Source organism: Brevibacillus sp. HB1.2 (assembly GCF_013332495.1).
GTDB lineage: Bacteria > Bacillota > Bacilli > Brevibacillales > Brevibacillaceae > Brevibacillus > Brevibacillus porteri.
This window is the reverse complement of record NZ_JABMIU010000004.1, coordinates 228973-286643: the sequence shown is the minus strand read 5'-3', so window position 1 is coordinate 286643 and position 57671 is coordinate 228973. Positions and strand designations below refer to the sequence as shown.

At 46.5% G+C, this 57671-nt stretch carries 52 protein-coding genes (2 of these 52 only partly in view); 39 read left to right on the top strand and 13 right to left on the bottom strand.

All coding sequences use genetic code 11. The features are described from left to right. The 4 genes from HPY28_RS12885 to HPY28_RS30455 form a co-directional block, all read left to right on the top strand. A protein-coding gene (locus HPY28_RS12885) for a NupC/NupG family nucleoside CNT transporter (protein ID WP_174224994.1) crosses the window boundary here: on the top strand, positions 1–945 show its 3' portion. Its footprint begins 270 nt before the window's first position; the window shows 945 of its 1215 coding nt (coding positions 271–1215); its start codon lies off the left edge, out of view; the stop codon is at positions 943–945. A 144-nt stretch (positions 946–1089) separates the two neighbouring features. Continuing rightward, on the top strand, positions 1090–1668 hold the full coding sequence (locus tag HPY28_RS12880) for a GNAT family N-acetyltransferase (RefSeq protein WP_174230685.1): 579 nt from the start codon (positions 1090–1092) through the stop codon (positions 1666–1668). 101 nt (positions 1669–1769) lie between these two features. Beyond that, positions 1770–2645, top strand: a complete 876-nt coding sequence (locus HPY28_RS12875; RefSeq protein WP_174230684.1) for a radical SAM/SPASM domain-containing protein — start codon at positions 1770–1772, stop codon at positions 2643–2645. 72 nt (positions 2646–2717) lie between these two features. Next, positions 2718–2975, top strand: coding sequence for a hypothetical protein (locus tag HPY28_RS30455; protein WP_254613110.1), 258 nt, complete (start codon positions 2718–2720; stop codon positions 2973–2975). A gap of 255 nt (positions 2976–3230) precedes the next feature. Here HPY28_RS30455 and HPY28_RS12865 read toward each other — a convergent pair whose 3' ends face one another. The 4 genes from HPY28_RS12865 to HPY28_RS12850 all read right to left on the bottom strand — a co-directional run bounded on the left by HPY28_RS12865 (position 3231) and on the right by HPY28_RS12850 (position 7050). Then, complete coding sequence (locus HPY28_RS12865; RefSeq protein WP_174230683.1) at positions 3231–4085, bottom strand: copper amine oxidase N-terminal domain-containing protein; 855 nt, start codon at positions 4083–4085, stop codon at positions 3231–3233. A gap of 95 nt (positions 4086–4180) precedes the next feature. After that, positions 4181–5485 carry an MFS transporter gene (locus tag HPY28_RS12860; protein ID WP_174230682.1) on the bottom strand — a complete coding sequence of 435 codons (1305 nt, stop codon included), beginning with the start codon at positions 5483–5485 and terminating at the stop codon, positions 4181–4183. 22 nt (positions 5486–5507) lie between these two features. Continuing rightward, positions 5508–6119: a TetR/AcrR family transcriptional regulator gene (locus HPY28_RS12855; protein WP_173622656.1), complete on the bottom strand. Its 612-nt coding sequence runs from the start codon at positions 6117–6119 to the stop codon at positions 5508–5510. 145 nt (positions 6120–6264) lie between these two features. Next, positions 6265–7050, bottom strand: coding sequence for a class I SAM-dependent methyltransferase (locus HPY28_RS12850; RefSeq protein WP_174230681.1), 786 nt, complete (start codon positions 7048–7050; stop codon positions 6265–6267). Positions 7051–7318: 268 nt separating this feature from the next. Here HPY28_RS12850 and HPY28_RS12845 point away from each other — a divergent pair, with 268 nt between their 5' ends. The 8 genes from HPY28_RS12845 to HPY28_RS12810 all read left to right on the top strand — a co-directional run bounded on the left by HPY28_RS12845 (position 7319) and on the right by HPY28_RS12810 (position 17407). Then, positions 7319–8020 (top strand): response regulator transcription factor, encoded by a 702-nt coding sequence (locus tag HPY28_RS12845; protein ID WP_017249877.1) that lies wholly within the window; start codon positions 7319–7321, stop codon positions 8018–8020. 16 nt (positions 8021–8036) lie between these two features. Further along, positions 8037–9152 carry a sensor histidine kinase gene (locus HPY28_RS12840; protein WP_174224999.1) on the top strand — a complete coding sequence of 372 codons (1116 nt, stop codon included), beginning with the start codon at positions 8037–8039 and terminating at the stop codon, positions 9150–9152. Between the two features lie 118 nt (positions 9153–9270). After that, the gene (locus tag HPY28_RS12835) at positions 9271–10209 is read left to right on the top strand and encodes an ABC transporter ATP-binding protein (RefSeq protein ID WP_173622658.1); all 939 of its coding nucleotides are present in this window, start codon (positions 9271–9273) and stop codon (positions 10207–10209) included. 15 nt (positions 10210–10224) lie between these two features. Continuing rightward, positions 10225–11355, top strand: a complete 1131-nt coding sequence (locus tag HPY28_RS12830; RefSeq protein ID WP_174230680.1) for an ABC transporter permease — start codon at positions 10225–10227, stop codon at positions 11353–11355. Beyond that, positions 11352–12500 (top strand): ABC transporter permease, encoded by a 1149-nt coding sequence (locus HPY28_RS12825; RefSeq protein WP_174230679.1) that lies wholly within the window; start codon positions 11352–11354, stop codon positions 12498–12500. Before HPY28_RS12830 ends, HPY28_RS12825 begins: the two co-directional genes overlap by 4 nt. 59 nt (positions 12501–12559) lie before the next feature. Next, positions 12560–15724: a hybrid sensor histidine kinase/response regulator gene (locus HPY28_RS12820; protein ID WP_174230678.1), complete on the top strand. Its 3165-nt coding sequence runs from the start codon at positions 12560–12562 to the stop codon at positions 15722–15724. Between the two features lie 519 nt (positions 15725–16243). Then, positions 16244–16861, top strand: coding sequence for a TetR/AcrR family transcriptional regulator (locus HPY28_RS12815; RefSeq protein ID WP_174230677.1), 618 nt, complete (start codon positions 16244–16246; stop codon positions 16859–16861). 12 nt (positions 16862–16873) lie between these two features. Beyond that, positions 16874–17407, top strand: a complete 534-nt coding sequence (locus HPY28_RS12810) for a GNAT family N-acetyltransferase (RefSeq protein WP_174230676.1) — start codon at positions 16874–16876, stop codon at positions 17405–17407. Positions 17408–17462: 55 nt separating this feature from the next. On the opposite strand, the gene HPY28_RS12805 is transcribed toward HPY28_RS12810, so the two are convergent. Together HPY28_RS12805 and HPY28_RS12800 are read right to left on the bottom strand one after the other, a co-directional pair. Further along, positions 17463–19199: a DUF4179 domain-containing protein gene (locus HPY28_RS12805; protein WP_174230675.1), complete on the bottom strand. Its 1737-nt coding sequence runs from the start codon at positions 19197–19199 to the stop codon at positions 17463–17465. Beyond that, the gene (locus HPY28_RS12800; protein ID WP_173622664.1) at positions 19196–19753 is read right to left on the bottom strand and encodes an RNA polymerase sigma factor; all 558 of its coding nucleotides are present in this window, start codon (positions 19751–19753) and stop codon (positions 19196–19198) included. Before HPY28_RS12800 ends, HPY28_RS12805 begins: the two co-directional genes overlap by 4 nt. A gap of 263 nt (positions 19754–20016) precedes the next feature. On the opposite strand from HPY28_RS12800, the gene HPY28_RS12795 reads away from it, so the two are divergent. From HPY28_RS12795 to HPY28_RS12770, 6 genes are all read left to right on the top strand, one after another. Beyond that, positions 20017–20772 carry a metallophosphoesterase family protein gene (locus HPY28_RS12795; protein WP_174230674.1) on the top strand — a complete coding sequence of 252 codons (756 nt, stop codon included), beginning with the start codon at positions 20017–20019 and terminating at the stop codon, positions 20770–20772. 129 nt (positions 20773–20901) lie between these two features. Further along, positions 20902–21885, top strand: coding sequence for a polysaccharide biosynthesis protein (locus tag HPY28_RS12790; protein ID WP_174230673.1), 984 nt, complete (start codon positions 20902–20904; stop codon positions 21883–21885). Beyond that, entirely contained in the window at positions 21882–22964 is a 1083-nt protein-coding gene (locus HPY28_RS12785) for an undecaprenyldiphospho-muramoylpentapeptide beta-N-acetylglucosaminyltransferase (RefSeq protein WP_174230672.1), read from the top strand. Before HPY28_RS12790 ends, HPY28_RS12785 begins: the two co-directional genes overlap by 4 nt. After that, a complete protein-coding gene (locus HPY28_RS12780) occupies positions 22942–23589 on the top strand; it encodes a response regulator transcription factor (protein ID WP_173622668.1) in 648 nt (215 codons plus the stop codon). Before HPY28_RS12785 ends, HPY28_RS12780 begins: the two co-directional genes overlap by 23 nt. After that, entirely contained in the window at positions 23570–24994 is a 1425-nt protein-coding gene (locus HPY28_RS12775; protein WP_174230671.1) for a sensor histidine kinase, read from the top strand. Before HPY28_RS12780 ends, HPY28_RS12775 begins: the two co-directional genes overlap by 20 nt. Beyond that, a complete protein-coding gene (locus tag HPY28_RS12770; RefSeq protein WP_174230670.1) occupies positions 24936–25544 on the top strand; it encodes a pentapeptide repeat-containing protein in 609 nt (202 codons plus the stop codon). The genes HPY28_RS12775 and HPY28_RS12770 overlap by 59 nt, the downstream gene beginning before the upstream one ends. 37 nt (positions 25545–25581) lie before the next feature. Here HPY28_RS12770 and HPY28_RS12765 read toward each other — a convergent pair whose 3' ends face one another. Both HPY28_RS12765 and HPY28_RS12760 read right to left on the bottom strand, forming a co-directional pair. After that, complete coding sequence (locus tag HPY28_RS12765) at positions 25582–27198, bottom strand: MDR family MFS transporter (protein ID WP_174230669.1); 1617 nt, start codon at positions 27196–27198, stop codon at positions 25582–25584. Next, positions 27186–27635, bottom strand: coding sequence for a MarR family winged helix-turn-helix transcriptional regulator (locus HPY28_RS12760; protein WP_217444785.1), 450 nt, complete (start codon positions 27633–27635; stop codon positions 27186–27188). Before HPY28_RS12760 ends, HPY28_RS12765 begins: the two co-directional genes overlap by 13 nt. A gap of 275 nt (positions 27636–27910) precedes the next feature. On the opposite strand from HPY28_RS12760, the gene HPY28_RS12755 reads away from it, so the two are divergent. Beyond that, entirely contained in the window at positions 27911–29632 is a 1722-nt protein-coding gene (locus tag HPY28_RS12755) for an amidohydrolase (protein ID WP_174230667.1), read from the top strand. Positions 29633–29763: 131 nt separating this feature from the next. Beyond that, the gene (locus HPY28_RS12750) at positions 29764–30222 is read left to right on the top strand and encodes a GNAT family N-acetyltransferase (RefSeq protein ID WP_174230666.1); all 459 of its coding nucleotides are present in this window, start codon (positions 29764–29766) and stop codon (positions 30220–30222) included. Between the two features lie 91 nt (positions 30223–30313). Here HPY28_RS12750 and HPY28_RS12745 read toward each other — a convergent pair whose 3' ends face one another. Both HPY28_RS12745 and HPY28_RS12740 read right to left on the bottom strand, forming a co-directional pair. Further along, entirely contained in the window at positions 30314–31027 is a 714-nt protein-coding gene (locus HPY28_RS12745) for a response regulator transcription factor (RefSeq protein ID WP_017249896.1), read from the bottom strand. Positions 31028–31059: 32 nt separating this feature from the next. Then, complete coding sequence (locus HPY28_RS12740) at positions 31060–32226, bottom strand: sensor histidine kinase (protein ID WP_173622673.1); 1167 nt, start codon at positions 32224–32226, stop codon at positions 31060–31062. Positions 32227–32454: 228 nt separating this feature from the next. Between HPY28_RS12740 and HPY28_RS12735 the strand changes: the two genes are divergently transcribed. The 19 genes from HPY28_RS12735 (at position 32455) to arsC (ending at position 55618) form a co-directional block, all read left to right on the top strand. After that, a complete protein-coding gene (locus HPY28_RS12735) occupies positions 32455–32838 on the top strand; it encodes a MarR family winged helix-turn-helix transcriptional regulator (protein ID WP_017249898.1) in 384 nt (127 codons plus the stop codon). A 38-nt stretch (positions 32839–32876) separates the two neighbouring features. Beyond that, a complete protein-coding gene (locus tag HPY28_RS12730; RefSeq protein ID WP_017249899.1) occupies positions 32877–36008 on the top strand; it encodes an efflux RND transporter permease subunit in 3132 nt (1043 codons plus the stop codon). Positions 36009–36028: 20 nt separating this feature from the next. Continuing rightward, positions 36029–37258 (top strand): efflux RND transporter periplasmic adaptor subunit, encoded by a 1230-nt coding sequence (locus HPY28_RS12725; RefSeq protein ID WP_174230665.1) that lies wholly within the window; start codon positions 36029–36031, stop codon positions 37256–37258. A gap of 130 nt (positions 37259–37388) precedes the next feature. Further along, complete coding sequence (locus HPY28_RS12720; RefSeq protein ID WP_174230664.1) at positions 37389–38840, top strand: polysaccharide deacetylase family protein; 1452 nt, start codon at positions 37389–37391, stop codon at positions 38838–38840. A 157-nt stretch (positions 38841–38997) separates the two neighbouring features. Then, positions 38998–40005, top strand: coding sequence for an ABC transporter substrate-binding protein (locus HPY28_RS12715; protein ID WP_174230663.1), 1008 nt, complete (start codon positions 38998–39000; stop codon positions 40003–40005). A gap of 176 nt (positions 40006–40181) precedes the next feature. Next, positions 40182–40949, top strand: a complete 768-nt coding sequence (locus HPY28_RS12710) for an ABC transporter ATP-binding protein (protein WP_017249903.1) — start codon at positions 40182–40184, stop codon at positions 40947–40949. A 13-nt stretch (positions 40950–40962) separates the two neighbouring features. Next, positions 40963–42840, top strand: coding sequence for an FtsX-like permease family protein (locus HPY28_RS12705; protein ID WP_173622677.1), 1878 nt, complete (start codon positions 40963–40965; stop codon positions 42838–42840). A 223-nt stretch (positions 42841–43063) separates the two neighbouring features. Beyond that, entirely contained in the window at positions 43064–43687 is a 624-nt protein-coding gene (locus HPY28_RS12700; RefSeq protein WP_174230662.1) for a hypothetical protein, read from the top strand. A 460-nt stretch (positions 43688–44147) separates the two neighbouring features. Then, on the top strand, positions 44148–45167 hold the full coding sequence (locus HPY28_RS12695; protein ID WP_174230661.1) for an ABC transporter substrate-binding protein: 1020 nt from the start codon (positions 44148–44150) through the stop codon (positions 45165–45167). Beyond that, a complete protein-coding gene (fhuB, locus tag HPY28_RS12690) occupies positions 45167–47248 on the top strand; it encodes a Fe(3+)-hydroxamate ABC transporter permease FhuB (RefSeq protein ID WP_483297547.1) in 2082 nt (693 codons plus the stop codon). Before HPY28_RS12695 ends, fhuB begins: the two co-directional genes overlap by 1 nt. Positions 47249–47372: 124 nt before the next feature. After that, a complete protein-coding gene (locus tag HPY28_RS12685; RefSeq protein WP_174230764.1) occupies positions 47373–48950 on the top strand; it encodes a helix-turn-helix domain-containing protein in 1578 nt (525 codons plus the stop codon). A gap of 117 nt (positions 48951–49067) precedes the next feature. Then, entirely contained in the window at positions 49068–50087 is a 1020-nt protein-coding gene (locus HPY28_RS12680; protein WP_174230660.1) for an ABC transporter substrate-binding protein, read from the top strand. Between the two features lie 255 nt (positions 50088–50342). Next, on the top strand, positions 50343–51401 hold the full coding sequence (gene desA, locus HPY28_RS12675) for a Delta(5) desaturase DesA (RefSeq protein WP_017249910.1): 1059 nt from the start codon (positions 50343–50345) through the stop codon (positions 51399–51401). 63 nt (positions 51402–51464) lie between these two features. Further along, positions 51465–52607 (top strand): sensor histidine kinase, encoded by a 1143-nt coding sequence (locus HPY28_RS12670; protein WP_035291416.1) that lies wholly within the window; start codon positions 51465–51467, stop codon positions 52605–52607. After that, positions 52604–53203, top strand: coding sequence for a response regulator transcription factor (locus HPY28_RS12665; RefSeq protein ID WP_017249912.1), 600 nt, complete (start codon positions 52604–52606; stop codon positions 53201–53203). Before HPY28_RS12670 ends, HPY28_RS12665 begins: the two co-directional genes overlap by 4 nt. Before the next feature lie 135 nt (positions 53204–53338). Continuing rightward, on the top strand, positions 53339–53644 hold the full coding sequence (gene arsR, locus HPY28_RS12660) for an arsenical resistance operon transcriptional regulator ArsR (RefSeq protein ID WP_026043195.1): 306 nt from the start codon (positions 53339–53341) through the stop codon (positions 53642–53644). 59 nt (positions 53645–53703) lie between these two features. After that, on the top strand, positions 53704–54141 hold the full coding sequence (locus HPY28_RS12655; RefSeq protein ID WP_017249914.1) for an ArsI/CadI family heavy metal resistance metalloenzyme: 438 nt from the start codon (positions 53704–53706) through the stop codon (positions 54139–54141). Between the two features lie 17 nt (positions 54142–54158). Then, on the top strand, positions 54159–55199 hold the full coding sequence (gene arsB, locus HPY28_RS12650; protein WP_017249915.1) for an ACR3 family arsenite efflux transporter: 1041 nt from the start codon (positions 54159–54161) through the stop codon (positions 55197–55199). 14 nt (positions 55200–55213) lie between these two features. After that, complete coding sequence (gene arsC, locus HPY28_RS12645) at positions 55214–55618, top strand: arsenate reductase (thioredoxin) (protein WP_017249916.1); 405 nt, start codon at positions 55214–55216, stop codon at positions 55616–55618. Between the two features lie 69 nt (positions 55619–55687). Here arsC and HPY28_RS12640 read toward each other — a convergent pair whose 3' ends face one another. The 3 genes from HPY28_RS12640 to HPY28_RS12630 all read right to left on the bottom strand — a co-directional run. Beyond that, positions 55688–56212, bottom strand: a complete 525-nt coding sequence (locus tag HPY28_RS12640; RefSeq protein ID WP_017249917.1) for a GNAT family N-acetyltransferase — start codon at positions 56210–56212, stop codon at positions 55688–55690. A gap of 168 nt (positions 56213–56380) precedes the next feature. Next, entirely contained in the window at positions 56381–57151 is a 771-nt protein-coding gene (locus HPY28_RS12635) for a matrixin family metalloprotease (RefSeq protein ID WP_254613109.1), read from the bottom strand. 463 nt (positions 57152–57614) lie between these two features. Then, positions 57615–57671, bottom strand: the 3' portion of a protein-coding gene (locus HPY28_RS12630; RefSeq protein ID WP_173622681.1) for a hypothetical protein. The gene runs 507 nt beyond the window's last position; 57 of the gene's 564 nt are visible here — the last part of the coding sequence; the start codon falls outside the window, past its right edge; it ends in the stop codon at positions 57615–57617.

Genomic DNA, 57671 nt, shown 5'->3' with positions numbered 1-57671 from the left:
TTTGCCCTGCAAGTATTGCCAATCATTATCTTCTTCTCTTCCTTGATTTCGGTTCTGTATTATCTCGGAATCATGCAGTGGGCGACGAAAATCATCGGTGGATTTTTGTCTCGTGTGCTCAAAACGAGCGAGACCGAATCCATGTCAGCCTCTGCAAATATTTTCTTGGGTCCGATTGAGGCGCCACTTGTCGTAAGGCCTTATATTGAGAAAATGACCAAGTCCGAGCTGTTTGCTGTCATGACAGGTGGACTGGCGTGCGTTTCGGGTTCGGTTATCGGTGGCTATGCGATGCTTGGAGTTCCGATTGAGTATTTGCTGGCCGCAGCATTCATGGGAGCGCCGGGTGGTCTGTTGCTTGCGAAAATGATGATGCCGGAGACAGAACAGCCACACAGAGTGGAACATGTGGAAGTAATGAAAGATACGGAGTCCAGAAACGTCATTGACGCGGCAGCTCGTGGAGCTTCAGACGGGCTAAAAGTAGCTGCTGGTGTCGGTGCGTTGTTGCTCGCATTTATTTCGTTGATTTTCTTGCTGAACTCGATTATTGGCTGGCTTGGCGGGTTAGTGGGAATAGAAGCGTTGACGCTTGAGCATATTTTAGGCTACCTGTTCGCGCCGATTGCCTTTATGATCGGGGTTCCATGGGAGGAAGCGCTAAAAGCTGGTTCGTTCATCGGGCAAAAGATTGTCCTCAACGAATTTGTCGCGTACACGGCTTTTGCACCTGAGATCGCAAATTTGTCGCAAAAAAGCGTTGTGATCATCAGCTTCGCCCTTTGCGGCTTTGCCAATTTGGCTGCGCTGGCTATGGTCATTGGGGGCTTGGGCGGCTTTGCTCCGTCAAGAAGATCAGACCTTGCGGAGATGGGCTTACGTGCAGTAGTTGCGGCAACCTTGGCGAATCTGTTGAGCGCAGCGATTGCGGGGATGCTCATTTAGATGAATTAGTAGTACTACTCGCTTTTTGATGCAGGTATGGAGGCAAGCTTCCATACCTTTTTTCTATGGGGTGGATAAGGAGGAAAAAGAGTCATGTTGGAAAAATTAAGAAGTTAGGTAATCTCAAAAGATGGAGCTGAAATCATGAACGTTGACGTACTTTTTAACCAGTTTCCCATTTTAAAATCAGATCGTTTCACCTTGAAGAAAATCGAAGAGCAACATTTGGACGAAGTATTTGAAATCTACAGCAATGATCATGTATTTGCCTACTGCGGCATTATCCCCAAGCATAATAAAGCGACAGTGAAAAACATGATCGGGCATTTTGAGAGAGACTATTTGAAAAAATCGAGGATCAAATGGGGGATTTTCGCCAATGATAACCCCGATTACTTGCTTGGCATTATGGAAGCTTTCGACTTTCATCAAAAGGTAAACATGGTGACGATTGGCTACTTCTTGTCCGAAGCGCATTGGGGAAAAGGGATTGCGACGGAAGCAGTAAACATATTGCTCCACTTTTTGTTCAGGGATGTCAACGTCAACCGAATACAGGCAGAAGTGATGCCTCCGAATGAGAACTCCAAGAAAGTATTGATGAAGAGTGGCTTTATGAAAGAAGGAACACTCAGACAAGCAACGCTATGGTCGGGAAAAGGAATCGTGGATGTAGAGATTTATGGAATGCTAAAAGAGGACTATGAAAAAGGAAAGGGATGAATGTTGCCCATTCACCAGAATACACCGTTACCCGTAAAAGCCCTCCTATGTTACTATGATGGGTATGATCAATCATAGGCATCTGGAATGGGGAAAACATCTTGAAAACATTTAAGAAAGTCTATATAGAAATCACCAGTGTTTGTAATCTCGCCTGTACCTTTTGTCCGCCAACAGAGCGCAGTAAAAGTTTTATTAAAGTAGAAGACTTTGCGAAAAGGCTGGATGAGATCAAACCGCACACCGATTACATTTATTTGCACGTCAAAGGGGAACCGCTTCTGCATCCCAAAATTGATGAGCTGCTCGATATCAGTCATGAGAAAGGCTTCAAGGTCAATATCACCACAAATGGTACGCTGATCGCGAAAAATCGGCATAAATTGCTGGGCAAGCCTGCGCTCCGGCAAATGAACTTCTCGCTTCACAGCTTTGACGGACATATCGGCTCAACCGACCGCGAAGGGTATTTGCGCGAGATTCTTTCCTTTGTTCGGGAAGCTCAGGAGCATCAAGTGATTTTTTCTTTCCGTCTGTGGAACTTGACGCAGGATAACGCCACGAACATTCAAAAGAGTAGAAACCGCCAGACGCTTGAAGTGATTGAAAAAGAATTTGGGCTGGACTATCGAATTGAAGAAAAAGTAATGCCGGGCAGCGGGGTAAAAATCGATGACCGCGTTTATTTGAACCAAGATTACGAATTCCAGTGGCCGAGTCTGACAGCGCCTGAGGATGATGGAAAAGGCTTTTGCCATGGTCTGCGCACACAGGCGGCGATTCTCGAGAATGGAACGGTTGTGCCTTGCTGTCTCGATGGAGAAGGGGTTATTAATCTAGGGAATATCAATCAGACCTCTTTCACTGATATTGTGGATGGCGAGCGGGCCAATGATCTGGTAGAAGGATTTTCTCGCAGAGAAGCTGTCGAGGAATTATGCAGAAGATGTGGGTACCGCCAGAGGTTTGGAGCGTAGCAAAAGCAAAACGTCCGAGTCAAATGATTCGGACGTTTCTTCATTATTAGAAGGACACTACTAACAACGGCGGTGACGGCGACAACGGAAGAAACAGAAACGACAGCGGCGACGACGGCGACGGAAGAAGGAACAAAAACGGCAGCGACGACGACGACGACGGCGGCGACAACCACAGCCACAACGATCATGGTCACTGTCAAAATCTTCGTCCACGTCTCTATCGAAATCCCTTTCTATGTCTGTGTCACAATCTTTTTCAATCTCGTGTTTTTTTTCTCGATCATTACAACCACAAGACATACATCCACCTCCTTAGCGTTCATATAATATTTTATGAATGCCGCTTGGACATGACTGGACGAACTATAGGGGAAATAAGCTTGTTTTCAGACGCGGAAAAGTGGCGAATGCCGCTATCCACCCACAAAGTCTTGGGCAAAAGTGATGGTAAAACGCAAAAAAGATAGCAGATCCCATAGCTAAGAGAGCTAATGAGAACCACTATCTTTTTTTCTAGGCCATATGAGCCAGGGTAGACGAAAGGTAAAAAGCCCTCAGCTATGTGAGGGCTTGTAGTCTGTATTACTTTGCAGATGTATCGCTGGAGTCTGTACCTTGGTCGGATTCTTTAGAGGCTTGAATGTCGTCAATGATAACGATTTTGCCTTCTTCTTGCCATTTTACTTCCGCGTTCAGTTGTTCACTGATGAAGCGCAGAGGCAGGAATACACGTCCATTTTTCAGTACAGGTGCAGTGTCCAAAGAAATGGATTTCCCGTCTACAGTTGCTTCTTTTTTATCGAGGTACAGCGTGATAGATTTTTCGCCACGCGTAATTTCGACGGTACGAGTCTCTGGCTTCCAGTTCACTTCCGCTTTCAATGCGGAGCTGATGGCACGCACAGGCACCAAAGCTCTTCCACCTTGTACATACGGAGCCACATCCGCTTGTACTTGTTTTCCATCTACGAATGCTTTCACTTCTGTCGAGCCAGTATTCTCAAGGAGTTCTCCAAGCTTTTTGAATGGTGTGTGATCTCCTTTTTGGTACGTGCGCTGAAGAAGCTCAAGCTGTACGTCCAAAGCTCCCTGTTTGTCAGTGGTTTTTTCTAGTTCAGCTACCAGCTGCTCGTATTTCGCTTTTTGATCTTCCGTGATTTCAGCCGTATGCTTGAGCTCTTGGCGAAGCTCGATCAGCTGTTTTTTCAATTTTACGTCTTTGATGTTGGTATCTGTGCTAGCTTCGGTTGAGTCCTCATCGTCGGTATCGGTATCAGATTCTTTGACAGAAGTTTCTTTTGATTTATCTTTTGCTTCTGCCTTTACTTCGGGCTTGCCGTTCCCATTTCCTTTGCTCTCCTGGTCAGCAGCCAGAGCAGCAGGTACACTTGTTGCGAGTAGAATAGCAACCAACGAAGTAGATATCGCTTTTTTCATTTGAATCTTCCTCCTTCTAGGTGTAAGTCTCATGAACTCGACATTCCAGACGGAGGAAAATATGAATATGTTGCATAGGTTTTGAGAAAATATTTTTATTTGTACGAGTGGTTACCTTTCAGTGTCATTCCTTCCAAATCCCGTATCTTCCTCACACGCCCGATTACGATTCCCAGTAGCGTCACAAGTACGCCAGAGAGAACAAACAGAAAACCAATCCCCCTGCCAGGCCCCGTTCCGATGATGTGCCCGACCGTTTGCCCAAGCAATTGATCTGCATCAAACAACGGATTGAATACATGATCCGCCAAAAATCCTGCCGATCCAAATGCCAGTACGAACCCGATTTGCGAAATAGCCGTGATCATCGACCATACTCTGCCTTGCCGTTCATTCTCGACATTCGTCCGGATGAGAACCTCGAGGCTCGTGTTTACAAAGGGAAGCGTGATGAAAAAGAGGAAGCCAAAAACCATAATCAGCCAAACGGAGGTGAACACACCCATCAGGGCATAAAACAACCCAGCAAGTACGAGGGAGAAGGACAGCATGATCACCTTGCTCTTACTCATACCGAAAAGACCGATCAAAAGGCTACTGACGAGCATGCCCGATGCAGATGCAGAGAGAGCAATACCGAGCGTCTTGGAATCAGTTAATGTCAGCATCATAGGCCCAAAAAGCGATTGCATCAGTCCGATGTAAAAGCACACGACAGACATTAACAGAACTAGCGAGAAAACCCCTTTCTTTGAAAGGAGATAGCGGAAGGCTTCAGACATTTCGCGAAAAAAGCTTTGTCTTTCCTGTTTCTGGGGAGTGGCATCGTGGTTCATAATCATCAGCACGGCGCCGACAGCTAGAAGGAAGGTCATCATATCAATGAGTAAGACGAGCTGGATATCAAAAGCACTGAGAAGAAACCCAGCAACCAGTGGAGAAATAAGATATTGAGCGGAACTTGCCAGCTGGATGAGCCCGCTAGCCTGTGAGTACATCTCTTCCGAAACCAGATCGGATACGGCTGCTTTAAAGGCTGGGTTTAGGATGGCGGCAGAGAGCGAGCTGATGCCGACGCCCAAATAGATGTGCCATAATTCCATATGCCCGGACAGCATGACAAGCAAGATGAACAAGATACCAGCTATGGAACCAATATCGCCAATGATCATCATTTTTTTGCGGTCAAACCTGTCTGCCAGCACCCCGCTAAAGGGAAGTAAAAGGAAGGAGGGGAGAAAAGAACAGAGAATGATGAACGAATAGCTCGTGGTAGATTGGGTCTGTTGAAAAACAAAGACACCCAAGGCAAAAGCGGTAAGTCCACTTCCGATAGCTGATAAAAGCTGCCCTGACCAAATGATCAGGAATCTGCGAAAGGCTTTATCATGAGCGATCATTGTCTTTCCTCCTTTTCATCCATCACAGAAACGAGAAGGACCCCGGCGCAGCTCCTAGTGACCTTTCAATAATCACCTGCATGGCTTGTAATCGTTTTGTCTGCTCCTCGTGCTCCCAATGAAAAATGCCTGATTCCAACAAAAATTGCGAGCCAGCGAGGAGAAACTGAACGGTCTCCAAGGCATTTTCGACATGAAAGACATCTTCTTGATTTCCTTGTTCAATGACTTGTGCAAGGACAGGGGCAACTTTCAAGATAATGGCGATGTTCAGACGCTCGTGAAGCTCTCTGTTTTCAGGGCGATGCAAGCTTTCCATCCATTCGGCTTGCTTGTCGATGGGTTGGCTTTGACTGCGCAGCATCTGGCGAACCTTCTCCATGATACTTAAGGTAGAGTCATCTGCGATTTTTTTATATTCTTCGCAAAGTGTATCGACCATGGACTGGACAAATGCTTCGAGGATTTCTTCCTTCGATTTGAAGTAGTAATAAAAGGTTCCTTTCGCTACGCCCACCTTTTGAATGATCGCATCCACGGTTGTATGGACATAACCCTGATTTCGAAATAGCTCCCCGGCGGCTTCCAATATTTCTGCTCGCCGTGTTGTGGGGTCTTTTACGATTCTTTTCATCGGCGCCTCCTTCGATTGTCAGTAAGTGGTTGGATACAGATTACCATATGACTGACCGTCAGTCTATAATCGCTTGAAAGAAAAGAGGAGGGTAAGTCTCCTCTGTTCGGTAGTAGGAATTTAGTAAGATGATGGCAAACGTTCGTTATAATTTCTCGGCGATAATCGTGAAGGTTTTCGGGATTCCTTTGTCAAAAACTTCCGAGGAAAGGTTCGGGAGCTCTTCCAGCGTTTTTAGGCACAGCCCTTTGCTTGCAATGGCCGTTACAATTTCCCCTAATGTCCAATTGCGTAACAATACTTTTGATTCAGTGTCATTCATCCCGTTTGAAAGGAATTTGGAGAGAGCAATGTCCTTTTCCTCAAGCGAGGTGTCGAAATAATCGCCTGTTACTTTATGTTTGCGGATAGTAGCAGTCGTTCCGCGTGAGGAGATGAGTTTTGTGGATACCGGATGGAAATCTTGGAGGACGAGCACGCCGCCTTTACGCAGGAGCGAGTTGACCACCTGGAATAATTCGGTTAAGTCCAAAAAGTAATGAAGAATACCGAATTCCATAAAAACGAGATCATACTCACCAGACAATGCATCTGGAGGTAGCTGCAATACATCGGAAACGATGTAAGTCAGGTCAACGTCGGCAGCTGCAGCCAGTTCTTTGGCGTACTGCTCATTCTCATAAGAGAAATCGGCGATGGTCACGTCGGCACCTAGCAAGGCAAGCGCAACGGCTTTGTTTCCATTTGAACCGAGTAAATTGATAATCTTTTTGCCGCGAATATCCCCCATGTGCTCATAGACTTTACCGATTCGCTTTTGGGGGTCTTCTTTAATTTTGACCGCTGCCTCAACAGGTGTTCCAAAGCGCTTCAGCCACGCTTGATATGCCCCAGTGTTCCAAGCCGTTTTATTTAGTTGTGCTGTTTCCACAAATTCCCCTCCATAGAGTATTCCATTCAAAAAATTGGCCCAGGTATGTTGGTTATGAGGGCTCAGGTAATTTATGATACTGACACAGCTCATTCGTGTCTATATATTTTCGAAGTGTTAATTTTTCCATGTGTGACCTGAAAGTTGAAACAATTGGGGGCGAGATTCTACAATTGTGAAGCAAAGCGGGACAGTGGTAATATTGGGAAAAATAGATGCGTCCGCTCTTTATGCGGTCGAGGGTTTGTTCGACGGGAGGCAAGCTGCTTTGAAAATCAAAGTGTTGATCGCAGACGACAATTCGTTTATACGCGAAGGCATGAAAATCATCCTGACGAGCTTCGAGGAGTTTGAAGTAGTCGGGAGTGTGGAGGATGGGGTCGAGGCGGTGACGTTTTGCAAACAGAACGAGGTAGACGTCGCGCTCTTGGACGTTCGGATGCCGAACATGAATGGAGTGGAAGCGACTCGTGTGCTGACTGCCGAGACTACGGTCAAACCGCTCATTTTGACCACATTCGACGATGACGAATTTGTCCTCGAAGCCATTCAAGCGGGGGCACGCGGTTATTTATTGAAAAACAATGATCCCAACCGCATTCGAGATGCTATCAAGAGTGTCTATAACAACCATCATGTGCTGCAGGATGTCGTCCTGGATAAGATCAAAATGAACCTGAATACAGGGAAGAACGCTACGGATACCGTGTCCGCTACCGCTCCTTCCAAAGCGAAAGCAGCCAACCCTACCGAAAGCAAAATCGATCAAAGCTTATTTACGGAACGGGAGCTCGATGTCATGAAGCAGATCGCCAAGGGACTATCGAACAAAGAAATCGCGAAGAAGCTGTATATTTCCGAGGGGACAGTTGCGAATTACATTACTTCCATCTTGAATAAAACAGCACTTGAACATCGTACGCAGATTGCCATCTATTATTTGACGGGCGAAACGAACATGTCTGATTGAAAGGAGGTCACAACCGATGGCGTTATGGACAATGGCGAATAAGACAGCGGTGCTTGGTTTTATCATCGTGACTTCTTTTCTTGCTCATCCCACTTCTGAAGTTGACCCGTGGCAAACTCTCGTGTACTTGTTGTATCTGGCTATCAATCTTACTATTCTCATTTTGAAACAGATGAATCATAAGCAATGGTTTGTTTGGCTATCCATCATGTTCGTGATAGCGAGTGGACTTGTGCTGGATCCGTTGTTTATGCTGCTCTTGCCAATCAACGTTTTAGAGCTAGCTTTTTTGGCAGGTAAGCAGCGGATGGTCGTATTTCTCTGTATGTTGTTGCCTTTGTTCATGGTGCCATCTGAATGGGTGCCCTTGTATTTATTAACGGCCTTTCTTAGCTTTTTGCTGTATAGGTGTGGCAGCAGGCTAACGGACAAGCTCGGCAGGTTAGAAGCTGAACGGGAAAAGCTGAGAGAGGATTTACAAAGCTTGACCCGCTCCTTAAACGAAAGCAGTGAATACTTCCGCCAGTCGACTTACACGATTCAACTGGAGGAGCGCAATCGCCTTTCTCAACAAATTCACGACGATGTGGGACATGCAGTTGCAGGTGCGCTGATACAAATGGAAGCGTCGCGACTGCTGATGGCGACTGATCAGGACAAGGCATCCGAGCTGCTCCGCAATGCGATCACGATATCGAAGGAAGGGCTGGAGCGAATCAGAGTGACACTCAAGGAAGTAAAGCCACGGCCGGAGGAGCTGGGAATCAATCGACTCCGGTCGTTTGTCGATGAGCTGTCTGCCAGAGAGACAGTGACAGCCACGCTTACTTTTGCCGGGGACATTGACGTCATTACACCGCTTCAGTGGAAAATCATCCAGCAAAATGCGACGGAAGCGGTCACGAATGCACTCAAATATGCGAAGGCGACAGTGATTTCCCTAGAGGTACGGGTGCTGAATACATTCATAAAAGCAGTGGTCACAGACAATGGCGCCGGCGCAGAAAAGATTGTAAAAGGGCTTGGCATTCTCGGGATGGAGGAGAGAGCTGCTTCCGCTGGTGGAACAGTGATTGTAGACGGTACGCGAGGCTTTAGCGTGACCACACTGCTGCCTTATCGCAACGAATGAAAAAGATCATGAGAAACAACATGAGAATTCTCATGTGCCAAGGGATGAACTTATGCACTGACATAGGGGCATCCTTTTTTATTACAATGCAGACATAGCCACGAAGGGAGTGAGTGATGTGAGTCATGTATTGGAAATTCGTCAGCTAACGAAAAAATTCGGTGAGTTCGTCGCCGTCGACAATATGTCTCTGAATGTGCGTGAAGGAGAAATCTTTGGTTTCTTGGGGGCCAACGGAGCGGGAAAGAGCACGACCATCAACATGATCGCCTCCCTGTTGCGCGTAACAAAGGGTGAGATTACCCTGCTGGGAAAAAACATTGAGAAACACAGCAAATTCGCCAAAATGAACATCGGTATCGTACCACAAGATATCGCCATCTACGAGGATATGACTGCCTATGAAAACGTGAGGTTTTTTGCTGGCTTGTACGGACTGCGTGGATCACTGCTTCGCGAACGGACGGAAGAGGCGCTTGAATTCGTAGGTCTCGGTGACAAATCTACTAGCTTTCCCAAAAACTTCTCTGGCGGGATGAAGCGTCGGTTAAACATCGCTTGCGCCATTGCCCATCGGCCGAAGCTGATCATCATGGACGAACCTACTGTCGGGATTGACCCTCATTCGCGCAATTATATCTTGAATTCGGTACGCAAGCTCAACGACATGGGCTGCACGATCATTTATACGAGCCATTACATGGAGGAAGTCGAAGAAATCTGCACCCGTATTGCCATCGTTGATCATGGAAAAGTCATCGCGGAAGGATCGAAGGAGGAGCTAAAAGCGATTATTACCGACGCGAAGGAAATTTGGATTGGCGTCAGGGCAGATGAACCATTAAACCTCGAAGGTATTAAGGCGATTCCTGGTGTGAATGCAGTGCTTCAAGAAGAGAATACGATCAAAATCGTATCGAAAACGGAGATCAACAACCTGAACCGGATCATTCAACAATTAATCAAGGACCAGGTAGAAATCCGCTCCATTGAAGAGCAAGCACCGAATCTGGAGACTGTGTTCTTGACCTTAACCGGTCGAAACTTGCGAGACTAGAGGAGGGACTTTGCCATGAACATATGGAGTATCGCTGTAAAAGAAATCAAGTCCAGCCTTCGCGAAAAGAGAACGTTTATGTTTATGCTAGCACTTCCCATCATCCTGATGCTGATTTTAGGTTCCGCCCTTTCCAATGCATTCGACGATACGAGGACCGTAGGAGACATACGCTTGCTGTATAAAAGCAACGAGACGAATGCGCAAATGTCTACGGCATGGAACACGTTTATAAAAGCATGGAGTGATAAAGGAGTGGAGGCGGCTCCAGTAAGTTCAGGCATGGACGGGCAGGAGGAAGTTCGCGCGGATCGCTATACGGGGTACGCAGTCGTCAGTGATACGGGGATTGAGTTTTATGGAAGTAGCAAGAATGCGATAGGAAGCAACATCCTTGCGGGGATGCTAACTGTTTTTGCAGATCGGTACTCGCTCGCATCTGCAGCTTATCAGATAGATCCCGAATCTGCTTCGGTAATCGTCAAGGGTACCGGACAGCGTGATGATTTTATTCATGAAACGGCCTTGCATGCAAATAAAAAACCGGGGGCAATCGACTATTACGCGATTGCGATGACGACCATGATTGCGCTCTACTCGATGTTTTCTGCGAGTTATTTGTTCACCAAGGAGCGAACGAACAAAACGTCCACACGATTAATGGCAGCACCTGTCAGCAAAGGTGCCATTTTTACCGGAAAAATGATCGGCAGTACGTTCGTCAATATGTTTTTCGTACTCGTCGTGTTCTTAGTCAGCAAGTTCGTGTTCCAAGCAGATTGGGGTAACCATTACGGAATGGTTCTCCTCGTACTTTTGACAGAGGTGTTGCTTGCAGTCAGCCTGGGTCTGGGGATTGGCTTTCTTTTCAAAGGGGAAGGAGTACGGGCAATCAACAATATTTTTACGCAAGTCGCCTCCTTTGTAGGCGGTGCCTATTTTCCCGTTGATCAATCATCTGGTCTCTTCAGCCTCTTGGCCAAAGTTTCTCCCCTTCACTGGGCGAATACAGGTCTGATGCAAATCATCTACACAGACAATCCGAGAGGTGCATGGTTTGCGATTGCGATGAATGTGAGCATTGCCACGGCGTTCATCATCTTTTCTGTTATCACGATGCGCAGACGGGAGGGTGCTTTTGTATGAGTGAGATGCTATGGCTAATTCGGAAAACCCTGATGGAGACGTTTCGCAGTAAAAAAAGCTGGTTTACTTACTTGGGGTTGCCGATCTTAGGTGTTCTGCTGTCTCTAACCCTTTACAGCAATGCAGACAGCGGCACGATCCATGTCGGAATCATCAATCAGGATGGGGACCAGGTGATCACGCAGGACACAATCCGGTTTATCGAGAGATTGAATCATATCAAGGTCACAGTCATCGATGAACAAACGATGCGTGAACAAATCGTTTCTGGTGAGCTGGATAGCGGAATTGTTTTCGAGTCAGGGTATGCTGCTAGTGTTCGAAAAGGGGCGCCAGCACACTTGAATATGGTATCAGTAAAAGGTGAACAGGTTACTGCCTACGTGAAGGCCATGCTGCACAGTTATATCGGCAATCTTGCCGCGATTGGAAAAGCGGCACAAGCGGATGAGGCTAAGTTCACGAAGCTGTATACGGCATACCACGAGCAAAGCTACAAGCTCAATATCGTAGAGCTTCCAGACACCTCGAACGTGACGCGTATGACGAATCAATCGATTGGTTTCCTCATTATGTTTATGATGTTTTCAGCGGTGAACATGTCGGAGATCATTTTAAAAGAAAAAGAAAATCGCACCTTTTTGCGACTGCTTTCTTCGCCGATGTCGGCTAGATCCTATGTATTCTCGAATATTATCGTCAGCATGTTTATTTTGCTGCTGCAAATCATTGTGACCTTGCTCGTCATGAAAAACGTCTTCGGCATAGATGCAGGCGTCTCGTACAGTCAAATGATTCTGCCGCTGTTCGTGTTCGCGCTGGGGGCAATCGCACTTTCTCTGATGACCGTTGCCTTTGCGAAGAGTAGAGCAGGTGCCGGAGCGATTTCTAACTTGATCATTGTACCGACGTGCCTCCTGGCTGGCTGCTTCTTTCCCATGGAAATCATGCCGGACACCGTGCGCAAAATTTCAACATTCTTGCCCCAGCATTGGTTGCTCGATACGGTGAATAAGCTTCAACAAGGGTACAGTCTGGGGAGCTTGTATTTGAACATAGCTATTTTGCTCGCATTCGCTACGGTTTTTGCCTTGATCGCCATCTATCGGTTTGGGCGGAATAACGATAGCAGACAGTTTGTGTGAGAAAAATAGGACTAGGTGAACTGTAATTTGACAAGGGATAATTCGAAGCGTGTCGAAAGATGCTTACTATGATAAAGCTAAGTAACCATAATCGGAGTCATTCAAAAGCACTCATAAGTAAGCATCTTGTGATTCTTCTCTTGTTTTTAGCATTTCTTCTAGGTCTTCGAACGTTCTGGTTTTCGTTTCATGCGTTTCCAGAGCATCCGCCTGTGGTTCAAGGCGTTCTTGATATGCGCGGGTGGGACTTTGAAAATTCCCCGTCCATTTCACTGGATGGGGAATGGGAGTTTTTCCCTGAATCTTTGATCACGCATGAAGATCTCAAGCAATCATCGAATGACGAACGACAATACGTTCAAGTGCCTGGCAATTGGAGCAGCGCTTTTTCTAGGGACTCTCCATCATCGTATGGTTATGGAACATACCGTTTACGTATCTTGGTCGATCAACCCCTAAATCAGCCATACACCTTATGGGTTCCGCAAGTGGACGCATCTTCCACCATAGAGGTTAACGGACAGATATTAGCCAGAGTCGGAGTGCCTGCGACAACAGCGGAAGATTACATTCCGCGGAAGCAATCCTCCACGGCTACGTACATTGCAGGTGATGCAAAGGTCATTGAAGTGCTCGTCCGAACGGCCAACTTTCATAATCCAATCGAAGGGGGCATCGTCAGATCGATTTACTTCGGGTCGCAGGCCGCTGTTGACACCGAACGTTGGTATTCTATCGGCTTCCAGATGACAATCTTCCTCATCTTGTTGCTACATGGCTTGTATGCAGGCATCCTGTACATATTGAATGCCCGTCACAAAGAGTTTCTGGTGATTTGGCTGTTGCTTTCCTGCGTGGGGATAAAGACTGTGTCCGATTATGACAATCTGCTGTTACTTTGGCTCCCGATCGATTATACATGGGCGCTCAAGGTAGAAGTGCTCGCCTACATATGGCAGCCTTTACTGATGATATTATTGGTCAGAAGTCTATCTGAACAGGGAGAGAAAGAAAACGTCAAGCCGTTCAGGGCATATCTTTCCGTGTTCAGTCTTTATTCGGCAGTTATCATACTGGGAACGGCACAATGGGTGTATATTTTAGCTGGAACGCCATTTTTGGTTATTCTTTATTTCGGCCCGTTGTTGCTAATTGTATTCAGGATCAGCCGCATGCTCATGCAAAACAAGCATGATGTTGTATTTTTGCTAATCGCTGCTATGAGTATTTTTTCCAATGTTATATGGTCCGCACTCATGGAATATAAAATCATCGATATCAAGTACGTGTATTATCCGCTCGACCTGATTGCTGCGCTTGTCAGCTTTTCTGCCTATTGGTTCAAGCGATTCTTTCGCAATTCAGCGGAAAAGGCACAGCTAACGGAGCAATTGAAAGAAGCCGACAAGCTCAAAGACCAGTTTCTCGCCCATACCTCTCACGAACTGAGAACGCCATTGCACGGCATCATGAATATCGCCCAGACTGTCGTGAACAATGAAAGGCATGTCATGGGCGGTCGCAGCACGCAGGATATGGAGCTCTTAATCACGATCAGCCGCAGAATGTCGCATTTACTGGACGATTTGCTAGATGTCGTACGGTTGCAGGACAAGCATATCGTGTTGCAGAAGAAGCCGTTGCATATTCAATCGGTTGTTTCTGGCATCATCAGCATGCTCACCTACCTGGTAGAAGGCAAGCCTGTTCAACTGAAAATGGACATACCAGAGTCTATCCCGGCAATCTTGGCAGATGAGAAGCGGCTAGTCCAGATTCTGTTCAATCTTGTTCACAATGCACTGAAATTCACAGAAGAAGGATCTGTCGTCGTTTCTGCTGAGATCGTGGACGGACAGGTGGCGATCTATGTATCCGATACAGGAATCGGGATGGATGAGCAGACCAAGGCACGTATATTTTTGCCGTATGAGCAGGGAGCGCAAGCAACGAACGATGGGGGAGGAATCGGCCTCGGTCTTGCTATTTGTACACAGCTGGTAGATCTGCATGATAGCGAACTGAGAGTCGACTCTGAACCGGGCAAAGGTTCGGTATTTAGCTTCTGGCTGCCCGTGGTTAGTACAGATGAGATGAAGGCAGCAGAGAGCCAATATGTGGAGCAGATGGATAAGAACAATCAAGTGACGGCTAGCAACCAGATGAGGCATAGTGAAGCCCCAGATATCTTGGCTTTTCAGCAAACGGCTGCGCATGCATCTGTTGACCGAAAGGCGAACATATTAGCGATCGATGACGACCCGGTTAACCTAAGGGTGCTGGATCGAATGCTCTCATCCTCGCATTACCAAATCACTACGTGCACATCGCCAAGAGACGCGCTCGATCTGCTTTTTACAGAGCAGTGGGACTTGCTTATCATCGATGTCATGATGCCGCATATGTCGGGCTACGAGCTGACGCAAAAGGTACGGGAGCATTTCTCTGTTTCCGAGCTTCCGATCTTGCTCTTAACGGCGCGCAGCCAGTCTGAAGATGTATACACCGGGTATTTGTCTGGTGCGAATGACTATGTATGCAAACCAGTCGATGGCATGGAGCTGAAATATCGCGTCTGGTCGTTGACGACGCTCAAGCAAACAGTCGATGAACGATTGCGCATGGAGGCTGCCTACTTGCAGGCGCAGATTCACCCGCATTTCTTGTTCAACACACTTAGCTCGATTATGGCATTGAGTGACATTGATACGGAGAAGATGCGTAAACTCGGGGATGCGTTTACCGCCTTCTTGCACATCAGCTTCGACTTTTTGAATACAGGAAAACAAGTCACACTCTCCCATGAGCTAGAGCTCGTCCAAGCGTATCTTTACATTGAAAAGGAACGATTTGGCGAGCGGTTACAGATCGTGTGGGAAATTGAGCCAGATATCGATCTTCTCATCCCGCCACTGACCATTCAGCCTTTGGTGGAGAATGCAATTAACCATGGTCTTCTTACCCGAATAGAGGGAGGAACTCTTCATATCCGCATCGTCCGGCAAAAGAATGCCACTCTTTTTGAGGTGAAGGATGACGGTATTGGGATGGAGAAAGAGACTGTGCGTCAAATTCTCGACTTGTCGAAGAAGGAAAGAGGCGGAATCGGAGTATCCAACACGAATCGCAGACTGACGCAAATGTACGGGAAGGGCTTGCGCATCACGAGTAAGCCGGGTGAAGGAACAACGGTGTCGTTTGTCATACCGGATCGGACGCAATAGAGTGAGTTGCTGTTTTAGCACCCTGGATCACTGTTACTGGTGAAGCAGGGTGCTTTTTCGCGTTTTCTATACCTAGGAACGCCGTTCATCCGCCCCTACATTCTGCGGAATTACAATAATTGCAGTCATAGTCACCAAAACGATTACCATATATGGCACATCTACTGCAATGGTAACAACAAAAAGCCCCGCTCGGATTATTCGGATTCAACTCATTACATTCATCTCTCAGATGATTACTTAGGTCTCTACGACGTTCCAGATAAGGTCCATATTGTACCAAACGTCCAAAGACTTTCTTGAGACCCTTCGACTTTTTTCTTTTCAAGAATGCCCCATCCTTTCATGACAATTTAACACAGAATATGCCATGATTTTTCCAATGATTGGACATGCGGCTATTCCCGTTGAAAGAAATCATGAGGAGTTGAAAAACGACATTAGTGTCGTTTATAATGATCTCACCAACAAAAACGACATCTATGTATATTTTGTTCGAAGGAGGTAGGCCCGAACCCCATGGCCCCAAAAGTAAGCGACGAATACAAAACCAAAAAGAAAATCGAACTGCTACAAGCGGCAAAACGTGTGTTCATCACAAAAGGCTATACACGGGCCACCATGCAAGACGTCATGGAAGAGGCTGGTGTATCGCGGGGAGCCTTGTACGCCTACTTTGATAACCTGGAGCACTTATATTTGGAGCTGCTGCAATTCGAAGATCAACAGGATGTACAGTTTTTCACACCGATTGCTGGCGAAACGTCTTGGCAGCAAGTCATCAAATGGGTCTCCAAACAGCAGGTCGAGATCGAGAAAATCGAACAAACACTATCCCAAGCCAACTCAGAGTTTTTCCTGTCACTGAAAGATCAGCAAAAGCAACAGAGCTATCCATACATCACGACTCGCTATGAAAAAATGGTGGATGTGTTGACGGCTTTCTTCGCGCATGGGACAGCGACAGGTGAGTTCAAGCCACAGCTACCACCTGAGGCGATTGCTCGCTATCTCATCTCGGTTATCGATGGACTGATGCTGGATACCGCGCATTTGGGCGCAGAGAAAACGAAAGTGTCTGTGCAGATGGAAGCACTGTTGTTTTCATTGAGAGCGATGCTGGGACCGGTGCAATAAGGAGGGGGAAGAATGTTGTTTCAATCAGAGAGAATCTATCTGAGAAAAATGACGGGGGAGGATGTGGACGTCTACCACACGTGGAGAAATGACGTGGAAATCATGCGGACAACGAGTCCGTCTATGGACGTCTTTACCTGGGACGATACGAACGGGTTTGTGAATCAGGTCATCCTACAAGCAAGCTCCTCGAAGAGCTACATGATCGTAGACAGCCAAACCAATCGACCGATCGGGATTACTTCTCTCATTCAAATCGACCTGAAAAACCGCAATGCGGAGTGTATCATCGATATTGGAGAGAAGGAATACTGGGGAAAAGGGTATGCACGAGAAGCGCTGAAGCTGCTGCTGGATTATGCATTCATGGAAATGAACCTACATCGGGTATCGCTGCGCGTCTTTTCCTTTAACGAAAAAGCCATAAAGCTGTATGAGAGACTCGGATTCAAGCAGGAGGGGGTCTCGCGGCAGTTTTTGTTTCGAGAGGGAAAATGGCATGATATCGTCCATATGGGGATTTTGCAGCAGGAATATATCACTTGAAAAAAGGCTGGCGGTACGAAGGGTACCACCAGCCTTTTGCGTATGAAGATGTCTCTTATTTTCCGTCGTAAATCGGTACTTCCCACTCCACATTTTTGTGTTCAACCATGCGTTTCTCGGAAGTAATGATCAGTTGTTTAGGCAGGGATGTGAGGTTTTTCAAGAAGATGGAACCGCCAAAAATCGCCCGGCCATTTTCATACTCAGTCTTGTCGATCAAGTAGTCGGCGTCTTCGTACTTTTTCCCAGTCTCGTCTGTAATGGTCCAGTATTGATATGGACCCATAGCGGCAGTATCTGGAGAGAGAGTTGCCTCGAATGTCAGGTGGTAGCCCTCCACTTTGGTGGTAGACCCATCGTCATTTACGCGGTGATACCCGTCATAGCCTTCAAAATCAACGACCGCGTTTGGATCCTTTTGATATTTTTTGAAAGTAAACTGATCTCCCTGGACTTCCGCTGTGATGACTTCTTTCTTCTCAAGGCGATCGGTGTCCAATTTCGCGTTAAGCTTAGCTGTTTCCTCTGTATATACAGACCCGAGCTTGAAGGTGAGGCTTTGGCTTTCGTCGATTGGTTGGAAGTAGTGGAAGTCTCTTGTTCCATTTTCAGTAGAGCGGGTATGATCCCATTTCAAATACGGGATGACATTGCTTTGTTTGCTGGCTTTACGGGTGACAGCATCGGAATCCCAAGCGGCGACAACTGTGCCCTTTTCATTGACTAGCTCGTAGCTGTATTCTTTTCGCTGGTTATCCGTATTCGAGCGATCTACGACCATTTCCATCCCACTCGGTGCAAACGTCATCTGTTTTACGTCCAGCTTGAGCCCTTGCGGAGTCGTGTATGTTTTGTTGATCTCATGTGTCTTCGTCGCGGCCTTTGCCTTTTTCATGTCAACAGGTACGGACAGCTTCCAGTTTCCTTTGATGTCGCCCAATTGTTTAATGTTGAACTCTACAATCAGCTCGTCCGGAATTTCACTGATATCAGCAAAGTAGCTGCGCAGCTCACGATTCAAGGACATGGTACCGGTATCTGTATACATAACATTGTGCCAATCTTCATCATTTGCAGATGACTCAACAGGCTTCAGTACGTTCCCTTGTTTGTCTTTGATTGTAATGACTTGCTCCTTCTTATCTCTTCTGATCATTTGGCTCAAAAAACCGTCCGTCGGCTTACCGTTCTTGTCTTTTAAAGAAGCTGCTATGCTAATACGCAGCGGGTCAGCGACCACTTCATGCACAGTAAAAGTGAGGCCTTGATCGGTCGTACTTACCTCAACGGACTGCGCGAATCCATTCTTGGCTGCTTGAGCAATTCCTTTGTCCGCTAGTTTTTGCAGGAAGCTATTGCTCACAAGTGCTACAGGATCAGCCTTGCCAATCGGGCTGTTCGTAAAAGCAGCATGGACATAACTAGCAAAGGTCGGGGAGACCAGCATTCCTCCCGATACGACGACGGTTAATGCAGCGGCGGCAAGTGTCATTCTTTTCATGATGGTGATACTCCTTTGTTTCCACGCAGGTGGTTGGTGTGAAGGGATAACAGGGTTCAATACTCTCACGGGATGAGGGGAGAGCATCTGAATAATCTTTTGATCCATATTTGCTGAGAGGGAGTCTTCCCACATCGTTTCTTCCGTTTGGTGCAGCTCATCGATCCATTGTTCCAGCTGGTGCTGGCAGTGTGTGCAATGATCGAGATGACTTTCGATATTTCGTTTGTTCACTGGTGATAAACGATCTTCCATGTAGGCGATCAGCTGTCTTTGCGTAAGGCAATTCAAAGCGGGGTTCCCCCTTTTTTCTCCGGCTTACTTAGCTGGTCTCGCAGCTTTTTCCTGGCATAGGAAAGGCGCATTCTCACAGTATCTACGGACAAAGATAGTTTGTGGCCAATCTCTCGGTAGCTTAGGTGCTGGAGATAATGCAAAGCGAGAATCGTCCTGTGGTTCTTGTCCAGTGTCATCATCTGCTGTCGCAAAGCATGACGCTGTTCTTTTTCCAGATAATCTTCCTCCGGGATCGGACATTCGTCTTTGACCTCGACATCCATCTCCGTTACGGAAGGCATCCGCTTTCGTTTCCGCAGCTCGTCAATCCCGCGGTTGATCGCGATTCGATACAGCCAGGCAGAGAAGGAGTAGTTGGGTTTATAATCTGGCAGACTGTAGTACGCCTTGATAAAAACCTCCTGCACCATGTCTTCGGCATCATGAGAATGGTGGAGCGTGCGCCCAAGAATCGAACCGATTTTTCCCTTGTATTTATTGACGATCAGAGCATAAGCCTCTTTATTTCCTTGAAGAACCTCCGCAATGACCTCTCGATCGTCCTGCATGTTTGTTACCTCCTTGCAAAAAGGTGCTGCGCAGCTTTCCTTTTTGGTGTTCACTACTATAGACGAAAACGAGGGTGCCCCCCTCTCAAACTTTTTCATAAAATTTGAAAATAACATAGGAAGAGGATGCCTCTCTTCGTTTGCTAGAAGGGCATCCTCTTGATCTATCACGTATGCCGCCATCACTTAAATGGAGCAGGAAATCTACATAATTTTGCAGTAATACTATAAGCACAGATGCTTCGAATTTCGTAAAGGAGTATATGACTTTGAGCCAAAACAACCATTCCATCGCGGTGATCTCCGACATACACAGCAACGCCTATGCATTGGAAGCAGTGCTGCACGATATTGATTCCCGCGGTATTCAAACCATTGTGAATTTAGGCGACGCTTTATTTGGACCGCTTGATCCGATCAAAACGGCAGAGCTCTTAATGGAGCGATCTACGATCATCCACATCATGGGTAATTGTGACAGATATTTACTGGAAGAGCAAATGGAGTCCATCACCTTCGAATACGTGAAGCCACTGCTTACACAAGAAATGCTCAGCTGGATCGGGTCATTCCAAAAGCAGTGGACGTTTGACGATCTCTTGTTTTGCCACGGCACACCTTTTGCCGATGATGTGTACTTATTAGAGAATGTCGCTCCATATGGGATAGAAGACAAAAGCGCAAATGCCTTAATGATCGAGCTGACTGGCATTCAGCAGCAGGTCATTTTTTGCGGACACTCTCATGTGCCCAAATCTGTATGGCTGCCAGATGGCAAGCTCGTGGTAAACCCGGGAAGCGTGGGACTTCCAGCGTATTTTGAGGAAGCGCCGTACCCGCATTCGATGGAATCGAAGACGCCCCATGCCAAGTACGTCACGGTAAAACAACAAGGCGGCTCGTGGCTAGTCGAGCACGTATTGGTTCCGTATGATTTCGAGCAGGCAGCCAGAAAAGCAGAGGAAAACGGGCGCAGAGACTATGCCTATGCGATCCGAACGGGAAGAGCAGAGCTGTAAGGACAAAGTGACGTTAGAAATCGTTTCTGGCGTCATTTTTTCGTTTCTACGAAGATTTGTCATACTGGCGTAACATACGACCTCTACGATATTCATGTCAGTCACATGAATGCTTCGGAGGTACATCAGATGAAAAACAAAATCATTTTAATAACGGGTGGTACAGGCTCTTGGGGTTGGGAGCTCGTGAAGCAACTCCTGCCGCAGCAGCCAAAAGAAATCCGTATTTTTTCACGTAATGAAGCACTGCAAGTAGAAATGAGCCATCATTTTCAAGATAAACGACTGCGTTTTATGAATGGAGACATTCGGGATCAGGAGGAATTGATGCAGGCGTGCCAGCAGGTCGATTGTGTGTATCATCTTGCGGCATTGAAGCATGTCCCGGTTTGCGAAAACCAACCGTATATTGCCTTCAAAACAAACGTGATCGGCACGCAAAATGTCATCGAGGCGGCCATTGCCAACGGTGTACAAAAGGTCATCTACGTCTCCACAGACAAAGCCTCCAATCCTTCCAGTACGTATGGGATGACCAAGGCGATTGGGGAACGACTGATCATTCAGGCCAACACGCGGGATGTTAGTACCCGGTTTGTTTGTGTGCGAAGCGGCAATGTTTTGGGATCGACAGGCAGTGTGATCCCCCTTTTCAAAAACCAATTGCAACAAGGATTGGATCTTGGGGTGACAGATGGGGAAATGACGAGATTTTTCTTGAGTCTGGAAGAGGCGATCCACCTGCTCTTTACGGCTACGCATAATAGTCTGGGCGGAGAAACCTTTGTATTGAAAATGCCCTCTTGCCGGATCATGGATATAGCGGAGGTCCTCAGAGAAGAGGCGGGAGCACAGGGCAGCCGTATTGTCACCATCGGGATGCGCCCAGGTGAAAAGCGATATGAAATGCTCGTATCCGAGATGGAAAGCGACAGAACGATTGATTTGAACGACCAATACTTTGTCATCCTGCCTGCTTTTCCACAAGAAGAGCTGCAAGCGTATTACACTGCATATCCGAGGGTCGACTTTTCCAGCTTCCATTCCGAGTCGATGGTCATGACCAAGGAAGAGACCAGAGCAATGCTGCGGGCAGGAGGTTTCCTAGCATGAAAACCATTTTGTTTACAGGCGGCGGTTCTGCAGGGCACGTAACAGGCAATCTCGTCATGATCCCTAAATGCTTGCAAGAAGGCTGGAATGTTCACTATATCGGCTCAGAGACAGGAATAGAAAAACAGCTCGTAGAAGCACAAAAAACAGTACAGTATCACAGTATCTCGACTGGAAAGCTGCGGAGGTACTTCTCATGGAAAAACGTAACGGATGTTCTCCAGGTGCTCCGTGGCATCTTTCAAGCCTATTTCTTGATACGGCAGATAAAGCCGGATGTCGTGTACTCACTGGGTGGCTTCGTCTCGGTTCCCGTCGTGCTCGGCGCCCGCATGAACAAGATCAGAACCATCATTCATGAGCCAGACGTGCATATGGGGCTTGCCAATAGGCTTTGCCTGCCTTTTGCAGATTCAGTATGCACGACATTTGCGGAAACAAAGAGAAAGCTGAACACCGAAAAAGCGATCCATGTCGGGCCGCTCATCAAGGAGTCGCTCAAGGATGGCAAGCGTCTGCGTGGAATGACCGCCTGCGGGTTTCATGAAAAGCAGCCCGTGCTGTTGATTATGGGAGGGAGTCAAGGGGCCGAGACGATCAACCGTGTTGTTCGCGAGGCACTGCCAAATTTGCTGTCCCAATTCCAAATCATTCACATATGTGGGCAAGGAAAGGTCGATTATTCTGTTCATTACCCGGGCTATAAGCAGTATGATTTCGTAGGAGAGGAATTGGCTGATTTATTGGCAGCTGCCGATGTGGTTGTATCCCGGGCTGGTTCCAATGCGATTTCTGAATTGCTCGCCTTGCAAAAGCCGATGCTTCTCCTCCCGCATACGAACGGGGGTGCACGTACAGGTCAACTCGTGAACGCCCAAAACTTTCAAGCTGCGGGTTACGCAGATGTACTTTTACAGGAACAGATGACGACACAGAGGTTTGTGGCGAGAATCCTTGCCCTGTACAAAAATCGCGAGACTTATCTGGCGAAAATGAGGAAAAATAAGGATGAAAGAGCAGTCGACAAGGTGTGGGCATTGCTAAAAGGAGCTGCACATGAACATTTTGATCGCGGATGATGAAGAATACATGGTCAAAATCGTGAAAGCCTACTTCGAAAAAGAAGGCTTCACTACATATACCGCCAAAAATGGGCAAGAAGCGCTCAATATGGTGTACAACGAACAAATCGACCTGGCGATCCTAGACTGGATGATGCCTCAAGTAAGTGGCATCGAGGTATGTAAGGAAATCAAGGCAAATAGTACCGTAAAAGTCTTGATGCTTACAGCCAAAGGGGAAATCGATGACGAGCTTTACGCCTTGCAAGCGGGAGCCGACGATTACGTGCGAAAGCCGTTTGACCCGAGAATCTTGTTAGTGCGTGCCAAAAAGATGCTGCATCTGGATGGGCAGTACACGTTTGGACAGATCAAGGTAGATTTGGAGGCGCAAAAAATATACCACGCTGGACGAGACCTGCATGTGACCAACAAGGAATTCCAGCTCATGAAGTACTTTGTGCAGCATGAAGGGAAAGTATTGACGCGAAAAGCCTTACTCGACCATGTGTGGGGATTTGATTATTTCGGTGAGGAAAGAACCGTGGACACCCATATTCGTCGTTTGCGAGAGAAGATCGGCGATAACTGGATAAAAACACATCGAGGGATGGGGTACAGTTTTGAAAATCCGGATAAATAAGATGGGGCGGCGGCTGTTTGTGCAGATTGCCATTGTGGTTGCTGTCGTGTACGTCTTGTCTTTTCTCATTAACACGTTCTTTTTGCCGAAGTATTTTTTGTATGAGAAGAAAAATACGTTGTCCGCGATTACTTCCCAGATAAAAGAATTCACGGCAGATGCTCTGCAAAAAGAGATCGAACGGCTTGAAAATGAATATCGCGTCACGATTGTGTATGCCTCGTATACGGGAAACAACGATGATTTGAACGAAGCTCTGCACGCGCTTTTTGCCCAAAAAAGATTACCGCTCAGCAAGTTTTGGGTCACGGAGGAGACTGTTGCTTCCTTACAGGATGGCGAATACGTAAACAAGCTGTATATGCAAGAAAAATTGAAATCGAATGTACTCGTCCGGTTCATGATGAAGGAGCGAGTGGTTTTCGCGATCAGTGAATCGGTTGCGTATTCCAGTGATACGATTCGCATTGTGAATCAGTTCAATACGTATATTTTTCTGGGGGCGTTGCTCTTGACCGTTGTCGTGGGCGGGATGTTTGCCAAACGGATGATTGACCCACTCGCACAGCTGAAGGATACGGCGGAGGAGATTTCCAATCTGCGTTTTCAAAAGGCAGACATTCGGACGGGCGATGAGATAGAGGAATTGGCCCAGAGTATTAACCGGATGAGTGACAAGCTCCAACGCGCTCACGAAGAGCTGGAAGCGAGAAACCGGAATCTGCGTACGTTTATTTCGGATATTTCTCATGAGTTAAAAACGCCACTGGCTCTAATTAAGGCGTATACAGCGGGTATCAAGGATGGCTTGGATGACGGAACCTTTCTGACCGTTATTGAAAAGCAGACAGACGGTATCGCGGAGTTGGTCAATAAGCTGCTGGAATTGTCCCGCTACCAAACAGACCAATATTCGTTTACGGCCCTCTCTCTTCATGCTGTGCTGGAACAAACCTTGGAGAAATACCAGCTGCTTATCCAGCAGGAAGCAATCGAGCTCACGATCCAAAAGGAATCGGATGCGGATGATTGTGTGTGGGCTGATCGTGACAAGCTGGAAATGGTGCTCGGTAATCTGCTTGGTAATGCTGTCACGTACACGACAAATGGACGCATTGATATTTCGATCAGACAGACGGGGGATACCGTCGTTTTTTCGATCAAAAATGGGGTCGGACGTATAGACGCCGCGCAATTGAAGCAAATTTGGGAGCCATTTTATGTGATCGAGCAGTCTCGCAGTAAACAGCTTAGCGGAACGGGACTAGGACTATCCATCGTCAAAGCCGTGCTGGACAAACATCAGGCTCATTATGATGTGCAGATAGAAGGGGAGGAGATTGTGTTTGCTTTTACCTTGCAGGGTTGTTCTGAAGCAATTAGATTTGCACAAGCAATGGATTGATTCGATTGGGGAAACGGGTGAGAGATTAGTCGTTGATGAAGTAGACTTTCGCTCCATAGACGTAGCAGAGTACCCTTTGGACCAATCTCGTTTGATCGCCAGTACTTTTGACGGAATGAATCTAAAGGATAAAGATTTTTATGCGGCACATCTGTTTTCCTCTACCTTTCAATCAGCGAATTTGGAAAATGCCATTTTCACCAAAAGCGAGGCAGACTATGCAGATTTTACAGGTGCCAATTTGCAACGGGCGACCTTCGTCAAAAGCTCTTGCTTCGAAACTGTGTTTGCCCGAGCAGACTTACGGCATGCAAAGCTAGTGAACGCGCTCTTTTCTCAAGCCGACTTTCGTGATGCCAATTTGAAAGGTGTAGATATCAGTGTTTCCTGGTTCCAAGAAGTATTGTTTCAAGGAGCACAACTAAAAGGGATAACAGGTATAGAAGAAGCTTTTATCAAAAGCATAAATATCGGTACCTTGGAGCAGCCAGTCATTCTTGCAGAGGAGGAAGCGAGAGAGTGGCTCATACAGCAAATCCATACACCATGAAAAAAGGAAGAGGACAAGTGCCCTCTTCCTTTTCCTATTAAGCCTTTTCTACTTCGCCTTCTGGCTTCTGTCCCATCTTCCCACTACGTAGTGGAATTTCCTTCAGGAACAGCGCGATGATGACAGCGATTCCCGCTACAATCGCTCCAGTTAAAAACGTAGTCGTAATCCCATAGCTCATCGCTTCCCGGATCATATCCAGCATGTGAGTAAACAGCGGTTGCAAATCCGGTGGCAGACTAGCCAGCGTGGCTTCAATTTTCGGCTGATCCAACAAATTTTGCGGATTCGTAAAGAGCGCCAGCTTTTCTGCCAGAGCAGGATCGGCTGCTCCGGGATTGTTCCCTTGACCCATGGCTCCCGACAGTTGCGTCATTTTCGCAGACATGCTGGCACTCATGACGGTTCCCATGACAGCAATTCCAATGGTCCCACCGAGGTTGCGGAAAAGCTGCGACGTTGCTGTAGCGACACCCAATTGCTGTGGTGCGACAGCATTTTGCACGGTCAAGGAGAAGACCGGCATCGCAATCCCGATCCCCAATCCGAGAATGACCATGTAGATCACGAGCAAGTAAATCGGTGTGGTTGGAGACATGAAATACATCAGCACCATGCCCAAGGTCATGACGAGAAGTCCACCCAACGCCATCTTTTTATATTTTCCTGTCTTGGTCATGATTTGTCCGGCGATTGCGGAGGTCGCGAGCATGGCGATAGACATCGGCATCGCAACATAACCGGCCATCGTCGGAGAGATGCCTTTGACCCCTTGGACAAAGAACGGCACATAAATGATCGCGCCCATCATCCCGGCATTCAGGAAGAATCCGACCAGATTGGAGACAGTAAAAATACTGTTTTTGAACAAGCCCAGTGGAAGTACAGGCGTTTTTACTTTCATTTCAATCATTATAAACACGATCAACGCAACAATTGTGGTGGCAAACAAACCAATAATTTGCCACGAGCCCCAAGCGTATTTGCCCGGACCATCTCCTGCCCATGAGAAGGCGAGCAGCATCGGTACGATGGTGAGCGTCAAGAACAGCGAGCCGAAGTAGTCGACAGACTCTCCTTCTTGCTTCGGTACTTTTGGGAAATGAATCATGATTAACAAAAAGGCAATTACGCCAATCGGTAAGAAGATCCAGAACACCCAGTGCCAGTCGAGATGGTCGACGATATAGCCACCCATCAGAGGACCAAGCACACTGGATACGCCGAAGACGGCACTCATGATTCCGCCCCACTTTGCGCGCTCGCGAGGTTCATACAGATCACCCATAGCGGTAAAGGCAGTAGACATGATGATCCCGGCACCTGCTCCTTGAATGCCACGATACGTAATTAATTGGAAAATGTCGGTAGAAAACCCGGACAACAAGGCTCCGATACTAAACAACCCGATACCCGTCAATATAAATGGTTTTCTTCCATATATATCGGAGAGCTTCCCAACCAGTACAGAAGCGACAGTGGAGGTCAGCAAATAAATCGTAATCGCCCACGAATAGTAATCCATGCCACCCAGCTTCGAAATAATACGCGGCATGGCAACTCCGATAATAGTCTGGTTGATCGCGGCGAAAAACATGGCTGTAATAATCGCGATCATAATCGTCACTTTCTTTTTCTCTGTTAGCTGTTGCAATCTTGATGCTCCTCTCTTTGTTGCTCTATATTTTTCAGAACCTGGCGATAGATGCGGACTAAGTGTTGCTTGTCTTCATCAGATACGCCGGCAAAAAACTGTTCAATGGTGTTCCTCACCACAGCTTTGTATTGCTGTAGGATTTCTTTTCCTTGATCGGTTATGTCCAGCTGCACGACGCGGCGATCCGTATTGTCGCGATTTCTTGTGGCATAGCCGCAAGCAATCAATTTATCAGCGAGACTCGTAACGGCTCCGGGGGTAATATTCATACGTTCTGCAATAGAAGATGCCTTCTGCGGACCGTTCATATCTAGAATTCGCAAAAGCATGGCTTGTGATCCTGACACGAGTGGGTCCAGACGCTTGTGCGACTCAGCCGAAACTTTTCGTTGGAGTTGAATATAAAGCTCTTCAAAATTGACTTTGCTTGGCATAGTACCCTCTCCTGTTTTCACTATTTAATTATATATGTGATAAAATGTTTACCCCCTAAAACATTTACGAGTATACATCGAATCATGCGGGGAAGTCAAAATCAACCTTTTACCAATTTGACCAATTCCATTAGTCAATATGTGAGTGATTTCGCCATCAATCGGGAAAATATACTAATTTTCGACCGGATTTCATGGAATTTTCAGAGTTGCGATGCTACAATCAGTTTTGGCATTCTTTTCATCTTAGATAAATAGATAGGTGGGATTTGAACGTGTTTGGGAAAAAATTAACCAGCGCATTGCTCGCCACAGCGCTGATGAGCCCGATGTCGGCTTTTGCCGCCCAAGAGACAAAACAGCCAGCAGATGTCGTGTTAACCAACGGTACGGTCTACACAGTGGACATGAAGAACAGCTGGGCAGAGGCAGTGGCCATTCGCGGTGACGAAATCGTCTTTGTCGGCGCAGATGAATATGCGAAAGCACACATCGGCAAGGATACAAAAGTAATCGATCTGAAAGGTCAAATGGTGTTGCCGGGCTTTATCGACAGCCATACGCATGCGAGTAAAACGACGGGACTCATTTTCTCCATTGATTTGTTTGACGGAGGCTCTGTCGAGGAATATGTTGCAACCATCGAGAAATTCGTAAAAGAGCATCCAAACGAACCAACATTGCAAGGCCGCGGCTGGAGCAATCCGGTAGTACCTGGTATCGGTCCACGCAAGGAAGTATTGGATAAAATTGTCCCAAAGACTCCAATCGCACTGACCTCGGATGATGGACATTCTTTGTGGGTGAACTCGGCAGCATTGAAGCTGGCCGGAATCAAGAAGGATACGCCAAATCCTGAAGGCGGCATTATCGAGCGCGATCCGAAAACAGGAGAACCTTCTGGAACGCTGCGTGAAAGCGCCATGGATCTGGTACTGTCAAAAATCGGCGGATACACCGTACAGCAATACAAGTCCGGAATTGAAGCTTACCAAGAAAAAGCGGTTGAACGCGGTGTAACTACAGTGCGCGACCCGGATATGCTGCGCTATCCGAACGTATTGGAAGCATACGAGGAGCTTGCGAAAGAGGACAAGCTGACCATCCGCTTCCGCAATGCATTGACAGCGAATCCGGAAAAGGGACCTGAACAGGTTGCAGAATTCGTAAAAATCCGTGAGCGCAATCAAAACCCCCTATTCCAAGTCAACGCCGTCAAAATCTTCTTGGATGGTGTCGTAGAAGGCGCTACCGCTTACTTGGAAAAACCGTATGTCCATAAAGAAACAAACGGAGAATTAATCTGGAAGCAAGAGGTTTACAATCAAACAGCTGCCGCAGTAGACAAGGCAGGCTTCCAATTGCACGTCCATTCCATCGGTGATGCTTCTACCCGCATTGCACTGGACGGTATGGAGCTCGCTGAAAAACAAAATGGCAAGCACGATGCTCGCCACTCGCTCGTTCACTTGCAACTGGTCAATGAATCAGACATCGAGCGCTTCAAAAAGCTGGGGGCAGTCGGAATCGTGCAGCCGTTCTGGTTTATGCAGGAAGAGGGCTACTACGATGAGATCGAAGTACCGTACTTGGGCCGCGAACGCGCAGAAAAAGAATACCCGATGAAGAGCTTCCTGAATAAAGGGGTGCATGTAGCTTCTTCGTCGGACTACATCGTAACGCCAGAATTCAATCCACTGCACGGCATTCAACAAGGCATTACGCGGATCGAGGATGGTGTAACCGATCCGAGCAAAATCGCCAATCCAGAAGAACGTGCGACGCTTGCTGAAATGATCGCCAGCTTCACGATTAATGGTGCTTACGCCAACCACGTGGATGATATCACAGGCTCGATCGAAGTCGGCAAGAAGGCAGATCTCATCGTGCTCGATAAAAACTTGTTCAAAATTCCGGCCACTCAAATCAAGGATGCGAAAGTCGTGCTAACCTTGGTTGAAGGGAAGGAAGTCTATCGTCAAAAGGAAGCAAAGTAAGAGAGGAAAAATGGTCGTCCATTGCGATGACCATTTTTTTGTGCGTGAGGGCGGGAAGGATTCTTTTTGTACGTGAAGAATCAGGTAAACGCTAGGTGGTTTACAAATATTGTATAAATGGGAGGGTCAAGATGAACATTCGCAGAGCAAAAGGACAAGAAGCAAGCGAACTGAGCGAGTTAGCCTATCGCTCCAAAGCTTATTGGGGATACAGTGATGAATTCATGGAGGCCTGTCGTGACGACCTGACGCTATCACCTGCCTATATCGAGAAACACGAAGTATATGTGCTAGAGGATGAGGGCAGCATCAAGGGCTTCATGAGTTTGGAAAAGGATGCTGAGCAAGAGCAGTGGCTGTTAGGCTTTTTGTTCATAGAACCGGAGGCAGTAGGAAAAGGTTACGGAAAGGCTCTGTGGCAGCATATGATAGAAGTGGCACAAAAGCAAGAAATCTCAGTCATCACCATCCATAGTGACCCGTACGCAGAACCGTTTTACTTGTCGAGGGGAGCAAAGCGAGTAGGAGAAATCGTGTCTACTGTGTTCCCTGGAAGAGTATTGCCGTTGTTGGAAGTGGAGATCGGATAGGTACGGAGTATGGAATAGCTGCAGTCTATTCCAATCAGCTGTCAACGCTCAAGCATGGCTTATATGCTTGGGCTTTTTTGCGTTTCCTTTATTATTTCACGATTTTATACCGGATCGCCTTGGCAACTGCCTGTGTACGATCTTCTACGCCCATTTTCTGCAAAATCCGATGGATATGCGTCTTGACGGTTCCCTCGGAGATGAGCAAGTGCTGCGCAATTTGATCGTTCCGTTTGCCGTAGGATAGCTGCTCTAGTACGTCCTGCTCTCGATCGGTCAACTGATCTAACATGACAAGAGGGGGAAGTACAGATTCAGCATCAGAGTCAGAATGAGAGGCAGACTCGTGATTCTTTTGTTGACACTGTAGAACCTCCGCTAGAGCCTTGGCAGCAGTAGCCGTGTAGAAAAGTGCCTCTCCTTGATGGGCCCTGCGAATGAGGTCCAACATATCCTGTGAATCGGAATCCTTTAGCATATAGCCGATAGCACCTGCCCGAATACCGTCTACGATGTAATCGTACGTGTCAAAGGTTGTGAGGATTAATACTTTTATCGAAGGATGGAGTCGAGTGATTTCTCGGGTTGCATCGATTCCTGACATGTTTGGCATCTGTACATCCATTAAGACTACATCAGGAATGACTTCTCCTACGAGCTTCACGGCTTCTTCCCCATTGGAAGCCTCTCCGCTTACTTCCATATCCTTCTGCATTTTTATGACATACCCCAATCCTTGACGGATCATCGTTTGGTCATCGACCAGGACCACACGAATGGTCTCTTTTTTGATTTTATTTACCATGCTGGCATTCCTCCGTATAGATCGCTATTTATTTACCAAAGCGGAAAGCTGATGTCAATTTGAAAGCCGTGGGGCTCTCGAATGGAATAGGAAAGGTCTCCATTTAATTGCTTGGTTTGTTCTGCGATACCTGTTAAACCAAAGCCTAGTTTGATTTGATGATGATTCGTAATATTCCCATTGTCCCAAATAGACAGGAATAGGAAGTTTTGCTTTTTTTCAATCGAGATGAAAATCTCTGTTGCATTCGAATGTCGTATGGAATTGGTAATAGCTTCTTGGAGAATCCGGTAAAGCGTAATGGTCATCTGCTGTGAGAGCGGAATATCTGGATTGGGACTGATCAAATGCATTTTGATGTTGGTATGCTGTTGGGCTCGTGATAAGAGTATACGCAGCGGTGAGATTCCCAGAGAGGATTTGTCTGCGGCTAATGTATGTACAGACGAGCGTATATCATCGAGGCTTTGCTTGGATACCGAAAGCATGTCTCGCACAGCCTCCTGTGCGTCACTCGGTCCGCCTTGCAGCATGTATTTCAAGGCATTCAATTGAACGATTAACGATGTGAGACTGTGTCCCAAGGCGTCGTGAACATCACGGGCGATTCTGGTCCTCTCCTCCAGGACAGCGGCACGGAGTGTATTCACAGAGGCTGCTTGAAGTTCAGAATGAGCTTCCTGAAGTTCAACATGCGCCTCTTGCAATTGTTTCAGATGCTGCTGACTCGATTCCTTTGCTTGCTTTTGAAGAGATAATCCTCGTGCGCCGATATACCATCCGATATAGGCCACGACATAGCCTACTACCTCCTCAAAAATATAGTCTTTATAAAAGAACATGTGAGAAAAGGAGCATGCGCCAAAAAAAATCGCATAGTACAATCGGCGGCGTTCAAGAATGTGAAATCCAATAAAAGCTACCAATGGCAAGGATAGACCGACCTCTTCTCCTACATATAGAACCTTTATAAATGACACGGTACCAAGAACGATAATGGCGATGTCTTTTTGAAAAGGTCTCCAATTTTTTTGGGGCCTGAGAAACACCAGCAGGAAGCAGAAGATAATGATCAGAGTGATGATAAAGGGAATGGTGGGTTCATGCATGTAAGCAGTTGGAATGAGAAAAAATGAGAACAATACAAAAAAACAAATAAGCAGGAAACGTGAACGTAAAGATGCAGTTGAAGCGTTCAAGAAGACAACCTCCTTTCTTGGAATACGTACCCATTATAGTTTCATTTTAGCATGCGCTGTCGTCTATCTCCGGGTGTACGGTCTTCTATCTCTGGATAGATAAAATCAAATTCCACAATTTGACTACCCGATAGACTTCGGGGACGAATCGTATAAGTACAATGTGATCTGTGGAGGGGAACTCCCCGAACGATAGTCCGAAAAATAGAGAATGGGTAGGAGGCTTTTATGAACGAACTGTTTCAGTTAGCGAAGATTCTACGGGATACGAGCACCGTGTTTTCCACGCTTTCCATGCAAGCATTGGATTCAAGTGATATCACCTGGCAACAAGTTCTCATTCTGGAGCAAATCGCGATCAGCCCGAAAACAATGGGAGAAATCAGCAAGGCGATTGATCTTTCGTATAGTACGACCTCAGGTCTAATCAGTCGGTTGGAACAGATGAACTTGGTGCGCAGATTTCGTGATAAATCGGATCGGAGAATTGTGTGGGCAGCATTGACGGAGCGTGTGCCAGCGAATTGGACGGGACAAGAAGGAAGTGCTTGCACACCTGCATCGCTGCATTCCTTGCGCGCGCTTATTTTGGAGAAAGAAATACTGAGTTGATACGTCAATCTTCCTATAAATAAAGAGGTGAAAAAATTTTGAATATATCAGAACTGTCCATTAAACGTCCGGTCACGATGATTATGATATCCGTAGCGATCTTCATTTTTGGTTTGGTTACCTTTCCTCGCTTGGCTATTGAATTGATGCCATCGCTGACTTCTCCGGTCGCCGTAGTTGTTACCTCTGTAGAGGGGGCGGCTCCAGCTGAGGTAGAAAAGCTGGTTACCAAACCGATGGAAAATGCTCTAGGCACGGTTCCGAATTTAGACAAGATCACATCAACTTCTGTTAATGGCTCATCCTCGGTCATCCTCCATTTCAAGTGGGGAACAAACATGGATCAAGCGACGCTGAATATGCGAGATAAAGTAGATTTGGTCCGAGGGAGCTTGCCTGAATCAGCTGGTTCACCAAGGGTGTTGAAATTTGATCCGACGAGCCAGCCGATTATTGACCTGGCTGTAACTGGCGATCAAGATGTCAACAAACTGAAAAAAGTCGCAGATGATTTAATTAAATCCCGCTTGGAACGAATTAACGGTGTCGCTTCTGTCACTGTGACAGGTGGGCAAGAGCGAATCGTCGACATCATCGTGGACCCCGCCAAACTAGCTGCCTATGGATTGACATTGGATCAAATAAAGTCAGCACTAGAAAACAGCAATGTATCTGGATCAGCTGGTGCGATACGGGAAGGTGACGGAAAGACCAGTATCCGCGTGCAAGGAGAATTCACCAATGTGGACACCATTGCACTCACTCCGATCTCTGTCGGTGGAAGCTTCATCCGATTAAGCGATATCGCGAAAGTAACAGACACGATCAAAGAAGTGACCGAGCTGAGCTACGTTGATGGAAAGCCGAGCTTGGCAGTTGCTGTGATGAAAGGCACCGGAGGCAATACGATCAAAATCGCGAAAGACGTAAAGGCAGAGCTAGAGAAGATTAATAGCACGCTTCCAGCAAATGTAGAAACACGTATCGTTTTCGATACCTCCACATACATCCAGAGCTCTGTTGACAACACGGTGGTACATGCTCTGGCAGGTGGTGCCATTGGTGTACTCATGCTGTTCTTCTTCTTGGGCAGTCTGTCGTCTATGCTCATTGCGGTCATTGTCCTGCCTGTATCGATCATATCGACCTTCCTCTTGATGTACATGACGGGTCAAACAATCAACTTGATTTCCCTAGCAGGTCTCACACTCGGATTGGGATCATTAGTAGACTTTGCGGTCGTTATGCTGGAAAACATTTTCCGTCAGCGGGAACAGGGTAAGAGCATGATGGAAGCGGCATTGGTCGGTTCCAAAGAAGTAGGAACGGCAGTAATGGCTTCCGCATTGGCACAAATTTGCGTATTCTTACCGATTGCACTGACACAAGGTCTGGTTGCTGAGCTGTTCGCACCGTTAGCTTTGACGGTCGTTTTCTCACACATCGCAGCACTCGTTTTCACGTTCTTGCTGGTTCCGATGATGAGTGCTCGTATGTTAAAAACAATACCGGAGCATACGAATCACGAAAACTATCGAGGCATCAATCCGTTGATCTGGTTTAATATCGGGTTCCATAAAGTAGAAAAAGGCTATCAAAGGGTGCTCAAATGGGCATTGGGTCATCGAAAAACGGTGATTGGATCTGCTTTTGCCATGTTGATTGGCTCCTTAATGCTAGTTCCATCTCTCGGCGCAGGATTTTTCCCAGATATGGATCAAGGATTAATCCAGGTAGAGATCAAGCTGCCAAAGGGTACCGTCTTGACGGAAACTGAAAAAGTAATGAAGCAGGTAGAAGAAGTGGTCAATCAAGTGCCAGAAAAGAAATTGGTCAAGTCCTCGGTCGGGGGTGGCGACGGTATTTCAGAGAGCGGTGCATCTACTTCTCATAACGCAACGATCGATCTGCAAATTGGAGAGATTTCTACAAGAAAGCGATCAACAGAGGAAATTGCTGTGAGTTTGCAAGAGCAAGTCAAGCATATTGCAGGAGCAGATATCAAGGTGAAATCCCTTTCCGGTGGTATGGGGGGCGGACCAGCTATCTCGATTGAAATTCGCGGAGATGATCTGGACGTCTTAACGGAACTGAGCGAGATTGTGAAAGGGGAAATAGCCAAGGTACCGGGAACGATGAACGTATCTACCAGTGTTCAGGAAATGAGTCAGGAGTTCGATGTGAAGGTCAATACAGAGAAGGCGAGTTTGTACGGATTGACAACAAATGAAATCCTTTCTGCTGTGCGAACTTCTTTCCAAGGTCAAACGGTTACCCAGTATCGTACGGGCGAAGATGAAATTGATATCAATCTCAAGCTGCCAGAAGACTATAAGGAAGATATTAATTACTTGAAGAACCTGCGTATTTCCACGCCGACGGGCGCTCAAATCAGCCTCACATCCGTAGCGACCATCAGCAAAGTCGATGTACCGCCATCGATTGAGCGCAAAAACATGACGCGTGAAGTGACGGTCACAAGCGATTTGATCGGGGATAACCTGCAAGCGGCCTCGACGGAAATTACGAGTATTATCAATAAGCTGAATGTTCCGGACGGATACACCATCGAAATGGGCGGGCAAAGCGAGGATATGGGAAATTCTTTTGTGAATCTGGGTCTCGCGATTGTCTTGTCCGTCGTGCTTGTGTACATGGTCATGGCTGCTCAGTTTGAATCACTCTTTAGTCCATTTATCATCATGTTCTCGGTTCCTCCGAGCCTTACTGGGGTCATATTGGGGCTTTTGTTTACAGGTACGCCTATTACCGTATCTGTTTTGATCGGGTACATTTTGCTGATCGGTCTGGTTGTGAACAATGCGATTGTGTTAATCGACTTGATCAACCAGTTGCGTGCAAAGGGTTGGGAGTTACATGAAGCGATTTTACATGCGGGGCCTGCTCGTCTGCGCCCGATTTTGATGACAACCCTCACGACGATTATGGCTATTGCTCCGCTCTCCGTTGCTGCTGGGTCTGGTTTAGAACTGCAAGCGCCAATGGCTACTACCGTCATGTACGGTTTGATTTTCTCTACCATGATCACGCTCATCCTCGTACCTGTCGTTACCGTATGGTTTGATGAGATGGGACAAAAGAGACGCAACAAACGCAAGCAAAAGCAGGAAAAGAAAAGCCTTACCACTTTGGAATCGACAAATGCATGAGAAAAGAGGAGGAACCATTCATGATCATAAATAAAAGAATCGCGATTGTGGCGCTACTTTCCCTTACCTTGATCACAGGCTGCGCAAGCCAGGAGGATGCGACGACGACTGCTGCCCAACCAGCAGAAACGGTTACCCCTGTACAGGTTGCAACAGTGGCACAAGGTGTGGTCACATCTGAGTCTGGACTGACAGCAAAATTGGCACCGAGTGAGGAAGTCCAAATGTCACCAAAAACTAGCGGGAAAATTGCATCTCTCCCAGTAAAGCTGGGTCAGGCCGTAACAAAAGGACAATTATTGTTTACACTCGATACGAATGAGCTGTCTAACAGTGTAAGAGAACAAGAAGCATCTCTTAGTGTGGCAAAAGCGAACTTAACCCAAGCAGGCAGCACCTCTAACCAAAGTTTGGTGGAAGCACAAAATGATTTGACGGAAGCAGAACGAGCGCTTGCTGACGCCAAACTGAATCAACAACGTAATCAGAAGCTGCTTGCAGAGGGAGCGATTGCTACTGAGAAAATGGAAGAGGCAAATACAACGCTCACAAAAGCCCAAATTTCCTACGACAATGCACAGCAGAAGCTGCAAGGCGCGAAACAAAAAACAGGTGTGCAAGTATCGGCAGCGAGCGTAACGGAGTCACAGGTCCGACTGCAAAATGCTCGCGAGCAATTGGCGAATGCAACGGTTGTCTCCCCAATCGACGGATTTGTCGCAAGCGTGACTGGAGCAGTAGGACAGATGACAGGACAGCAACCCATTGTGACTGTCGTCAAAACGAATCCACTTGTGGTCAAAGCGAATTTGTCCGAAGCAGATGTGACGAAAGTAAAAGTGGGAACAGTTGTCAAAGTATACGTGCAGTCTACAGGCAAAACGATTGATGCAAATGTAACGGCAATTAGTCCGGTCATGGATTCGCAGCTCAAAGCCTATCCAGTAGAAATCACGATCCCGAATGCTTCCAATGAATTGAAGTCCGATATGGTCGTGAATGTTACTTTCCCACAAGGATCAGAAGAAGCGAAGTCACTGGTCATTCCTCGCAAGGCGGTATTTGATCGTGAAGGCAGACAATATGTGTTCAAGCTAGAAGGGGAAATAGCCAAGCAAGTGGAAGTGTCGACGGGCAACTCGACAAGCGAGTTGATTGAAGTAGTATCTGGCCTAGCAAATGGAGATAAAGTCGTGGTAAAAGGACAGACGCTGCTTGCGGATGGCGGCAAGGTGAGTATTCAGGAGTAAGCAGAAATGGAAGAAAAAAGAGGCGGAGCAGATCCGCCTCTTTTTGTTATCAAATGGAAAAATTATCTACTCTACCAAAAATGCCAAACAGAGTATAATTTTAGTTATGGCGGTTGATAAGGAGTCATAAATGATTATTTCCACCAAACTGTGCAAAGGGATTGTCTTGCTCATGACAGTCGTGCTCGTCTCCGGATGCTCGATGTTTGCGAGCAAAGATGAATCCACTGAGCGCCAGAAGATAGAGAAGAAACAGAAAATTACCCGTTACACGGGTGAAAAAAGTAAGGTGTTGTCTCAAGTATACACGGGGCGCAAGGAACTAGCTCTGACGTTTAACGGCATGGGCGATGATAAGATGATGAAAAGTCTTTTGGAGCAGCTAGATGCTCATAAGATCAAAGCAACCTTTTTTCTCCCAGGCATGCGTGTCGCCGAGGAACCAAACATCGCCAAGGAAATTTTGAACCGCGGTCATGAAATCCAAAACAACACACTGAATCAACTGGACATGAGCAAGCTCAGCTACGAGCAGATCTATCGGGAGATTCAGTTGAGTAATGAGGTAATCAAACGCGAGACGGGTATTTCGCCTCGCTATGTGCGAACCAAATCTGGCGATGTGACGGATGACGTTCGTTTGGCAGCCGCCCATCTCGGGATGGAAGCGGTCGTCAGCTACAATATCAACCCGAAGGACCGTGATTTGCAGAAAGACGCCAAAACCATCGGAGATTACATAGCTCGCTACATGTCCAGAGGTAGCATTATCTCACTCAATACAGACATCAATCCTGAGGTGATTCCGGCCATTCCATTGATCGCCAAGGCAGCAGCGGATATCGGCTACCAGTTTGTCCCGCTCAGTGAGATGGTGAAAAATGGCGGTGAACGCAAGCCGCTGGAACAAATACCAGGCTTTGACGCAGTAAAATTGAATCCGCAATTCGAAAATGCCAAGTATGAGCTCGTCTATCAAGTCGACACAAATAAAAAACAGATCGCGTTAACCTTTGACGACTGGGGAAGCGACAAAACCGTAACGAAACTATTAGACATTTTGGCAGAGCATGATGTCAAAGCGACCTTCTTCTTGCGAGCAAAAGGGGTGGAGAACAACCCGAATTTGGCGAGAGCGATGGTGGAGGGTGGTCATGATGTGGCAAACCATTCTTATAACCATCCGGTCATAACGACGCTGACAGCGGAGGAATTGCAGAAGGACGTGGTCAAAGCACACCAGGTGATTACCGAAGCGATTCAACAGCAGCCTGTCATGCTGTTCCGTCCGCCGACTGGCGTAGTAGACGATCATACAGCCAAAGTGATTGCAGCCACGGGTTACAAGGTCATTGCGTTGTACGATGTCACCACATTGGATTGGGACAAGAAAAACAGTGCCCAAGATATTGTAAATGGCGTCATGAGCAAGACGAAAAATGGCAGTGTCATTTTGCTGCATATGCTCGATGACATCCACACGATTGAGGCACTCCCGATTGTACTGAAAAGCCTGAAAAGCAAAGGCTACACCTTTGTAAAGATGGACGATATGATCAAACAAAGCCGCTCCGGTAACTAATCCCTTTCTTAGAAAGGGATTTTTTGTTTATTTTCGCAAAGCTCGGGCGATTGACAGTAAAAATACTCTTTGTTATAGTTTTGACGATAATGATAATCAATATCGATAAAATCATTACTTACATTTATCTTACAAACATACATAAGGGAGGCTCATCATGATTCCGAACAAAACAATAAAAGCTGTCCTTGCTGTCATTTTTGTGTTCTCGCTTTTTTTGACAGCATGTGGTGGAGCAAATACGACAACGTCAGCACCTGCGACGGATTCTGCTTCCAAGCCAGCTGACAAGTCAACAGAAGCCCCTACTGAGAACAAAATGCGCAGCATCGAAACACCAAAAGGGACGATTCAAATTCCTGACAAACCACATCGTATTGTGACCGACTACTACGCAGGAGAGTTGATTGCAGTAGGCGGAAACGTCATCGGTGCAGAGACAGAAGCTTTCAAAAGCCCGTTTACTGTTGAACAATTAAAAAATGCGCAGGACGTAGGTAGCCCGCGAATCAATGTGGAGAAAACGTTAGAGCTCGCTCCTGACCTCATCGTCGTCATGTATGATGACAATTATGAAGCCTTGTCCAAAATCGCTCCAACAGTATATCTCCCGTACGGTACGGCGACAAACATTTACGATACGGTCAATTTGTTCGGAGAAGTGGTTGGCGATAAAGAAAAGGCAGACAAGTTCATTGCAGACTTTGACAAGAAGGCTGCCGAGGGTCGCGAAAAGTTGAAAGGTATCGTAGATGAGAATGCGACTGTCGGTCTCTACGAGCTGACCAACAAAGGAGATTTGTGGATCTTCGGTGACAACGCAGGACGCGGTGGTCAAACGGTGTACAATGCATTGAAGCTGAAAATGCCGCACGCAGGCAAATCCAAAGAGCAAACCGTACAGCTGTCCATGGAAACCTTGCCAGAATACGCTGCGGATTACATGTTCGTGACTTTCTACAACCCGGAAAAGAATAGCGAAGCCTTGAAAACCTTACAGGAGTCGGCTGTCTGGAATGCGACCGCTGCTGCCAAAAACAATCAGATTTTCTACAACGACTACGATACATTTTATCGCTATGACCCAATCGCGATCACAGCACATATTGATATGTTCGTAGATATGCTGATCAAAAGGCACGAAGAGAACAAAAGAAAAAAATAGCTTATCACGGAAGCCATCCCTCGTCGGATGGTTTTTTTTCGTCTCACGAAATAAACCTTACAAAATGTAAAGAAAACTGTAAGGAACATCAATAGCTCCGATTCTGGAATTTGGTTACAGTTAATAGCGACGGAAACAACGAACGCTAGCCAATAGATAGAATGGAGGAACGTAGAATGAGTACTGCTGTACTAGAAGTGAAAGACGTTCAAAAAATATATGGGACAAAAGGTGAAAGCCAGTCGCATGCCCTAAAAGGCGTATCGATGACCATAGATAAAGGAGAGTTCGTGGGAATCATGGGTCCATCCGGCTCGGGTAAAACGACTCTGCTCAACGTGATTTCCACACTGGATCGTCCAACGCAAGGCTTTATTGAAATTGCGGGAACGAACATTACACAGATGAAGCGTGACCAGCTCGCAGATTTTCGCTCGCAAAAGCTCGGCTTTATCTTTCAAGATTTCAATCTGCTAGAGAATTTGTCCGTGTATGAGAACATTGCATTGCCGCTGTCTTTGCAAGGTGTCCCTTCCAAAGAGATCAGCAATAAAGTAAGTAAAGTAGCACAAACACTCGGGATCGAAGAGATTTTGCAAAAATATCCGGTTCAAATTTCCGGGGGACAAAAACAACGCGCAGCAGCAGCACGCGCACTTGTGCATGACCCTGCGATTTTGCTGGCAGACGAACCGACGGGCGCCCTCGACTCGAAGAATGCCAAAAGCTTGCTGGAAACGATGACAGATTTGAATGAGAACCACCAAGTATCCATCATGATGGTTACGCATGATGCTTTTTCTGCGAGTTATTGCAAACGTATCTTGTTCATTCAAGACGGTAAGCTGTATACCGAGATTCAACGTACGGGGGATCGTCAGCAATTTTTCAAACAAATTCTGGATGTACTGGCCGAGCTAGGTGCATCACATGATGTACGCTAGGAGGTAACGTTTCATGCTTTTAAAGCTATCCTTGTCCAGTATGCGGAAGATGATGAAGGACTATCTGGTTCTGCTCGTGGGTCTGGTCATCTCTATTTCGATTTTTTACATGTTCCAGACGCTTGCCCTCAATTCTGATTACACGAAGAACAACTCGATGATCTCTTCGATTCAGATCGTTTTCAATGTAGGGGCGTTCCTGCTGGCGTTTATCACGATTTTTTATATCTTCTATGCCAACTCATTCCTACTCTCGCTACGGCGCAAAGAGCTCGGAATGTACATGGTCTTAGGGGCGAAGAAGGGGAAAATCAGCCAGATTTTGTTCCTGGAAACATTGACGATGGGAATCATTTCCTTGGTGATCGGTAGCCTGGTTGGTATTGCGCTCGCGAGCGGCATCGGTGTCTTGCTCATGAATCTGTTGGAGATCTCGACAGAGGGTTACTATGCTTTTTATCTGCCGGCAATGTTGATGACATGGGGATTCTTCCTGGTACTCTTTCTAATCACCTCCACGATTAATGCTATTCGTCTGGCTCGTGCTACTGAGCTCGCTCTCATCCGTGCCGAGCAGCAAAATGACAAAATCAAGTCAAAAGGAATCGGAGCGGTATTGGTAGCCATCCTTGGAGTTATCCTGTTGGCTCTGGGCTACACATGCTTGCATCTGCTTATGTACCTGCAAGCACTCGGCTTTATCGTAGGGGCAATTTCCTGCACAATCGGGACGTATTTGATTTTCATCTCGTTGCTGCCAGTTCTTGTACAGGCTTTGAAGAAAAATAGAAAGTTGAATGATAGCAAGTTGAACGCGTTTACCTTTGCACAGCTGCGCTTTCGGGTGAACAACCTGACAAAAATCCTTGGTACAGTAGCAATGTTGATCGGGCTTGGTGTCGGGGCGATGGCAGGGGGCTTGGCGTTCCAGCAAAACGTCAATTTGTTTACCACGGTGTTCCATGTGTATGACGTGAATCTGCATGATCCGGTTGAAGCGGATTATCAGGCGCTGAAAAAAATGAACGTCCTGGAGCAAAATACGTATCGATACAAAGTCGACGACAAGGCGTATTACTACTTGAAGGAAGACTTGCTGGCAAATCCGCTGATGATTTCCACGAACAGCATTCAAAATTACTCTGCTGACAACAAGCCAAAACTTGTGACAGATCCGCTTCCGAAAGAAGCGTATATCGTAAGTGCGTCAAAAGCAGACAATGGTAAATACGATGCCATTCCTGAGGATTGGGACAAAGCTTTATTCACCAATTTTATCAACTACCAGATGATTGAGGGCAAATCTATTCTGGTTGTGGATCAGGCGACGTATGAGCAAACTGCTGGAAGTGAACACAAGGTTCTCCTTGCTAAGGTAGACGACTATTTGAAATACACGCAGGAATTAAAAGCAATGGATGAACGTCAAAAGCAACTGATTGGGTCTATCGTTAATGTAAAAGCAGAAGATGTATATACGTCTTCCAAATACAGCACGTATGCGGGCATGTACATTTTCACAAGCGGTACGATGTTCATGGGCTTCTTCCTCGGAATTGCCTTCCTGGCGATGATGGCGAGCTGCCTGATGTTCAAAATCTTGTCCGGGGCTGCTCGTGACAAAGACCGTTACAGTATGCTGAGAAAAATCGGCGTACGTCAATCGTTGCTCGTAGGCTCGATCTATAAAGAGCTGTTCATGGTATTCATTTTCCCGGCGATCATCGGTCTGATGCACGTATTGATCGGTATGGAGATGTTCTCGTTCATCCTCTTGGATCCGTATCTGAACATCTGGATTCCAACGCTGATTTTCGTTGTGATCTATGCGATTTACTATTACATCACGGTTCAGCTTTATCGTGGAATTGTGTTGCCAAAAGAAGCGTAATCTTAATCGGAAAAATCCTCCTCATTTGAGGGGGATTTTTTGTCTTTTAAACGGACCGTTATAAGCAAAGGACCATTTAACTTGCTAAAGGGACAAAAACATGGGATAAGCTATATAACCAAAGAACTTTAATAAAAATTTTAAGTTTACCCCACTTTATATTTTAGAAGTTTTTTCTAACTTATACCTAGGAAAGAAATCATAAACGTGAAGGAGAATTGGTATGAAAATAAACATTAAAAAAACATCCGTACGTTTGGCAGCTTTAGGATTGGCTACTGCGATTTCCCTATCTGGAGCTTTAGTAGTAAGTGCAAATGAAAAGCCAACTCAAAAGACTGTAGCTCAAAACGAAGAATTGTATGCAGGAACTTACAAAAAGCTCTCAGCTTCCGAAGCTCTTGCCGACAAGGCTGTGAAAGCAGCAATTGATAACGTCTATGCACAGTTTCCAGAAACAAAATCTTATGAGATCATTGCTTATCAAGATGTGGTTTCAAAAGGTGAGTATGATAAGTATGTTATTAGACTTGAAAAAGATTCAAAAAACTTTTTTCACTTTGCAATAGATTCGAAAACGGGGAACCTTAGCTATACCATACAATCATTGGATGCTGCTACAGTTCTATCATACCCAAATGTAAAATCCGGGGTAGATAAATTCTATGCCTCACATCCAGAAGCAAAATCCTATGTGATTTCAAGTGCCAATATTGTAGATAACTTTGTAAACAAATTTAGCAGATATAACCTTACGTTTACTGGAAAAGATCCCAAACAATCTATCACTATTGGAATAGATGTGAAAACGGGAGAGATTATTCCTACGAAGAAGCAAGAGCTCTAATCTGCTATCTTTGTTTGTAGGAAATAGTGTTGTAGACTGAACCTGTTTAGATGCCAAAGTTGTTTTGGAGTGAGGCTATCTAGAAAGTCGGCTTAGACTGACTTTCTAGATAGCCCCTTTACGTTTTATCACTACCATATGAAGTATCCTCGACCCCGGTTTCGGCTACGGCTAACACAGCGGCTCCACCAATCAAAATATACCTGATAGGGCCTGACGAAAAAAAGCTGCGCGAGTATTTCGCCACGAGATCTGATCGAAATACAAAAAAGGTACAGCATGGGACCGTCTGGCTACAGACCCGTTAACGAATGATCATGCGAGCCTAAGACTTTGAACACATCCCACAGTTGACAAAGATAATGATAATCATTATCATAATCAATGGTTGATTGGAAATCATGTCCATGATCCTTTCTCATTCGAAGCAACAACTAGAAAAGTAAGGGGGAAATTTTCCATGCGTCTTATGAAATTACCAGTGATGCTTGTATTTTTGTCTGCGATGCTGCTGCTCGCTGCTTGCGGCAATGCTGGGTCAACTGCACAATCTGGTTCCAACCAAGCTGCTACAGCTCAACCTGACACGGCGAAGCCGGCTGAAGAGCAAGTACGCACAGTGAAGCACATGATGGGAGAGGCGACTATCAAAGGCACTCCTAAGCGTATCGTTGCATTGGAATGGAGCTCAGCAGAGCATTTGTTGGCCCTAGGTATTCAGCCTGTAGGGATTGCAGATATTCCCAATATGAAAAAATGGGTGAAGCTCCCTGTGGAGATTGCTCCAGAAGTAGTGGATGTAGGGAGTCGTACTTCACCTAACCTGGAATCGATCATGATGTTGAAGCCAGATTTGATTATCGGTATTAAACGAAATGTAGAAGCCAATTACGACGAAATGAGCAAAATTGCTCCAACGATTGCTTTTGATACGAATCCTGCTGAAGGTCAGGGATCACAGTATGATCGAATGATCGAGATTTTCAAGCAAATTGCCGATATCACGGGTAAAAATGCAGAAGCCGAAGTTGCTTTGAAAGACCTCGACAAGACTTATGCAGAAGCAAAAGATAAACTGACGAAAGCTGGTGCAGATAAAGTTCCATTTGTCCTCGCGATGGGCTACAGCAGTCAAAATGCGGTAGAATTCCGTTTGTCTACGGATAACTCTACAGCAGCAAGTATCTTGATTAACATTGGTCTGACAAATAAGTATAAGCCTAAGAAATTTGAGCAGACAGGAATGACACTGGCAGATGTAGAGGCACTCCCAGCGTTGCAGGATGCGAATTTCCTCCATATCATTCAAGCTGATGACAACGTGATTGAGAATCAATTGAAGAACAACCCAGTTTGGAACGGTCTTACTTTTGTAAAAGAGAATCGCGTCTACGCCCTGGGCGGAGATTTGTGGCCGTATGGTGGTACCATGTCTGCAAAGATTCTTGCGAATAAAGTTGTAGATCTGTTGGCAAAATAATGAGTTTAGCCAAAAATAAAATGTTCACACGAACTGACATCACTCCAGCCACTTCCTCACAAAGAGGGGGCTGGAGATTGTTCTTGATGGTAGGGAGTGGACTTGTCGCTCTATTAGTGCTTACATTTGTCAGTTTGACACAGGGGATGGCAGACATTTCTCTGCGTTCTGTTGTACAGGCCATTATTGCTCCGCAAGACATTTCCGATCACCATATGATACAAGGTGTCAGGCTTCCGCGAACGGTCATGGGGCTTTTGTCTGGTGCAGCATTGGCTATTGCCGGAGCATTGATGCAGACGGTAACACGAAACCCGCTCGCTTCGGAAACGACACTTGGCGTAAATGCAGGTGCCTATTTCTTCGTGGTGTTCGGGATGGTGTTTTTGCCATCATTCTTGCATGAACACCCGCTTCCATTTGCGATGGTGGGCGGAATACTCGCAGCCGTTACCGTATACTTCATGTCTGGCGGGCGCAAAGGTACGCCAGTGCGTGTGGCATTGTCCGGGATGATTGTCACCTTGGTGTACTCCTCCTTGACGAGTGCCATCATCTTGTTTAATGAAGAGACGACAAATGGCATTTTCCTCTGGGGCTCAGGCTCCTTGAAGCAAAATGACTGGTCGGGTGTAGAATTCAGTTGGCCTTGGATTGTAGCTGGGATTTTGGTCAGCTTGTTCATGGCCAGGCAGCTCGATGTACTTACCCTTCATGAAGAAACGGCGAAGTCATTGGGGCAAAAGGTGGCAAAAACACGGCTTTTCACCATGTTTGTTGCGATCTTGGTTACGTGTGTTAGTGTCAGTGTGGTCGGGCCAATCGGATTCATCGGACTCGTGGCTCCGCATCTGGTGCGATTGTCAGGTATCACGCAGCATAGATGGCTGCTGCCGCTATGTGCCATCTGGGGGGCAGCGCTGCTTGTAGCTTCCGATACGATTGCACGTATGTTCATCAATCATTATGGTGAACTTCCAGCAGGAGCCATCACGGCAGCTATTGGTGGACCATGGTTGATCTGGCTTGCTTTGCGTGTCTCGCGCAGTATGAGTGCTGGAACTGGAGGCTCGATGAGCGTCGGAGGAGCACAACGCAAAGTTTCGTATCCGTTGATTGTGTGTATGCTTACTGTGCTGCTTGTGGTCGTTTGGATGCTCAGCTTATCTAGCGGAAACTTGTACCTTCCGTGGACAGAGATCATCGCCATTTTCATGGGACAAGGAAACGAGATGTACAGTCAATTGGTGTATGAGCTTCGGATGCCGCGACTGTTGACAGCGATGTTGGCAGGTGTGGCACTCGCGATCAGCGGAAGTCTCATGCAGAGTGCAGTACGTAATCCGCTGGCTGATCCGCAGATTGTCGGTGTCACGAGCGGTGCGGGTGTAGGCGCGATTGTCGTGCTCCTCGTGTTTCCTCAACTCTCGGCTTGGATGCCGCTTGGGGCCGTTGCAGGGGGAATCATCTCTGCTGCGATTGTGTACGCGGTCTCTTGGAGAAGGGGACTCAATCCAATCATCTTGACGCTAGTAGGTATTGCGGTTTCTGCCGCAGGTGCCGCCCTTATCAATATCTTGATCGTACATTCTATGATCTTGGCAGCGCCTGCACTCACTTGGCTGGCAGGAAGTACATACGGGCGGGGATGGATGGAAGTAGGCCGTCTGTTGCCTACGATCCTCGTTTTAGCACCGATCGCGTGGTGGTTAGGACGTCGGGTGGACCTCTTGTCATTTAACGACGAGAGCTCGACTGGATTGGGGTTAAAGGTCCGGATGACGCGGTTGTCTGTGGCAGTCATTGCAGTGCTGCTCGCTTCAGCGGCAGTTGCCAGTGTCGGGGCCGTAGGGTTTATCGGCCTCCTCGCTCCGCATGCAGCACGTATGCTGGTTGGACCTCATCATCGTCGAGCAGTTGTCGTTTCCGCCATGCTTGGAGCTGTATTGCTGGCTGCTTCTGATTTGCTAGGAAGGATCGTCATGATCCCGAAAGATATTCCGGCGGGGGTCGTAGTGGCGTTGCTAGGCGCGCCCTATCTGTTCTTGCTGATGTTCCGTTCGACTCGTTCCTCACAATAGATAGGCAGGTACTTGCCAAATAGAAAGATCTCCAACATGATGAAAGTAGAACAGGCTGATTCTGGCAATCAGCTTGTCTACTTTTTCTTGCTATTTCCGGTGATAGAAGGATGTGAATCTGTTGATGATGAATCAAGATTATCCTGGCTTTTTGATGACCGCCTTTCGCAAACAGCGATTGAAAAATTTTCACCTGCGTCAGGTGGAGGTAAACACCCATGTCCTTTGCTATGTGGCAGAAGGAAGTACAGAGATTACGGTTGATGGTCAAAAGCAGGTGCTCGACGCCGGAAAGCTATTGTTGTTGCGCCCGACGACGAAGATAGAAGAATTACGGTGCCAATCAGGACCGTTGCACATATACAGGCTGCATTACGTGGAAGCGAGACACGATCAGCACGAGAGCGCTCCCGAGAGAAAAGAAGCCAAGGTTTTGGCTGTCTCTACTCCTGCCTCATTTCTGACGGTATTGGAGGAGCTTTCTCATTTGACACGGAAGCGGGACTACTCTTCTTTTTTGCGGAGCCAAGCATTGCTCTACGAGCTGCTTGGTATTGTTCATGATGAACAGAAAAAGAAAGAGGAAAAGGGCATTGGAGCGATTGAGGAGACCATCGCCTACATGCAAAAACATTACCGCGAGTCACTGGAATTGGGAAGCTTGCCGAAACTGGCGGGGTTGACCCCTAGCTCTTATTGCCGTGCTTTCAAACGTGCGACGGGAATGACACCTGGGGAGTATTTGACTGGGTTGCGGATGGAGCAGGCCAAGGAGCTGCTTGCCCATTCTGGAGGAAGTGTGAAGGATGTGGCTCGTAACGTAGGGTATGCCGATGAGCTGTATTTTAGTAGACTCTTCAAAAAACGAGAAGGATTGTCGCCGCAAATTTATATGAAGCAAAGTGACCAGCGGGTAGTCGTGGTCAGCAAGCTGTTTTTGCAGGATCATTTTCTTGCGATGGGCATTCAGCCGATTGCTGCCCCCTCCTTCCCGAACTACTTTGAAACGAGGACGGGCTTTCCTTCTTATTTGCAGCAAAAGCTGCGCGGGACAAAAGCACTGAATGCAGAGCAGTTGATCGATCCGAAAGAGATTTTGACTTTGTCGCCTGATGTGATCGTCAGGATGAATTTTTTCCACAATCGAGAGGCAGGAGATTGGGAGAAAATAAAAGGAACAATCTCCTTTGACGGTTATCCAAACTGGATTGATTACCAAACCAAATTGGCGACGCTCTTCAAGAAAGAGAGTCAGGCTGAGAAAATTATCAAGCATATCGACAAAGTGGAAAAACAAGCAAGAGATGCACTACTGCCGGTTACACGCACGGGTGAATGGACGATGATTCGCGTGCTTGCGGATGAGGTGCGACTATATGGTGTAGAGGGACACGCCCTCGCAGACTTATTTTATCACAAGCTTGGATTTGCGCCTGATCCGACTGTGACCCATGCAGCGTATAAACCCCATGCGCTCAACGATCTGATCGAATTGAATCCGGAGCGAATCATCGTGTTCTGGAGTGAGCGGGAGCATGTGGCAGCGCTGTGGAACAATCCGCTGTGGAGAGACTTGCGTGCGGTGCGGGAAAATAAAGTCTACCATCCCGCCAATCACGAATGGGACCCATGGGGACCTTTTGGCAGAGAGCATACGATTCAAAGGAGCATAGCGTATTTTCTTCAGGTCACACAGGGGTAATCTGGTCCATGGTAATTAGACAATCATGTCCATAGAAAAGTAAGAGGAGTCTCTATATACTATCAATTGATAATTGTTATCACTAAGTTGATAAGCAGAAGTGGGGGCACTCTCGATATGAAAAGTAAGACCAGTTTACGTACCATGCGCCACATCATGACCAGCTTCTTCGCGCTGTGCTTGCTGGTTGTCCTTGCCGGTTGCGGAGGCAATGCCAATCAAGCTCAACAGACGCCAGCTGCATCGGGAACGACGACTGAGGCTACTCCAGCACCAGCCGATTCTAATGAAGTACGTGAAGTGAAACACGCAATGGGCACCACTCCAATTAAAGGAACACCAGAACGCGTGGTTATTTTGACTAATGAAGGTACCGAAGCCTTGCTTGCACTTGGCGTTAAGCCAATCGCTGCTGTACAGTCCTGGGATGAAGATCCTTGGTATCCTCACATTAAAGATGAGATGACAGGTGTAGAAGTGTTGGGCTTCGAAGACCAGCCCAATCTCGAAGCGATTGTAGGCCTGAGCCCTGATTTGATCATCGGAAACAAAGTACGTCATGAAAAGATTTACGATCAACTGTCCAAAATCGCTCCAACCGTATTCTCTGAAGAGCTGTCTGGTAGATGGAAAAGCAACTTCACGCTCTATGCAGAAGCACTGAACAAGAAGGCGGAAGGCGAGCAAGTTCTGAAAGAATTCGACGACCGTGTAGCTGCTGCGAAAGCAAAGCTGGGTCCTAAAGCTTCTACTAAAGTATCCGTAGCGAAATTCTCCAAAAAAGGCGTACAAATCTATCAAAAAGATACCTTTAGCGGTGTGCTGCTCGATCAGCTTGGACTCGCACGTCCAGCTTCCCAGGACGTAAACAACTTTGCAGAAATGATCAGCGAAGAAGGTATGTCCGCTATGGACGGGGACATCCTGTTCTACTGGGTAACGGAGCCAACGAAAGAATCTAAAGACATTGCGAACAACGCGAAAAAATGGATGGAAAGCCCAGTCTTCAAATCTCTGAATGTGGCGAAGACCAATCAAGCTTTCCAAGTAGACGAAACGGTTTGGAACAAAGCAGGCGGCATCAAGGCAGCGAATCTGCTGCTCGAAGATATCATGAAGCGCCTCGATGTGAAGTAAGAAGAATACGACGTCAAAGCCAAAGACCTCATCCGAAGTATGGATGGGGTCTTTTCTTGGCATAATATGGGATGTTCCGCTTGGTTTGCGCACCCTAAATTTCCCAGTCGTTTGTTCAACCATGACATTTGTCATGTCCTCGACTTGACGTTTATGACTACAGCGGCTAGACGCTATTTTCTACAATAAAGATAGAATATTGCGTCCGGCGAATTTACATGTCCCTGTACGCTTCGATCGAGGAGGAAACAATTGATGCATCAAGCCAATATTGCCGAGTTGAAAAAGAATGTTGCCCCCTTTGAAAAATCAGATATGAAAAAGAGTATCCGACAGCTGATCAATACGCTAGTTCCACTGATTCTACTCTGGTACGGAGCTTATCTCAGTCTGTCTGTGTCCTATTGGCTCACGCTGCCTATCGTCATTGTCGCAGCCGGCTTTGTCATCCGTACCTTCATCATTTGTCACGATTGCTGCCACCAATCCTTTTTCAAAAATCGTCTGGCGAATGACATCGTTGGTACGATTACCGGTGTGCTGACCCTTGTCCCTTATGAACAATGGAAAAACAGTCACAACATTCACCACGCAACGAGTAGCAACCTCGATAAACGAGGCGTAGGTGATTTGTGGATGATGACTGTCAATGAATATCTCGAGGCTTCTACTTGGAATAAAATCGCTTATCGGCTGTATCGCAATCCGATCGTGATGTTTGGTTTGGGACCTATTTTTGTCTTTTTGCTTCAGTATCGTTTTAATGTGAAGCGAGCTCGCCGCAAAGAGCGGTTGAATACGTATTTGACGAATGTGCTGCTGGTCGGTCTTTATGCGCTTTTGATCTGGGCGGTTGGCTGGCAAGCATTCCTGTTGATTCAAGGTCCGATCTTTTTCGTCTCTGGCTTGTTTGGGATTTGGCTGTTTTATGTGCAGCATACGTATGAGGATTCGTACTTTGAGAACGATGAAGAGTGGAGCTACGTGAAAGCAGCAGTAGAAGGAAGCTCCTACTACAAGCTGCCGAAGGTTTTGCAATGGATCACAGGCAATATTGGCTTTCACCACGTCCATCACTTAAGTCCACGCGTACCGAACTACAACCTGGAAGAAGCACATAACGAGACACCGCCGCTTCACATGGCGACAACGATTACACTGGCGGCCAGCTTGCAGTGCCTGCGTTTTCATTTATGGGATGAGAGCAACAAGCGCTTTGTGAGCTTCAAAGGCATCAAGCGGCTGGCTGCTGCTCAATCGGAAGCAATCATAGATGCACTTCAAGGCTCCAAACCGAGTTTGGAAGGAAAATAAGCCTGCCATAAACCTTTGAATTCCGATACACTTGAGAGAGTGGCGAAGAAAAGGTGGGCAAGTATGCAGAAGCAGAAGTGGTATCACATTCTTCAAAAAAATACGGGCTTGAGCCCTTATGTGTGGGTTGTTTTCTACATCCTGCCATTCTATTTCATCTTCCGGTCCTCTTCGACGTACGAAGCAGTGATCGGGATCATCATGATCATTCTGTTTTTCGTTTGCTATGTATTCTCTTTCCTGTCAAAGGGCTGGCTGATTTACTTTTGGACGAGTGTGCAGATTATCATATCCGTCGCCATGACCTTGATGTTCGGCTATGTGTATTTTTCGCTCTTCCTGGCGTTTTTTATCGGGAATATCCAGAACAAGATCGGTTTTGCTACGCTATACACGATACATTTGATTAGCACCACCATATCGGTCAACATCGGCTTTTTCACCAAAAACACTCAATTGATTGGCCAGCTTCCGTTTGTTTTGGTTAGCATGATTGCAGTCATTCTCTTGCCCGTGACCACGTACAACTGGAATAAGCGAGAGAAGCTGCAGGGAGAGCTGGAGCATGCGAACAAGCGAATATCGGAGCTGGTCAAGCTCGAGGAACGCCAGCGCATTGCCCGTGACTTGCACGATACGTTGGGGCAGAAGCTCTCCTTGATTGGGTTGAAAAGCGATTTGGCGAACAAGCTGATCAACAAAAATCCTGCTCTGGCGAGAACGGAGCTGGAGGAAATCAGGCAGACGGCGCGTATCGCTTTAAAAGAAGTGCGGGAAATGGTCACGCAAATGCGTGGGACGCGGCTAGAGGATGAGATGTTTCGGATCAAGCAAATTTTCAAGGCAGCGGAAATTGAATTCGTGCTGCAAGGCGACACGAATCTGACCAACACTTCGCTGATGACGGAAAACGTGTTGTGCATGTGCCTGAAAGAAGCGGTCAACAATATTGTGAAGCATAGCAATGCCACGGACTGTTCCATTGTCATCGAGCCCACTCGCACCGACCTCGTCGTAAGCGTAACGGATAATGGGATCGGAATGGCGGAGGAATTGGTTTACAGAGGCAATGGTTTGCGTGGGATGAAGGAACGGCTGGAATTCGTCAACGGAAGCATGGAAATCCAGTCCTCGGAGTCTGGAACACAGCTAGTGATTCGGGTACCCAATGTCTTCAAACAACCAGAACAGGAGGCGGGAGGATGATTCGCATTGTCATTGCAGAGGATCAGCGGATGCTTTTAGGAGCCCTTGCTTCCCTGCTCGATTTGGAAGAGGATATGAAGGTCGTCGGCAGAGCAAGTAATGGGGAGGATGCCGTCAAACTCGTGCATCAGCATCAACCCGACATTTGCATCATGGATATCGAAATGCCAGTCAAAAGCGGATTGGACGCTGCCGAGGAATTGAAAGGTAGCGGCTGCAAGGTGATGATTCTCACGACCTTTGCCCGCCCAGGTTACTTTGAACGAGCGCTAAAAGCAGGTGCTAACGGCTACTTGCTCAAGGACAGCCCGAGCGAAGAGCTGGCCAGCTCGATTCGCAGTATCATGGCAGGCAGACGAATCTATGCGCCTGAGCTGGTGGATGAGGCATACGGCCAGGAGAATCCGCTGACGGTGCGGGAAAAGGAAGTCCTGCTCTTGATCGCTGACGGGAAGAACACCAAGGAGATTGCCAGCCAGTTGTACATTACGACAGGGACTGTGCGGAATTATATCTCCGTCATTCTCGACAAGCTCGGTGTGAGCAATCGAATTGAAGCGATTATGCATTCCAAGGAAAAAGGCTGGTTTAAGTAGCAGACCGGCTGGAGGAGGCCCTTTCTGTTTTGGCAGGAAGGGTTTTTAGTTTTATGATTGCATCTTCTTAGAATCTGCGCATATAATAAATACATCAAAAAAAATTGATTAATGAGGTTATCTTCGATGAACGAGATGAAACAAAAGTTGGAGCAATATGAGAAGAAATTCAAGGCTCTTGCCGATCAGAAACGATTAGAAATTATGTATGAGCTTTGTCAGAGAGGGAAGACATGCGTATGTGACCTCACTGAGGTTTTTGACATGCCACAATCCAAATTATCGTATCATCTCAAGATTTTGCTGGATGCGAACCTGATCATAAAAGAAACAAAAGGTACCTGGAGTTATTACGATTTAAATGACAGCGAAGTGAATCACCTGTTATCGGAAGAGCTTTGTTGTATTTTCAGGAAAACAGGCAAAGGTAGCTGCTGCTAATTTTTTTAAACCTTACATCAATTTTTTTTGATGAATATAACTTTAGGGAGGTACATGAAATGAAATATGTGCATGTTGGGATTAACGTTACGAGCCTAGAGAAATCAATTGAATTCTATCAAAAGGTATTTGGGGTAGAACCTGTGAAGGTAAAGACAGATTATGCAAAGTTCTTGTTAGAAAGTCCGGGGCTTAATTTTACATTAAATGTTCGGGACGCCGTTAGTGGGAACCAGGTCAACCACTTTGGATTCCAAGTGGAAAGTGCTGAGGAAATCGTTTCACAGAAGGAAAGGCTAGAAAAAGAAGGCTTTTTCGCACGGGATGAGCTGGATACGACATGTTGTTATGCTGTGCAGGATAAATTTTGGGTGACAGATCCAGACGGGAATGAATGGGAGTTTTTTTACACCAAGGCTGACAGCGATGTGCATAAAATCGAATCCACATCGTGTTGCGTAGCTTCAAATACAGTAGTGACTACATCCTGCTGTTAAGATAGAGGGAGTGCTTCATGAAAAAACTATCCTTTTTAGATCGCTACTTGACCCTTTGGATCTTCCTTGCCATGGTGATCGGAGTTACTGTAGGCACGTTCTTTCCAGCTTTCACAAGTGGATTGAATCGTTTGCAACTTGGTACAACATCCATCCCTCTTGCCATTGGTTTAATTTTGATGATGTACCCCCCTTTGGCAAAAGTTCGTTACGAAGAGATGGGACGTGTCTTTCAAGATCGCAAGGTTCTTTTACTGTCCCTCATTCAGAACTGGGTGATCGGTCCGGTTTTGATGTTTGTGTTGGCCATCGTTTTCCTGCCAGATAAGCCAGAATATATGGTAGGGCTGATTATGATTGGCTTGGCACGCTGTATTGCTATGGTGATTGTGTGGAATGACCTAGCGAAAGGCGATACCGAGTACGCAGCCGGGCTTGTGGCTTTCAATTCTGTATTTCAGATGCTTTTCTTTTCGGTCTATGCCTATGTGTTTGTTACGATTATTCCAGAGTGGCTAGGCATCCAGGGAGCAGTCGTTGACATTACGATGGCCGAAGTAGCCAAATCAGTGTTCATCTACCTTGGTATCCCATTTCTTGCAGGGATGCTGACGCGATTTACGTTGGTAAATGCAAAAGGAAGACAATGGTATGAAAAAGTGTTTATCCCAAAAATCAGTCCGCTGACATTGATTGCTTTACTTTTTACCATCGTGGTTATGTTCTCTATCCAAGGAAAAAGCATCGTCAGTGTGCCATTAGATGTCGTTCGCATCGCAATTCCGCTTCTTATCTACTTCATCTTGATGTTCTTTATTTCTTTCTTCATGGGGAAGAAAATTGGCGCGAACTATCCGGTTTCAACGACTCTTGCGTTTACAGCAGGAAGTAATAACTTTGAGTTGGCAATTGCCGTGGCAGTCGGTGTCTTTGGAATTCACTCCGGTGCGGCATTTGCAGCTGTTATCGGTCCTCTTGTTGAAGTCCCGGTGATGATCGCACTGGTAAACGTAGCGTTATGGTTCAAGCGGAAGTATTTTGCCAACTCAATATCTTGATAGGGGAGTACATCATGGAAAACAAAAAGACCATTTACTTCTTATGCACAGGGAATTCTTGCCGTAGCCAAATGGCGGAAGCATGGGGAAAAAAATACTTAGGTGACTCGTGGAATGTGTTTTCTGCCGGAATTGAAGCGCATGGTGTCAATCCAAATGCGGTTCGAGCGATGGAAGAAGTAGGAATAGACATTTCTACACAAACTTCTGACGTCATTGACCCCCATATCCTACACAAAGCGGATCTGGTCGTGACACTATGTAGCCATGCAGACTCCGTTTGCCCAACCACACCACCTCATGTGAAACGAGTTCATTGGGGATTTGACGATCCCGCAGGAAAAGAATGGTCTGAGTTTCAAAGGGTTCGAGATGAAATTGGGACACGTATTAAAACGTATAAGGAAACGGGGAAGTAGTTTTCTGGTGATGAGAAAATAGAGTGTCGCTGTACAGTGAATGGAGGCTGTCAGATGACACTCCTTTTCTTATCTCTCCAACGAATAAAAACAGTCATTCACCATCGTGCCTGCAATTTCAGTGCTGTCGGGCACGATTTTATCCAGCTTCATTCCAGCCTTCTCCAAAACGCGTCGGGAAGCCACATGCTCTTCGGAACAAACAGCCGTAAATTTTTTGAATCCAAAAGTATCCACAGCGAAATCAAATACGCGTCTGATTGCTTCCGTTGCATAGCCCTTGCCTTTGAATCCGTCCAGTATGATGAAGCCTACTTCCGCAGTGAGATTTTCTCGGTTACGGGTGCAGATGCTAATCAAGCCAACGTCGTTACCAGAGTCGGTTTCACGTATGATCCAGGTTAGCCAGTGGGTGGATTCGAGGCTCCACGGAGCGAGTTCTTTCTCGAAGTTACGACGGATATCTTCCTCGCTCATGGTCGCTCCAATATGCTCCATCAGTGTCGGGCTGGAATAGATGGAGCGGATCAGCTCCCAATCGGGTAATGCCACTTGAGTGAGAGTCAGGCGCGTACTGAGAATTTGATTATCCATAGGGATTCTCCTTTGGGAATTGTAAGGAATATTTATAATAGTATACGCTGTTGAATGAGAAGGAAAGGAGTCTATCATCAAGAGTGGGGCTGTTCATCAAAAAAGGCCGTCGACTTTCTCGACAGCCAAAAGAGTTCCTTGCATCGTCTGTTTTTGTGGGCAATAGAGTTATCGACTATAAATGTTTCGAAGCTCATTGATGTCGTTTTGGGTAGGAGCAGTGATTCTCGTTAACCAAGAGTTATTCATGATCGAGTGATCCGACCTATGATTTAGTCGTAGTACATGTCCAATTTCATGAGTAGCCAAAGCTTCTAAATAAGCGGCGTTTCTGTTGCTCACTCTGTTCCATTGAATGACGGTGCCACCGGTAACTCTGGAACCATTCGATTGCCACCAGCCAAATCCATCATACCCCCTCGCATAGCCTTCACCTAAGGTAATGGGAGCATTTTGTGTTGGTGTTAATGAAACAATACCTGTGTTGTTCCAATTTCGTATGGCATTTTCATAAGCTTGTCTAAGTGCAGGGATATTCGTCGTAATGGTTACCTGATACGAAACGAAGGAATTGTTTTGATCGGCTGCAGGTGGGTTTCCGTTAATAAAAGCAGAGGCAACATAGTACTTCACGCCATTTTTCTCGTAGAAGAACCATCTATTATCAGGGGCATTTGTCCAAAAGTCATTGAGCGAGGTACCTCGGGTCCAACCTGAAAATTGTACACGGGTATTTGGTTGAAGCTTGTCGATGATAGTAGCAGAAGTAGTCGGTCCGGTACGGATATTGACAGGGATCGAAGCGGATACACCGCTAAAATCCACGCGATATTCAGATTGATCCTGAGCGTTTGTCGGCGTAACAAAATATCCATTTACAAGAGTGACAAGAGTCATGGTGAGCAATAAAAGTTTACCCAAAATTCTTTCTAACATCATGAGGCTCCTTTCCAAGCAAGAGTTTTCGTGTTTCCCAGTACAGTTCTCTGTAGGCCTCCTTCTCATTTTTTTGATTGCAAAAACAATTCCATTTCTACTAGTCCATCTCTTTTAAGTAGTTTGAAATTGTTTTTCTAATGGTAAAATACAGATCCAGTACTTTCAAGTAAATTACAATATTTTTACAATAATAGAACATTTTTACTATACCTTCTACTTGTTCATGCCATTGCAATAGTCGTTTTTTACCGAAAATGATCGGGAGGCTTGATCAAAAAGGACGAATGGGGGAATAAAAAGAACTACCCTTTTCATAAAGAGTAGGAGTTGGAGTCCTCAGTCTATGGTCAAAGAGAAAAGGAAAAAAGCTGATGTCGATTGAGTTTCGACGTCAGCTTGTGGATGAGATGTATGCGATGTGCTTAACTATTGAGGATGCGGTTATCCAATGATTCTGATTAGCCTATAGGCGCTTGATCAGGTTCATTGTTCCCGTTGATCTGATAATGATCCATCCGTC

Bases quoted from the DNA above. Each gene is read 5' to 3' on its own strand.
- HPY28_RS12810 (WP_174230676.1), top strand. From the start codon at position 16,874: ATGTTGTTTCAATCAGAGAGAATCTATCTGAGAAAAATGACGGGGGAG.
- HPY28_RS12750 (WP_174230666.1), top strand. From the start codon at position 29,764: ATGAACATTCGCAGAGCAAAAGGACAAGAAGCAAGCGAACTGAGCGAG.
- arsB (WP_017249915.1), top strand. From the start codon at position 54,159: ATGAAAAAACTATCCTTTTTAGATCGCTACTTGACCCTTTGGATCTTC.
- HPY28_RS12655 (WP_017249914.1), top strand. From the start codon at position 53,704: ATGAAATATGTGCATGTTGGGATTAACGTTACGAGCCTAGAGAAATCA.
- HPY28_RS12780 (WP_173622668.1), top strand. From the start codon at position 22,942: ATGAACATTTTGATCGCGGATGATGAAGAATACATGGTCAAAATCGTG.
- desA (WP_017249910.1), top strand. From the start codon at position 50,343: ATGCATCAAGCCAATATTGCCGAGTTGAAAAAGAATGTTGCCCCCTTT.
- HPY28_RS12685 (WP_174230764.1), top strand. From the start codon at position 47,373: ATGATGAATCAAGATTATCCTGGCTTTTTGATGACCGCCTTTCGCAAA.
- HPY28_RS12760 (WP_217444785.1), bottom strand. From the start codon at position 27,635: ATGCCAAGCAAAGTCAATTTTGAAGAGCTTTATATTCAACTCCAACGA.
- HPY28_RS12745 (WP_017249896.1), bottom strand. From the start codon at position 31,027: ATGGTAAATAAAATCAAAAAAGAGACCATTCGTGTGGTCCTGGTCGAT.
- HPY28_RS12735 (WP_017249898.1), top strand. From the start codon at position 32,455: ATGAACGAACTGTTTCAGTTAGCGAAGATTCTACGGGATACGAGCACC.
- HPY28_RS12640 (WP_017249917.1), bottom strand. From the start codon at position 56,212: ATGGATAATCAAATTCTCAGTACGCGCCTGACTCTCACTCAAGTGGCA.
- HPY28_RS12670 (WP_035291416.1), top strand. From the start codon at position 51,465: ATGCAGAAGCAGAAGTGGTATCACATTCTTCAAAAAAATACGGGCTTG.
- HPY28_RS12715 (WP_174230663.1), top strand. From the start codon at position 38,998: ATGATTCCGAACAAAACAATAAAAGCTGTCCTTGCTGTCATTTTTGTG.
- HPY28_RS12855 (WP_173622656.1), bottom strand. From the start codon at position 6,119: ATGAAAAGAATCGTAAAAGACCCCACAACACGGCGAGCAGAAATATTG.
- HPY28_RS12785 (WP_174230672.1), top strand. From the start codon at position 21,882: ATGAAAACCATTTTGTTTACAGGCGGCGGTTCTGCAGGGCACGTAACA.
- fhuB (WP_483297547.1), top strand. From the start codon at position 45,167: ATGAGTTTAGCCAAAAATAAAATGTTCACACGAACTGACATCACTCCA.
- HPY28_RS12880 (WP_174230685.1), top strand. From the start codon at position 1,090: ATGAACGTTGACGTACTTTTTAACCAGTTTCCCATTTTAAAATCAGAT.
- HPY28_RS12700 (WP_174230662.1), top strand. From the start codon at position 43,064: ATGAAAATAAACATTAAAAAAACATCCGTACGTTTGGCAGCTTTAGGA.
- HPY28_RS12665 (WP_017249912.1), top strand. From the start codon at position 52,604: ATGATTCGCATTGTCATTGCAGAGGATCAGCGGATGCTTTTAGGAGCC.
- HPY28_RS12705 (WP_173622677.1), top strand. From the start codon at position 40,963: ATGCTTTTAAAGCTATCCTTGTCCAGTATGCGGAAGATGATGAAGGAC.
- HPY28_RS12840 (WP_174224999.1), top strand. From the start codon at position 8,037: ATGGCGTTATGGACAATGGCGAATAAGACAGCGGTGCTTGGTTTTATC.
- arsR (WP_026043195.1), top strand. From the start codon at position 53,339: ATGAAACAAAAGTTGGAGCAATATGAGAAGAAATTCAAGGCTCTTGCC.
- HPY28_RS12720 (WP_174230664.1), top strand. From the start codon at position 37,389: ATGATTATTTCCACCAAACTGTGCAAAGGGATTGTCTTGCTCATGACA.
- HPY28_RS12725 (WP_174230665.1), top strand. From the start codon at position 36,029: ATGATCATAAATAAAAGAATCGCGATTGTGGCGCTACTTTCCCTTACC.
- HPY28_RS12795 (WP_174230674.1), top strand. From the start codon at position 20,017: ATGACTTTGAGCCAAAACAACCATTCCATCGCGGTGATCTCCGACATA.
- HPY28_RS12680 (WP_174230660.1), top strand. From the start codon at position 49,068: ATGAAAAGTAAGACCAGTTTACGTACCATGCGCCACATCATGACCAGC.
- HPY28_RS12695 (WP_174230661.1), top strand. From the start codon at position 44,148: ATGCGTCTTATGAAATTACCAGTGATGCTTGTATTTTTGTCTGCGATG.
- HPY28_RS12815 (WP_174230677.1), top strand. From the start codon at position 16,244: ATGGCCCCAAAAGTAAGCGACGAATACAAAACCAAAAAGAAAATCGAA.
- HPY28_RS12790 (WP_174230673.1), top strand. From the start codon at position 20,902: ATGAAAAACAAAATCATTTTAATAACGGGTGGTACAGGCTCTTGGGGT.
- HPY28_RS12825 (WP_174230679.1), top strand. From the start codon at position 11,352: ATGAGTGAGATGCTATGGCTAATTCGGAAAACCCTGATGGAGACGTTT.
- HPY28_RS12800 (WP_173622664.1), bottom strand. From the start codon at position 19,753: ATGCAGGACGATCGAGAGGTCATTGCGGAGGTTCTTCAAGGAAATAAA.
- HPY28_RS12820 (WP_174230678.1), top strand. From the start codon at position 12,560: ATGCTTACTATGATAAAGCTAAGTAACCATAATCGGAGTCATTCAAAA.
- HPY28_RS12710 (WP_017249903.1), top strand. From the start codon at position 40,182: ATGAGTACTGCTGTACTAGAAGTGAAAGACGTTCAAAAAATATATGGG.
- HPY28_RS12865 (WP_174230683.1), bottom strand. From the start codon at position 4,085: ATGAAAAAAGCGATATCTACTTCGTTGGTTGCTATTCTACTCGCAACA.
- arsC (WP_017249916.1), top strand. From the start codon at position 55,214: ATGGAAAACAAAAAGACCATTTACTTCTTATGCACAGGGAATTCTTGC.
- HPY28_RS12635 (WP_254613109.1), bottom strand. From the start codon at position 57,151: ATGATGTTAGAAAGAATTTTGGGTAAACTTTTATTGCTCACCATGACT.
- HPY28_RS12830 (WP_174230680.1), top strand. From the start codon at position 10,225: ATGAACATATGGAGTATCGCTGTAAAAGAAATCAAGTCCAGCCTTCGC.
- HPY28_RS12860 (WP_174230682.1), bottom strand. From the start codon at position 5,485: ATGATCGCTCATGATAAAGCCTTTCGCAGATTCCTGATCATTTGGTCA.